General features: G+C 55.4%; 52 protein-coding genes (2 of these 52 running past the window's edge). 25 read left to right on the forward strand and 27 right to left on the reverse strand.

The genetic code is table 11. The features are described 5' to 3' along the window. The 4 genes from atpA to EDC90_RS00785 all read left to right on the forward strand — a co-directional run. On the forward strand, window positions 1-424 hold the 3' end of the coding sequence (gene atpA, locus EDC90_RS00770) for a F0F1 ATP synthase subunit alpha (RefSeq protein ID WP_132307512.1). Its footprint begins 1106 nt before the window's first position; the window shows 424 of its 1530 coding nt (coding positions 1107-1530); its start codon lies off the left edge, out of view; it ends in the stop codon at window positions 422-424. Window positions 425-460: 36 nt separating this feature from the next. Continuing rightward, window positions 461-1339: a F0F1 ATP synthase subunit gamma gene (locus EDC90_RS00775; protein WP_132307514.1), complete on the forward strand. Its 879-nt coding sequence runs from the start codon at window positions 461-463 to the stop codon at window positions 1337-1339. A gap of 21 nt (window positions 1340-1360) precedes the next feature. Next, window positions 1361-2797: a F0F1 ATP synthase subunit beta gene (gene atpD / locus EDC90_RS00780; RefSeq protein ID WP_132307516.1), complete on the forward strand. Its 1437-nt coding sequence runs from the start codon at window positions 1361-1363 to the stop codon at window positions 2795-2797. A 99-nt stretch (window positions 2798-2896) separates the two neighbouring features. Beyond that, complete coding sequence (locus tag EDC90_RS00785) at window positions 2897-3301, forward strand: F0F1 ATP synthase subunit epsilon (RefSeq protein WP_132307518.1); 405 nt, start codon at window positions 2897-2899, stop codon at window positions 3299-3301. 89 nt (window positions 3302-3390) lie between these two features. Here EDC90_RS00785 and EDC90_RS00790 read toward each other — a convergent pair whose 3' ends face one another. Together EDC90_RS00790 and EDC90_RS00795 are read right to left on the reverse strand one after the other, a co-directional pair. Then, window positions 3391-4377, reverse strand: a complete 987-nt coding sequence (locus EDC90_RS00790; RefSeq protein WP_132307520.1) for a WD40 repeat domain-containing protein — start codon at window positions 4375-4377, stop codon at window positions 3391-3393. Next, a complete protein-coding gene (locus EDC90_RS00795) occupies window positions 4377-5456 on the reverse strand; it encodes a CobW family GTP-binding protein (RefSeq protein WP_132307522.1) in 1080 nt (359 codons plus the stop codon). The genes EDC90_RS00790 and EDC90_RS00795 overlap by 1 nt, the downstream gene beginning before the upstream one ends. Before the next feature lie 261 nt (window positions 5457-5717). Here EDC90_RS00795 and EDC90_RS00800 point away from each other — a divergent pair, with 261 nt between their 5' ends. Together EDC90_RS00800 and EDC90_RS00805 are read left to right on the forward strand one after the other, a co-directional pair. Then, complete coding sequence (locus tag EDC90_RS00800; RefSeq protein ID WP_132307524.1) at window positions 5718-6758, forward strand: LacI family DNA-binding transcriptional regulator; 1041 nt, start codon at window positions 5718-5720, stop codon at window positions 6756-6758. A gap of 53 nt (window positions 6759-6811) precedes the next feature. Next, the gene (locus EDC90_RS00805; protein ID WP_132307526.1) at window positions 6812-7774 is read left to right on the forward strand and encodes a 2-hydroxyacid dehydrogenase; all 963 of its coding nucleotides are present in this window, start codon (window positions 6812-6814) and stop codon (window positions 7772-7774) included. 9 nt (window positions 7775-7783) lie between these two features. Here the strand turns inward: EDC90_RS00805 and EDC90_RS00810 are convergent, their stop codons facing one another. Next, window positions 7784-8224, reverse strand: coding sequence for a MarR family winged helix-turn-helix transcriptional regulator (locus tag EDC90_RS00810; RefSeq protein ID WP_432419975.1), 441 nt, complete (start codon window positions 8222-8224; stop codon window positions 7784-7786). A 64-nt stretch (window positions 8225-8288) separates the two neighbouring features. On the opposite strand from EDC90_RS00810, the gene EDC90_RS00815 reads away from it, so the two are divergent. Further along, window positions 8289-8723 carry a hypothetical protein gene (locus EDC90_RS00815; protein WP_132307528.1) on the forward strand — a complete coding sequence of 145 codons (435 nt, stop codon included), beginning with the start codon at window positions 8289-8291 and terminating at the stop codon, window positions 8721-8723. A gap of 25 nt (window positions 8724-8748) precedes the next feature. On the opposite strand, the gene EDC90_RS00820 is transcribed toward EDC90_RS00815, so the two are convergent. Continuing rightward, complete coding sequence (locus tag EDC90_RS00820; protein WP_132307530.1) at window positions 8749-9504, reverse strand: gamma-glutamyl-gamma-aminobutyrate hydrolase family protein; 756 nt, start codon at window positions 9502-9504, stop codon at window positions 8749-8751. A gap of 280 nt (window positions 9505-9784) precedes the next feature. Here EDC90_RS00820 and EDC90_RS00825 point away from each other — a divergent pair, with 280 nt between their 5' ends. Continuing rightward, window positions 9785-10903, forward strand: coding sequence for a TRAP transporter substrate-binding protein (locus tag EDC90_RS00825; protein ID WP_132307532.1), 1119 nt, complete (start codon window positions 9785-9787; stop codon window positions 10901-10903). Between the two features lie 295 nt (window positions 10904-11198). Beyond that, window positions 11199-11756, forward strand: coding sequence for a DUF6101 family protein (locus EDC90_RS00830; protein ID WP_132307534.1), 558 nt, complete (start codon window positions 11199-11201; stop codon window positions 11754-11756). 25 nt (window positions 11757-11781) lie between these two features. On the opposite strand, the gene ubiA is transcribed toward EDC90_RS00830, so the two are convergent. The 3 genes from ubiA to EDC90_RS00845 all read right to left on the reverse strand — a co-directional run bounded on the left by ubiA (window position 11782) and on the right by EDC90_RS00845 (window position 16504). Beyond that, window positions 11782-12735, reverse strand: a complete 954-nt coding sequence (ubiA, locus tag EDC90_RS00835; RefSeq protein ID WP_132307536.1) for a 4-hydroxybenzoate octaprenyltransferase — start codon at window positions 12733-12735, stop codon at window positions 11782-11784. A gap of 36 nt (window positions 12736-12771) precedes the next feature. Beyond that, entirely contained in the window at window positions 12772-14031 is a 1260-nt protein-coding gene (locus EDC90_RS00840; protein WP_132307538.1) for an SAM-dependent methyltransferase, read from the reverse strand. A 181-nt stretch (window positions 14032-14212) separates the two neighbouring features. Beyond that, window positions 14213-16504, reverse strand: coding sequence for a Tex family protein (locus EDC90_RS00845; RefSeq protein WP_132307793.1), 2292 nt, complete (start codon window positions 16502-16504; stop codon window positions 14213-14215). 189 nt (window positions 16505-16693) lie between these two features. Here EDC90_RS00845 and purD point away from each other — a divergent pair, with 189 nt between their 5' ends. Continuing rightward, window positions 16694-17965: a phosphoribosylamine--glycine ligase gene (gene purD / locus EDC90_RS00850; RefSeq protein WP_132307540.1), complete on the forward strand. Its 1272-nt coding sequence runs from the start codon at window positions 16694-16696 to the stop codon at window positions 17963-17965. A gap of 202 nt (window positions 17966-18167) precedes the next feature. Further along, window positions 18168-19565, forward strand: a complete 1398-nt coding sequence (locus tag EDC90_RS00855; protein ID WP_132307542.1) for an MATE family efflux transporter — start codon at window positions 18168-18170, stop codon at window positions 19563-19565. A gap of 4 nt (window positions 19566-19569) precedes the next feature. Here the strand turns inward: EDC90_RS00855 and EDC90_RS00860 are convergent, their stop codons facing one another. From EDC90_RS00860 to EDC90_RS00870, 3 genes are read right to left on the reverse strand one after another with little or no spacing between them, the layout of a single operon-like run. Beyond that, window positions 19570-20439, reverse strand: coding sequence for an alpha-1,2-fucosyltransferase (locus EDC90_RS00860; RefSeq protein ID WP_132307544.1), 870 nt, complete (start codon window positions 20437-20439; stop codon window positions 19570-19572). Continuing rightward, window positions 20436-21893: an FAD-binding oxidoreductase gene (locus EDC90_RS00865; RefSeq protein WP_132307546.1), complete on the reverse strand. Its 1458-nt coding sequence runs from the start codon at window positions 21891-21893 to the stop codon at window positions 20436-20438. The genes EDC90_RS00860 and EDC90_RS00865 overlap by 4 nt, the downstream gene beginning before the upstream one ends. Beyond that, window positions 21894-22883, reverse strand: a complete 990-nt coding sequence (locus tag EDC90_RS00870; RefSeq protein ID WP_132307548.1) for an L-threonylcarbamoyladenylate synthase — start codon at window positions 22881-22883, stop codon at window positions 21894-21896. It lies immediately after the preceding gene. A gap of 284 nt (window positions 22884-23167) precedes the next feature. Between EDC90_RS00870 and EDC90_RS00875 the strand changes: the two genes are divergently transcribed. From EDC90_RS00875 to mbfA, 3 genes are all read left to right on the forward strand, one after another. Beyond that, the gene (locus EDC90_RS00875) at window positions 23168-24412 is read left to right on the forward strand and encodes an aromatic ring-hydroxylating oxygenase subunit alpha (protein WP_132307550.1); all 1245 of its coding nucleotides are present in this window, start codon (window positions 23168-23170) and stop codon (window positions 24410-24412) included. A 1-nt stretch (window position 24413) separates the two neighbouring features. Next, entirely contained in the window at window positions 24414-25499 is a 1086-nt protein-coding gene (locus EDC90_RS00880; RefSeq protein WP_132307552.1) for a hybrid-cluster NAD(P)-dependent oxidoreductase, read from the forward strand. A 175-nt stretch (window positions 25500-25674) separates the two neighbouring features. Beyond that, complete coding sequence (gene mbfA / locus EDC90_RS00885) at window positions 25675-26658, forward strand: iron exporter MbfA (protein ID WP_132307554.1); 984 nt, start codon at window positions 25675-25677, stop codon at window positions 26656-26658. A gap of 5 nt (window positions 26659-26663) precedes the next feature. On the opposite strand, the gene EDC90_RS00890 is transcribed toward mbfA, so the two are convergent. Both EDC90_RS00890 and rocF read right to left on the reverse strand, forming a co-directional pair. Next, window positions 26664-27716, reverse strand: coding sequence for an ornithine cyclodeaminase (locus EDC90_RS00890; RefSeq protein WP_132307556.1), 1053 nt, complete (start codon window positions 27714-27716; stop codon window positions 26664-26666). Next, window positions 27716-28639 carry an arginase gene (gene rocF, locus EDC90_RS00895; protein WP_132307558.1) on the reverse strand — a complete coding sequence of 308 codons (924 nt, stop codon included), beginning with the start codon at window positions 28637-28639 and terminating at the stop codon, window positions 27716-27718. Before rocF ends, EDC90_RS00890 begins: the two co-directional genes overlap by 1 nt. 354 nt (window positions 28640-28993) lie before the next feature. On the opposite strand from rocF, the gene EDC90_RS00900 reads away from it, so the two are divergent. Further along, window positions 28994-31921: a transporter substrate-binding domain-containing diguanylate cyclase gene (locus EDC90_RS00900; protein WP_245510879.1), complete on the forward strand. Its 2928-nt coding sequence runs from the start codon at window positions 28994-28996 to the stop codon at window positions 31919-31921. A 39-nt stretch (window positions 31922-31960) separates the two neighbouring features. Here EDC90_RS00900 and EDC90_RS00905 read toward each other — a convergent pair whose 3' ends face one another. The 4 genes from EDC90_RS00905 to EDC90_RS00920 form a co-directional block, all read right to left on the reverse strand. Beyond that, on the reverse strand, window positions 31961-32725 hold the full coding sequence (locus EDC90_RS00905; protein ID WP_132307560.1) for a siderophore-interacting protein: 765 nt from the start codon (window positions 32723-32725) through the stop codon (window positions 31961-31963). Between the two features lie 124 nt (window positions 32726-32849). Continuing rightward, a complete protein-coding gene (locus tag EDC90_RS00910; protein WP_132307562.1) occupies window positions 32850-33563 on the reverse strand; it encodes an NAD-dependent deacylase in 714 nt (237 codons plus the stop codon). Between the two features lie 93 nt (window positions 33564-33656). Next, window positions 33657-34223, reverse strand: a complete 567-nt coding sequence (locus tag EDC90_RS00915; protein ID WP_132307797.1) for a transglutaminase-like cysteine peptidase — start codon at window positions 34221-34223, stop codon at window positions 33657-33659. 163 nt (window positions 34224-34386) lie between these two features. Then, window positions 34387-35187, reverse strand: a complete 801-nt coding sequence (locus EDC90_RS00920; RefSeq protein WP_132307564.1) for an alpha/beta hydrolase — start codon at window positions 35185-35187, stop codon at window positions 34387-34389. Window positions 35188-35377: 190 nt separating this feature from the next. Between EDC90_RS00920 and infC the strand changes: the two genes are divergently transcribed. The 6 genes from infC to pheT all read left to right on the forward strand — a co-directional run bounded on the left by infC (window position 35378) and on the right by pheT (window position 41059). Then, the gene (infC, locus tag EDC90_RS00925; RefSeq protein ID WP_245510887.1) at window positions 35378-35914 is read left to right on the forward strand and encodes a translation initiation factor IF-3; all 537 of its coding nucleotides are present in this window, start codon (window positions 35378-35380) and stop codon (window positions 35912-35914) included. A 317-nt stretch (window positions 35915-36231) separates the two neighbouring features. After that, window positions 36232-36432 carry a 50S ribosomal protein L35 gene (rpmI, locus tag EDC90_RS00930; RefSeq protein ID WP_132307568.1) on the forward strand — a complete coding sequence of 67 codons (201 nt, stop codon included), beginning with the start codon at window positions 36232-36234 and terminating at the stop codon, window positions 36430-36432. A 48-nt stretch (window positions 36433-36480) separates the two neighbouring features. Further along, window positions 36481-36885 carry a 50S ribosomal protein L20 gene (rplT, locus tag EDC90_RS00935; protein WP_132307570.1) on the forward strand — a complete coding sequence of 135 codons (405 nt, stop codon included), beginning with the start codon at window positions 36481-36483 and terminating at the stop codon, window positions 36883-36885. Window positions 36886-37043: 158 nt separating this feature from the next. Then, window positions 37044-38126: a phenylalanine--tRNA ligase subunit alpha gene (gene pheS, locus EDC90_RS00940; RefSeq protein WP_132307572.1), complete on the forward strand. Its 1083-nt coding sequence runs from the start codon at window positions 37044-37046 to the stop codon at window positions 38124-38126. Then, the gene (locus EDC90_RS00945; protein WP_132307574.1) at window positions 38123-38545 is read left to right on the forward strand and encodes an ASCH domain-containing protein; all 423 of its coding nucleotides are present in this window, start codon (window positions 38123-38125) and stop codon (window positions 38543-38545) included. Before pheS ends, EDC90_RS00945 begins: the two co-directional genes overlap by 4 nt. 72 nt (window positions 38546-38617) lie before the next feature. Continuing rightward, window positions 38618-41059 carry a phenylalanine--tRNA ligase subunit beta gene (gene pheT / locus EDC90_RS00950; protein ID WP_132307576.1) on the forward strand — a complete coding sequence of 814 codons (2442 nt, stop codon included), beginning with the start codon at window positions 38618-38620 and terminating at the stop codon, window positions 41057-41059. Between the two features lie 73 nt (window positions 41060-41132). On the opposite strand, the gene EDC90_RS00955 is transcribed toward pheT, so the two are convergent. From EDC90_RS00955 to EDC90_RS00985, 7 genes are all read right to left on the reverse strand, one after another. Then, window positions 41133-42848 carry a GH32 C-terminal domain-containing protein gene (locus EDC90_RS00955; RefSeq protein ID WP_132307578.1) on the reverse strand — a complete coding sequence of 572 codons (1716 nt, stop codon included), beginning with the start codon at window positions 42846-42848 and terminating at the stop codon, window positions 41133-41135. A 122-nt stretch (window positions 42849-42970) separates the two neighbouring features. Continuing rightward, window positions 42971-43552, reverse strand: coding sequence for an NAD(P)H-dependent oxidoreductase (locus EDC90_RS00960; protein ID WP_132307580.1), 582 nt, complete (start codon window positions 43550-43552; stop codon window positions 42971-42973). 2 nt (window positions 43553-43554) lie between these two features. Continuing rightward, window positions 43555-44961: an FAD-binding oxidoreductase gene (locus EDC90_RS00965; protein ID WP_132307582.1), complete on the reverse strand. Its 1407-nt coding sequence runs from the start codon at window positions 44959-44961 to the stop codon at window positions 43555-43557. A gap of 2 nt (window positions 44962-44963) precedes the next feature. Beyond that, a complete protein-coding gene (locus EDC90_RS00970; RefSeq protein WP_132307584.1) occupies window positions 44964-46274 on the reverse strand; it encodes a cytosine deaminase in 1311 nt (436 codons plus the stop codon). Further along, window positions 46274-47113: an ABC transporter permease gene (locus tag EDC90_RS00975; RefSeq protein WP_132307586.1), complete on the reverse strand. Its 840-nt coding sequence runs from the start codon at window positions 47111-47113 to the stop codon at window positions 46274-46276. The genes EDC90_RS00970 and EDC90_RS00975 overlap by 1 nt, the downstream gene beginning before the upstream one ends. Further along, window positions 47110-47940: an ABC transporter ATP-binding protein gene (locus tag EDC90_RS00980; RefSeq protein WP_132307588.1), complete on the reverse strand. Its 831-nt coding sequence runs from the start codon at window positions 47938-47940 to the stop codon at window positions 47110-47112. Before EDC90_RS00980 ends, EDC90_RS00975 begins: the two co-directional genes overlap by 4 nt. A gap of 90 nt (window positions 47941-48030) precedes the next feature. Then, on the reverse strand, window positions 48031-49038 hold the full coding sequence (locus EDC90_RS00985) for an ABC transporter substrate-binding protein (protein WP_132307590.1): 1008 nt from the start codon (window positions 49036-49038) through the stop codon (window positions 48031-48033). A 176-nt stretch (window positions 49039-49214) separates the two neighbouring features. On the opposite strand from EDC90_RS00985, the gene EDC90_RS00990 reads away from it, so the two are divergent. Beyond that, window positions 49215-50156 carry a LysR family transcriptional regulator gene (locus tag EDC90_RS00990; protein WP_132307592.1) on the forward strand — a complete coding sequence of 314 codons (942 nt, stop codon included), beginning with the start codon at window positions 49215-49217 and terminating at the stop codon, window positions 50154-50156. A 10-nt stretch (window positions 50157-50166) separates the two neighbouring features. Here EDC90_RS00990 and EDC90_RS00995 read toward each other — a convergent pair whose 3' ends face one another. Then, complete coding sequence (locus EDC90_RS00995; protein WP_132307594.1) at window positions 50167-50967, reverse strand: creatininase family protein; 801 nt, start codon at window positions 50965-50967, stop codon at window positions 50167-50169. Between the two features lie 153 nt (window positions 50968-51120). Beyond that, on the reverse strand, window positions 51121-52014 hold the full coding sequence (locus tag EDC90_RS01000) for a DMT family transporter (protein WP_132307596.1): 894 nt from the start codon (window positions 52012-52014) through the stop codon (window positions 51121-51123). A gap of 234 nt (window positions 52015-52248) precedes the next feature. Here EDC90_RS01000 and EDC90_RS01005 point away from each other — a divergent pair, with 234 nt between their 5' ends. The 3 genes from EDC90_RS01005 (at window position 52249) to EDC90_RS01015 (ending at window position 56247) form a co-directional block, all read left to right on the forward strand. Then, a complete protein-coding gene (locus tag EDC90_RS01005) occupies window positions 52249-53547 on the forward strand; it encodes an adenylosuccinate synthase (RefSeq protein WP_132307598.1) in 1299 nt (432 codons plus the stop codon). Between the two features lie 51 nt (window positions 53548-53598). Further along, window positions 53599-55551 (forward strand): hypothetical protein, encoded by a 1953-nt coding sequence (locus EDC90_RS01010; RefSeq protein WP_132307600.1) that lies wholly within the window; start codon window positions 53599-53601, stop codon window positions 55549-55551. Window positions 55552-55644: 93 nt separating this feature from the next. Further along, a complete protein-coding gene (locus tag EDC90_RS01015) occupies window positions 55645-56247 on the forward strand; it encodes a nitroreductase family protein (protein WP_132307602.1) in 603 nt (200 codons plus the stop codon). 83 nt (window positions 56248-56330) lie between these two features. Here EDC90_RS01015 and rpoH read toward each other — a convergent pair whose 3' ends face one another. Together rpoH and EDC90_RS01025 are read right to left on the reverse strand one after the other, a co-directional pair. Continuing rightward, window positions 56331-57248: an RNA polymerase sigma factor RpoH gene (gene rpoH, locus EDC90_RS01020; RefSeq protein WP_132307604.1), complete on the reverse strand. Its 918-nt coding sequence runs from the start codon at window positions 57246-57248 to the stop codon at window positions 56331-56333. A gap of 174 nt (window positions 57249-57422) precedes the next feature. Then, window positions 57423-57671 carry the final stretch of an RluA family pseudouridine synthase gene (locus tag EDC90_RS01025; RefSeq protein ID WP_132307606.1) on the reverse strand. 780 nt of this gene lie beyond the right edge of the window, so the window shows 249 of its 1029 coding nt (coding positions 781-1029); its start codon lies beyond the right edge, outside the window; its stop codon occupies window positions 57423-57425.

Here is a 57671-nt window from a genome sequence, read left to right on the forward strand (position 1 = left end):
TTCGGTTTCGCGTGTTGGTTCGTCGGCCCAGATCAAGGCGATGAAGCAGGTTGCCGGTTCGATTAAGGGTGAGCTTGCCCAGTATCGTGAAATGGCTGCCTTTGCGCAGTTCGGTTCCGATCTTGATGCCGCAACCCAGCGCCTGCTGAACCGCGGTGCGCGCCTGACTGAGCTTCTCAAGCAGCCGCAGTTCTCGCCGCTGAAGACGGAAGAGCAGGTTGCTGTTATCTTCGCTGGTGTGAACGGCTATCTTGATAAGCTGCCGGTTTCCGACGTCAGCAAGTTCGAGCAGGGACTCCTGTCGCATCTGCGTGGTGAAGGCAAGGACGTGCTCGAAGCGATCCGCACTGAAAAGGCTCTTAACGACGATCTGAAGTCCAAGCTGAAGGCGGCCGTAGAGGCATTCGCTAAGAACTTTTCGTAAGTTGAACCAGGCAATTTGAACGGGGATTTATAACCCATGGCTTCATTGAAGGATCTGAAGCAACGTATTGCCTCGGTGAAGGCGACGCAAAAAATCACCAAGGCGATGCAGATGGTCGCTGCGGCGAAGCTGCGTCGTGCGCAGGAGGCCGCGGAAAACGCGCGGCCTTACTCCGAGCGTATGGCTGATGTTATGGCTGACCTTTCAGCCGCTGTGAGCGAAGGCGATGAAGTGCCTGCGCTGATGCGCGGCAATGGCAAGGATCAGGTGCACATGTTGCTGGTCTGCACGGCTGAGCGTGGCCTTTGCGGTGGCTTTAATGCGCAGCTTGCACGCCATACAAGGATCGAAGCGCATCGTCTGGCGTCTGAAGGCAAGACGGTTAAGATTTTCTGCGTTGGCCGAAAAGGCTATGATGCTCTGCGTCGCGAGTTTGCGGATCAGATCGTCGAGCGTGTTGAATTGCGCGATGTGCGCAAGATCGGCTTTGAGAATGCAGAAGAGATTGGCAACAAGGTCATCAAGATGTTTGATGATGAGGCGTTCGACGTCTGCACGCTGATCTATTCAGAATTCAAATCGGTGATCTCGCAGGTTCCCACGAGCCAGCAGCTTATCCCGGCAGCCGCGCCTGAAAAGGGCGAGGAGCGTTCCGAAGCAGCACTTTACGATTACGAGCCGAATGCGGAAAGCATTCTATCGGAAATCGTACCGCTCAATATTCGTGTTCAGATTTTCCGTGCTCTGCTTGAAAACGCAGCCGGTGAGATGGGCGCGAAAATGACGGCGATGGACAACGCAACGCGCAACGCCGGTGAGATGATCGACAAACTGACACTGTCCTATAACCGACAGCGTCAGGAAAAGATCACCACGGAACTGATTGAAATTATTTCGGGCGCCGAAGCGCTCTAAAGCTTGAAAGAGGGTTTGATTATGGCTGAGGCCTCTGTTGGTAAGGTGACGCAGATTATCGGCGCTGTCGTCGACGTTGCATTTGATGGTGAACTGCCGCCGATCATGAACGCGCTTGAAACCGAAAATCACGGCAACCGTCTGGTCCTTGAGGTCGCTCAGCACCTCGGCGAGAACGAAGTCCGCACGATTGCCATGGACGCGACCGAAGGTCTGGTTCGCGGTCAGGAAGTCAAGAACACAGGTTCTCCGATCATGGTGCCGGTAGGCGAAGAAACACTTGGCCGCATCCTGAACGTTATTGGTGAGCCGGTTGACGAAGTTGGCCCGGTCAAGACCAAAGAGAAGCGCGCAATCCACCAGCCTGCGCCGGAATATATTGAACAGTCCACCGAGGCTGAAATTTTGGTGACCGGCATCAAGGTTGTTGATCTTCTCGCACCTTATGCGAAGGGCGGTAAGATCGGCCTGTTCGGCGGCGCCGGTGTTGGCAAAACGGTTCTGATTCAGGAGCTGATCAACAACATTGCTAAGGCGCACGGCGGATATTCCGTATTTGCCGGTGTTGGCGAGCGCACGCGTGAGGGTAACGACCTCTATCACGAAATGATCGAATCCAACGTGAACGTTGATCCTTCAGAGAACAATGGTTCGGCTGAAGGTTCGAAATGTGCGCTGGTTTATGGTCAGATGAACGAGCCTCCGGGTGCGCGTGCACGTGTTGCGCTTTCCGGTCTGACAATCGCGGAATCTTTCCGTGACCAGGGACAGGACGTTCTGTTCTTCGTCGATAACATTTTCCGCTTTACGCAGGCTGGTTCGGAAATTTCGGCTCTCCTGGGTCGTATTCCTTCCGCTGTGGGTTATCAGCCGACGCTGGCAACCGACATGGGTGCGTTGCAGGAGCGTATTACGACAACGACCAAGGGGTCGATTACGTCGGTTCAGGCCATTTACGTGCCAGCTGACGACCTGACCGACCCGGCGCCGGCTACCTCGTTTGCTCACCTGGACGCAACGACCACGCTGTCGCGTTCGATCGCTGAAAAGGGTATTTACCCGGCTGTTGACCCGCTCGACTCCACCTCGCGTATGCTGGATCCGATGATTGTTGGTGAAGAGCATTATGCCGTTGCCCGCGCCGTTCAGGAAACGCTGCAGCGCTACAAGGCTCTTCAGGACATTATCGCAATTCTCGGCATGGACGAGCTTTCTGAAGAAGATAAGCTCACGGTTGCTCGCGCACGTAAGATCGAGCGCTTCCTTTCGCAGCCGTTCCACGTTGCTGAAGTCTTCACCGGCGCACCGGGCATCCTCGTTTCGCTGGAAGATACGATCCGTTCGTTCAAGGGGCTGGTCGAAGGCGAATATGACCATCTGCCAGAAGCTGCGTTTTATATGGTCGGTACGATTGACGATGCAGTCGAGAAGGCCAAGAAACTGGCTGAAGCGGCTTAAGAACCGTCCTTCACAAGTGCCGCGTGGCTTTTGGAAGCCCTGCGGCGCTTAAACGGCCTTCGGGCGTTTTGGCAAAGTTGAAGAAAGAATTTGAGCGTCATGGCTGACAAACTGATTTTCGAGCTGGTTACTCCGGAGCACCTTCTCGCTTCTGCTGAGACGGACTCGGTGGTGATCCCGGCAACGGAAGGCGAAATGACGGTGATGCCGGATCATGCGCCCACCATGACCACGATCCGTCCCGGCATGGTCAAATTCCGCAACAGCGAAAACAAGGAATTCAAGTTCCTCGTGTTTCATGGTTTTGCGGATATTCAGGGTGAGCATTGCACACTTCTGGCCGAAACAGCGGTTCCGGTGGGTGAAGCTGGCGATGCCATCGAGAAGCGGATCAAGGAATTGCGTGATGAGCTGATCCATGCGCGCCATGGCGAGCGCAAGAGCGCAATCGAGCAGATGCTCGGTGAGCTTACGCATCTCAATCAGACGATTTTCCCGGGCTGATCTTTCCGGTTTAAAACATGCGTCAATGAGAAAAGGCTGCGGTTTCTACCGCAGCCTTTTTCGCTTTCCGTGCCTGACAAAAGTCTGCCTCAATCGCCAAGTGTGACGATGCCGCAGTCTCCGGCCTCCGAGCCAAACGCAAGGCGCTTGCCGTCCTTGTCCCATCCGAGCGACGTGATCGCGCCTTTTCCCGGCCGCCGCAACAGCGCTTCCTTGCCGTCTGCTATTCTGACGGCAAGGACCATACCGTCGATGAAGCCGATGGCGACCACCTCTTCAGTCGGATGAAACGCGACCTCCGTAACCATGATGTTGGAGCGTGTTCCAAGTTCGAGCGGGGCCTTGCCCATCGGGCCGTCCTTACCGGAAAACGGCCAGACGATGGCGGCAGGTGCACCTGACGTCGCAAGCCATTTGCCGCGCGGCGCCCACGACCAGGATTTTACCTTGGCTGGATAGCCGCTCATACGCATATGGCGGGCTTCCTCGCTCACCTTGCCGTCGATCTTCCAGCCGTGAAGAGCATTCTCCTGCATCGAGGTAATCAGGAAGCGCCCGTCCGGCGAAAAGTCGATACCGATATGCGCGCCCTTCCATTCGAGATCGACCGGCGGCGCGGTGCCTGTAACCCAGTGCAGCGATGCTCCATTGTAGCGGGCTGCTGCGACCCGCAGCCCTTTCGGAGCAAACGCCACTGCCTCGACACTGCGTTCTTCGGTGAAGAGGTGCGAAGTTCCGCTCTCGATGACGCGGGTTTCCTTGCCGATAGCATAGGCTACAGCGCCGTGCGGACCGCCTGCAACAACAGAAATCCACTTGCGGGGCACGTTGACGAGTTCTTCAAACGTGCCATCACGTGCGATGCGCAGCACACGCCCGTCTTCACCACCTGTCAGAAGTGTCTGGCTGAAGGGGTCACGAACACAGGTCAGTAGCCCGTCATGCGCTTCGATGGTTTTTTCACCTTCACCGAGGCGATGAATGACACCACTTGCTCCCGCAAAAAAGGCGACGTCGCCGATAAATGCAGCAGTTTCTATATGATCGTCGATATCAAAGGGAGCGACACTTGGCATCAGCTGGCAGCCTCACAGGCCTTGAATGTGCGTTCCAGCTTCTCAGCGTCAAGTTCCCGCCCGATAAAGACAAGACGGCTCTCATGGCGTTCGTCGTCTTTCCATGCGCGTTGGTGGTCACCTTCGATGATCATATGCACGCCTTGCACGACATAACGTTCCGGATCGTTCTTGAACGCAAGAATGCCTTTGAGCCGCAGAATATTCGGTCCCTGGTTTTGGGTGATCGACTGTATCCACGGGAAGAAGCGGTTCGGGTCCAGTTCTCCGCCGCGCAGGGAAACAGACTGGACCGTCACATCGTGATGGTCGGACGGGCCATGATGATGGTGATGATGCCCATGGTCGTGATCATGATCATTGTCGTGATGATGATGATCGTGATCGCAGTCCGGTCCGCATATGTGGTCATCATGTTCATCATGATCGAGAAAATGCGGATCGTCTTCCAGCACATGTTCAAGGTCGAAAGCGCCCTGATCAAGGATGCGTTCCAGCTCAATGCCTGAGCGCTCGGTGCGATAAACACGGGCAGCGGGATTGATCGCGCGAACGAGGCTTTCAACCTCGGAAAGTTCTTCAGCGTTCACAAGATCGGTCTTGTTCAGCAGCACGATATCGGCAAAGGCAATCTGGTCTTCTGCCTCGCGGCTGTCTTTCAGACGAAGCGGCAGGTGCTTTGCATCGACCAGTGTGATGACCGCATCAAGGGCCGTCTTGGCGCGAACATCGTCATCCATGAAGAAGGTCTGGGCAACCGGAACCGGATCCGCAAGGCCGGTCGTCTCGACGATGATTCCGTCGAAGCGCGGGCGGCGCATCAGGCTTTCAACCACACGGATGAGATCTCCACGTACGGTGCAGCAGATGCAGCCATTGTTCATTTCATAGATTTCTTCATCGGATTCGACGATCAGATCGTTGTCAATGCCGATTTCGCCGAACTCATTGACGATAACTGCGTATTGCTTTCCGTGGTTTTCGGAAAGAATGCGGTTGAGCAGTGTCGTCTTGCCTGAGCCCAGATAGCCGGTCAGGACGGTGACCGGAATGGGCTTCGTCGTTTGCGTTTCTGTCATGGCAAATCCTTTGGGAGTTTTCCCGCTTCGGGAATTTAGCCCGTATATAAGAAGCATGGTCTTTCGGGGCAAGCGCTGGCTGCGCAGGTGATGCAAAGGTGCTGGAGCGTCTGGCCCTTCCTGTCAAAAGTTAAATGCGTTACACGGAAAATCTATTCGATTTAAACTTTTATGTTGAAAAACATAGATGTTTTGATTTAAAAATTTTAAATGAGCCTTGGTGCAATGATGTGCCAAACCCCATTCAAACGGGAGCGAAGCGTGGCACAAAAAGTCAAGCTATCCACCATCGCGGAATCGCTGGGCATATCCACTGCTACAGTTTCTCTGGCGCTCAGAGACAGCCCGCTCGTCGCGGCTTCTACGCGCGAACGCATTAAGGAGCAGGCGCGTGCGCTCGGTTATATCTATAACCGTCGGGCTGCCAGCCTCAGAACATCGCGTTCGGGCATTATCGGGGTTGTGGTGCATGACATCATGAACCCGTTTTACGGAGAGATCCTGAAGGCTATCGAAAGTGAGCTTGATCGCAATCAGCACACGTTCATTTTGTCCAACCACTACGACTCTGTTGAAAAGCAGCGCAATTTTATCGAAACACTGCTGCAGCTGGGCGGTGACGGCGTGATCATGTCACCGGCCATCGGTACGCCGCCTGCGGATGTGCAGCTTGCCGAAGACAACGGCATGCCTGCAATCTTCGTTGCCCGCCGGATGGAAGAGCTGGATCTGCCGACCTATCGTGGCGATGACAGCTATGGTATCGCGCTGGCGACCAATCATCTGATTGGTCTTGGTCACCGTTGCATTGCGATGATTGGTGGAACGGATCAGACCTCGACCGGACGCGACCGCTACTCTGGCTACGTGAATGCATTGAGAAAGGCCGGTATTGAAGTTGATCCGGCGCTGCGTATTCCCGGCCCCAGAACCAAGCAGGGCGGGTTCGAGGCTGCCGTTCATTTCCTGTCATTGCCGCAAAAGCCCACAGCGGCCGTTTGCTGGAATGATCTGGTTGCCATCGGCCTGATGAATGGCATTTCCCGTGCAGGGCTTACCCCGGGTGTTGATATTTCCGTCACCGGCTATGACGATCTTGAGGAGGCGTCGATTGCCACACCGTCGCTTACGACGGTCTGGAATGGTCAGGCGGAAGTTGGGCGTCTGGCCGCACGGGCGCTTCTGGATAAGCTTGCAGGCTCCAGTGCGCCAGATGGTATGCATCTTATAAAGCCGGAGATGCGTATTCGCCAGTCCACCGGTCCGCATCGCGAAATGGCGGAAAATCACCACCTTGTCTGAGGCGGCATCTCTGCCGCATCAATTCCCATACTGACAAAAATCTGGAGGCTGTATTGTCAAAGCCAATTGTCCTGCTGTCGCAGAACCTCAACAAGTTCGTTCAGACTTTACTCGGCGATGATGTTGAACAGCTTGTCTTGCCCGAAGCGGGTTTTTCCGCACTTGATACCGATACGATTGACCGTATCCGTGGCGTTGTTGCGTTTGGCGGTTTTTCAGGGGTCGAAATGGACTGCCTGCCCAATCTTGAAATTATTGCATGTCCCGGCGTGGGGTATGACGGAATCGATACCGCACACGCGGCAGAGCGCGGCATTGTCGTGACCCACACGCCGAATGTTCTCAACGATGAGGTCGCCGACACGACAATCGGACTTCTTCTGAACACGGTGCGTCAGTTTTACGCGGCAGAAAAATGGGTTCGCGAGGGGCGCTGGGCAAAAGAAGGTGGCTATGCGCTTTCACCGTTTGCACTCACCGGACGCAAGGTCGGGCTGTATGGCCTTGGCCGTATCGGAATGGAAATTGCCCAGCGGCTTGAGCCTTTCAAGGTGGAGATTGCGTATCATACCCGATCAAAGAAGGATGGCGTCGACTATGCCTATTATCCGTCATTGGCCGAGCTGGCCGAGGCCGTGGATACGCTGATCTGCATTGTGCCGAAAACACCGCAGACGCATAAGACTATCGATCAGACTGTGATGAAAGCACTTGGCCCGGAAGGTATTCTGATTAATGTCGGACGCGGCTGGACGGTTAATGAGGATGATCTGATCGCAGCACTTGAGGCCGGAACGCTTGGAGGCGCCGGGCTGGACGTTTTCTATGATGAGCCGCATGTGCCGGAGAAGCTGATGGTGTTTGAAAATGTCAGCCTTCTGCCGCATGTTGCTTCTGCATCCGTGCCGACCCGCACGGCGATGGCACAGTTGGTCGCAGACAATATCAGCGGCTGGTTTGCGGAAGGGCGTCCGGTCACGCCGGTTCCGGAAACGCCGGTTCCGCCGAAGGCGTAAAGGCGGGGGTCATCGCTCCCGCCTGGTTGCGATCACCTTTTGCATCAGCTCGATAAACAGCGCGCGCTCTTCGCCCGATAGGGCGGCGAGCGCGTCTTCGTTTTCCGTTGTCGCCGCGGCAATGGCGGGATCGCGCAAGGTGCGGGCGTGTTCCGTCAGCACAACGCGTTGAACACGGCCGTCATCGGGGTCCTTTTGCCGCTTTATCAGGCCGTCGCGCTCCATGCGCGAAAGGGTATTGGCCATTGTCGCCTGTTCGATGTCGAGGCGTTCGACGAGTTCTTTCTGCGTCAGTCCGTCATTTTCCCACAATTCCAGAAGCGCCGGAAAAGTGCCCGTCGTCAGGCCAAGCGGTTTGATGCGACCGGCAAGCCCGCGTTCGAAAAGACGTGCCAGATGATTGGCGAGATAGCCCGCCGAGTGGTCTTTGGAAAAGGTCATGCGCTTCATTAGCATTTGCATAGCTTGCTATGCAATGATATATAGCATGCTATATAAATAACGGAGCACGATCATGATGAAGTTAATTCACCCTGTTGCGGGCGCTTTTGCGCTGGCGATCATCACCGTTTTCTGGTTATCCACCGTGCTGACGGAGGTCTTTGCCGGCCCTGCGCTTGTCACGCGCGTCAAGATGTGGATCCCATGGGGCTTCTTGCTGTTGGTGCCGTTTCTGGCGCTGGCGGGTGCTTCGGGCTTGCGTCTCGCGCGGCCTATGCGCGGACGACTGGTGGCGGCAAAGCGCAAACGCATGCCGATCATCGCCCTAAACGGGCTTGTCGTTTTAATGCCGTCGGCACTGTTTCTTGCAGCAAAGGCGGAGGCTGGCGCATTCGATGTGTCGTTTTATGCCGTGCAGGCGGTCGAACTCATCTTCGGCGCAGTCAACATTACGCTCCTGGCGATGAACATGCGTGACGGTTTGCGTATGAAGGGGCGGTGTTCCTGAACCGCAGTGGCTGGTGGCCCGGGCGTCAGCTCTTCGCCGCCGCCCGGTAGGCTCGAACCGCATCGCCGAATGCTTCGAATATCTTGCGCGAAGGCGCGTCCGTGCTGGCCCAGTATTCCGGGTGCCACTGAACGCCAACTGCAAAGTTTTTTGCACCGATAACGGAAACCGCTTCCACTGTGCCGTCAGGCGCAGTTGCCTCAACCGAGAGGTTTGGTGCAACATCGCTGATAGCCTGCCTGTGCAGTGAATTGACCTGGATTTCGCCAGCATCCACGACACCGGCCAAACATGAGCCTTCGGCAATCGTAACCGGCTGACGGATAACGAAGGCATCATCCCGGTTGCCTTCTGCCGGTTGGCGATGATCTATCCGGCCTTCAAGCTCCTGAACTTCGCTGACCAGTGTTCCACCAAGTGCCACATTCAGTTCCTGAATGCCGCGGCAGATGCAAAGAAGGGGCATAGCGCGCTCGATGGCACGGCGTATCAGCGGCAGTGTATTCGCATCGCGGCCGGGATCAAACGGCCCGTCCTTTTCAGTAGCCTCTTTGCCATAAAGCGACGGGTGAACATTGGAACGCGCACCGGTGATCAAAACGCCATCAACCCGGTCAAGAAGAGCGTCGATGTCATTGCCCTCTTCAAAAGCGGGAATGATGAAGCTCATGGCACCGGCAACGTTCAGTGCAGCACCGACATATTGTTGCTGTGCGGCATGCCAGACGGCGTCCTGAAAAAAAGACGTATCAGCTGGAACGGCGATGATGGGCTTCGACATTTTCTCAACTTCCCGGACGGTAAAACAAGTGAGAGCAATGCCCCGCGCCTTTAAGCCTGTCAATCGAATCTGTTGGGCCAGAGCGTTTACGACACGGCAAAACAGAGAGAATGACAGACACGAATATTATACCTTCGTAGAAAGCTGATGGTTCATGAGCGCAAAAGCCCCCCGTAAATGACGGATGATAGTTGCAACCCTTGCGGCAACATGCTTTTGTCAAATCACGCGCTTGCCGAGGAGGAGCTTTTGCGCAGGCGCACAATGTTGGGAGGAAAATATGGACCGTCGTTCCTTTATCAAGAAGGTCGGGACCGGTGGCGTTGGCGCTGCCGCCGCGACTGCTTTGGCTGCACCAGCTGTTGCTCAGGAAAACCCGAAAATCACATGGCGTATGACGTCATCCTTTCCGAAATCGCTCGATACGATTTTCGGTGGTGCGGAAGATGTGGCCGATCATGTTAGGGCTGCCACTGGCGGCAATTTTGACATCCAGGTTTACGCTGCCGGTGAAATCGTGCCCGGCCTGCAGGCGCTGGATGCAGTGCAGAGCGGTACTGTGGAGGCCTGCCATACCTGCTCATACTATTTCTGGGGGAAGGATCCGACATTTGCGATCGGTACAGCTATTCCGTTCGGGCTGAACCAGCGTCTGACGAATGCCTGGTTCTATCAGGGCAACGGCAATACCCTGATGAACGAATTCTACGATGGCTATGGCGTCTACGGCCTTCCAGCCGGCAATACCGGTGTGCAGATGGGGGGCTGGTTCCGCAAGGAAGTGAACACCGTTGACGATATGAAGGGCCTTAAAATGCGCATTGCCGGTCTGGCGGGGCGCGTTATGGAAAAAGTTGGCGTCGTTCCGCAGCAGATTGCCGGTGGCGATATCTATCCGGCGCTGGAAAAAGGTACGATTGATGCTGCCGAGTTCGTCGGACCTTATGACGATCAGAAGCTCGGCTTCTACAAGGTTGCCAAATATTATTATTATCCTGGCTGGTGGGAAGGTGGACCGGTTATCCACGCCTTCTTCAACAAAGACAAATATCAGTCACTGCCAAAGCATTATCAGGCTGCTCTGGATGATGCCTGCGCCTTTGCCAACACCAATATGATGGCGAAGTATGACGTTAAGAATCCGGTCGCGATCCGAGAGCTGATTGCCGATGGTGCCGTTCTTAAAGGTTACAGCACCGAGATCATGCAGGCCTGCTTTAACGCGGCGATGGAAGTGTATCAGGAGCTCGGAGCCGAAAACCCGACCTTCAAGAAGATCTATAACGATCAGACGGAATACAAAAATGGTGCCTATGGCTGGCTGAAAACGGCTGAGTTCCGCTACGACCAGTTCATGATGGCGCTGCAAAATGCCGGTAAAATTCAGCCCTTGAGCTGATATCTGGAAACATTGGGTGACTATCAGAACCCCGGATGCGCTGTCATCCGGGGTTTTTGCTTGATTGCGGAAGGAATGGGTTAATGGTTCGTCACGCACGCGTTTAGTTTCTCTCAACCCTGCAAGATCGGATTTTGATAACCATTCATACGCGTTGGAATTTCTTAACCCTGCCTGTTAAGGCGGTTGGTAATAACCTCGCCTATTATGCCCTCAAGACAACGAGACAAGTGGACACAAAAGTTCACAACTCAAAAGCCGAAGACAGACGGCAAAAGATGACAAGGGTGATGAGATGACGAATTCGCAGCTGAAATTGGGGGCCGGGGATACAGTTCTGAGAATCGAGCCTGCCCGGTTCCCGCAAAAATTCTCCTATGTCGCCAAAGGCTCGGAAAACCGAATTGGCGTTAAACTTGACAGCCGCGGTGCTGTTGTCCGGCGCAACCTGCCGTCCAGCAATCTTCCGTTTTCAATTGCACTGCCCGGACGCGCTTTCAAAGGCGTTGCTGCCCGTGCGACTGCCCATGGCGATGGTGAGATCACCGTAACGCTGGAACTGCATCACGCAGATCCGGAACTGTGCATTCCGTTACTTGTGGCGCACGATTTGAGCGACATTGTGGCAGACTGGCAGGACTGGGCCGAAATGTATGGCATTCCGATGCTGATGGTGGAGGCTGACGGTGTTGCCCGCCCGATCGATGGAATTGCGCACAGAACTAACGCCGCCAATGACGATATTCATCCGCATACGGCGAGAGCCAGACAAAATCCTCGCCTTACATTGCGCTGCCGCGATCAGGCGCTGGGTGTCGCACTGACGGTTAAGGGACGGAAAATCGCCGCCTGACAGAACGCACGCCCCAATCGTTTGGTCAGTGAAAAAATATGGAAAGAACGAGGCCTGCAAACAATGACAGGCCGACATAGAAATTCAGTTTGAACAGTCTGAGGCAGAGGTCGCCGTTATCGATATCCAGAACGGCAATTTGATAAAAAAGAAGAATACCCGCGAGGGCCAGTCCGAAAAAGGCGATCCATGGCATCAGCGTCAGGGTGAAGCCGATCGCAATCAGCAGCAGCGCTCCGCCATAAAGGCCGATCAGCCAGAATTTGGTGTTCCCGCCAAAAAGCCTTGCTGTAGAACGCACGCCGATCAGTGCATCATCTTCCTTGTCCTGATGTGCGTAAATCGTGTCGTAGCCGATGGTCCACAAAATCGCGGCAAAATAGAGCATGACCGGCGCGAGTGCCAGTGAGCCGAACACCGCCGCCCAGGCAACCAGTGCGCCCCATGAAAAAGCAAGGCCCAGAAACAGCTGAGGCCAGTCGGTAAAACGCTTCGCAAAAGGGTAGATTGCAACAATCACCAGCGAGGCGAAGCCCAGCAGAATTGTAAATCCGTTAAAGCAAAGCAGCACGATGAGACCGGTGAGGGCTTGCAATCCCATAAAGATTTTCGCCTGAAGCCGTGTGACCCGTCCCGATGGCAGCGGACGCGACCGCGTGCGGGCAACCTTGTCATCGATGTTGTGGTCGACGAGATCATTGTAGGTGCATCCGGCGCCACGCATGGCAACCGCACCGACGAAAAACAAAAGCAGATGTGCGATGAACTGACCCGGACGAAACGCACCATGTGCCGCAGTGACCGACGCAGCCATGGCTGCCGACCAGAGGCAAGGCCATAAAAGCAACTGCCAGCCGATCGGCCTGTCCCAGCGCGCAAGCTGCGCATAGGGCCAGAGACTGCGTGGCAAAAGTCTGTAGACGAAATTATCTGACGGCGCGTCGATTACGCGCCCGTCATCATCATGAATATCGGTCATCGGGTTTCCGCCGGGCTCGCTCTTCAATGCGGGCCGTCAGAATTCAATCGGTTCCAGCGGAGCGCGATCAGCTTCTGCGGCCTTCAGCTTGTCTTCAGCCTCGAACATATAACGGCGGTTATTGGGCGTTGCAAACTGGCTTTTGGAAAGCTGCATCTGGAAGACAAACATCTGGTCCCATTCGAATGCCATTTCCGATCCGGCCAGATAGAATTCCCACATGCGGAAGAACTGTTCATCATAGAGCGCGATGGCTTCGTCCTTTCTCGCCACAAAACGTTCACGCCATGCCCGCAGCGTATGCGCATAATGCATTTGAAGAATTTCGATATCGCGTACCAGCAAGCCCGCTTTTTCAACAGCCGGAAGCACCTCTGAAAGAGAAGGGATATAGCCGCCAGGGAAAATGTACTTCTCGATGAACGGATTGGTCATGTTGTGACCGGCCGTGTCGCGGCCAATCGAATGCAGCACCATGACACCATCATCGTCCAGCAGTTCGAAACATTTGTCGAAGAAGTTCTGGTAGCGTCCGGTTCCCACATGCTCAAACATGCCGACCGAAACAATGCGGTCGAACGGTTTGGCTTTCATTGTCCGGTAGTCCTGAAGCTCGAAGCGGACACGATCGGAAATACTGCGCTTTTCCGCACGCCGGTTTGAAATATTCAGCTGCTCATGGGAAAGCGTGATGCCGGTGCAGTCCACGCCTGCCATTTCCGCCAGATACATGCTGAGGCCGCCCCAGCCGGAGCCGATTTCCAGCACGCGCTGACCCTCATTGAGACGAAGCTTGGCAGCGATATGCCGCTTCTTGGCCAGCTGCGCCTCATCCAGAGAAATATCCGGCGGATCAAAATAGGCGCAGGAATACTGCCAGTCATCATCCAGAAACAGATTAAACAGCGACGGCGTTAGATCATAATGGTGCGAGACGTTCTTGCGGTTCTTGTTGATCGGCAGCCGCGTTTGCAGTTGCGCAAGACCGATGCGCCAGAACAGTCGCATCGCCATCAGCGGTGAAAAATTCGAGTGCTTGGTGTTTTTACGGACGATGGAGAGAAAGTCATAAATGTCACCTTCTTCCATAAGAAAGCGACCCTGCATGTACATTTCACCCAGAGTGAGGGCCGGGTCTGAAGCAATCAGCTTTTCCGCTTCTTCGTCAGTAATGCGGACGCTGACACGTTTTCCGGTACCGTCACCGAAGATCGTGTCGCCACCGGCGGCCCACGTAATTTTCAAATCGCCTTCTTTGACAATTCTTTCAACAAGGTTGGGTAGCGCTGAAGCCATCACGATCCCCCAAATATCTGCTAATGTCACATAATTTATCGTACATTATTCAATTTCAGCGCAGAAACAAGCGCCCCGAGAAAAAGTTGAGCAACACGCAGGCCCAAGGCAAGCTGTTGCTCTTTATGAATTTTCTTCTATCAGGCACTTTGGAAGACGATGTGTCAAGTATCTCTGGTTGCTACTTCTTACGCATTGCGTTGGCCAGTGCTGCGCCAAACGCGCCCTGATCCTGTTGCTTGCCGGAGGTGCTGCTTTTCTTCTTCGGTGAGCTGGTCCGGCTGTTGCCTCGTTCGGCAGGCGCACCATCATCACGGCGCATGGAAAGGCCAATGCGTTTGCGTTTCACATCCACATCAACGACACGGACTTTCACGACATCACCTGCCTTGACGATCTCATGAGGGTCTTTCACGAAACGGTCGGCCAGTTGGGAGACGTGGACAAGCCCGTCCTGATGCACGCCGATATCCACAAAGGCCCCGAAAGCGGCAACATTTGTGACTGTTCCCTCCAGAGTCATGCCCGGCTTCAGGTCAGAAATTTCGTCAATACCCTCGGCAAAGCTGGCGGTTTTAAACTCCGGGCGTGGATCGCGTCCGGGCTTTTCCAGCTCTGCCAGAATATCGCGCACCGTTGGCAGGCCGAATTGCTCATCGACGAAGTTCCGCGCATCCACGGCTTTCAGGGTAGCACTATCGCCCATAAGCTCGCGCAAATCCCGTCCGCATGCGGCAACGATTTTCTTGGCAACATCATAAGCTTCGGGATGCACAGCAGAGGCGTCCAGCGGTTCCTTACCGTCCCGGATGCGCAGAAAGCCTGCACATTGTTCAAACGCGCGCGGCCCCAGCCGCGCGACTTTGAGGAGTGCTTTGCGACTTTCAAAAGCACCATTGGTATCGCGATGCAGCACGATTGATTCAGCAAGCGATGGGCCAAGACCGGAGACACGCGCCAGAAGCGGCGCAGAAGCCGTGTTCAGGTCTACACCGACGCCGTTGACTGCATCTTCGACGACAGCATCCAGAGAACGGGACAATTTGAACTGATCGACATCGTGCTGATACTGGCCAACGCCAATGGATTTTGGCTCAATCTTCACCAGTTCGGCCAATGGGTCCTGCAAGCGTCGTGCAATTGAAACCGCACCTCTGAGTGAGACGTCGAGATCGGGGAATTCTTTTGCAGCCGTTTCGGAGGCTGAGTAAACCGAAGCGCCGGCTTCCGAAACAATCACCTTGATCGGTTTGGGTTCAGGCACATCCTTCAAAACGTCAGCAACAAGCTTTTCGGTCTCGCGGCTGGCGGTGCCGTTGCCGATCGCGATCAGCGATACCTTGTGGCGAGCAATAAGGGCTTTAATCGCCGCTTCTGCACCGCGCACATCATTTCTTGGCTGGAACGGGTAGATTGTGGTCGTATCGAGCAGCTTGCCGGTGCCATCGACACAGGCCACTTTGACGCCGGTGCGAATGCCCGGATCCAGGCCAAGTGTGACACGTGAACCCGCCGGGGCGGCCAGAAGCAGATCCTTCAGATTGCGGGCGAACACATTGATCGCCTCATCTTCGGCGCGCTCGCGCATTTCACGCATCAGATCAAGCGACAGTGTCGTGGAAAGCTTGACCCGCCAGCACCACCCGGCCACCTGCATCAGCCATTCATCCGCAGGTCCGCGTCCGCCAATATCGTAAAACCGTGCAATCATCTGCTGGGCCGGCTTTACCGGGGCAGGGTGGTCGCGATCTGCCTCTATCGAAACCGTCAGCACTTCCTCATTAAATCCGCGCAGCATTGCCAGAATGCGGTGGCTCGGTGCTTTGGACCAGCTTTCACAATGGTCAAAATAGTCGGAAAACTTTGCTCCGGCTTCTTCTTTTCCATCAACCACTTTGGCGTAAACCACTGCATTATCGCGCATATACTGGCGCAGCCTGCCGACGAGGTCGGCGTTTTCCGCGAATGTCTCTGTCAGAATATCGCGGGCACCATCAAGGGCGGCCCGTATGTCTGCCACCTTGTCGCTGATATAAGCCTTGGCGAGCGTTTCCGGATCCGCGGTGCGATTTTCGAAGATTGCATTGGCCAGCGGTTGCAAGCCATTTTCGCGGGCGATCATTGCACGTGTGCGCCGCTTCGGTTTGTAAGGAAGATAAAGATCTTCAAGTTCTGATTTTGTGGTGACGGCTGCGATCCTGTCTGAAAGCGCGTCTGTCATCTTGTCCTGGGCGGTGATCGATTCGATGATGGTTTTGCGGCGCGCTTCCAGTTCACGCAGATACGAGACGCGTTCGGAAAGAAGGCGAAGCTGACTGTCATCCAGACCGCCGGTGGCTTCCTTGCGGTATCGCGCGACGAAGGGTACGGTCGCGCCGTCGTCCAAGAGCGACATGGCCGACTGCACCTGATCTGGCCGGGCCTTGATTTCATCTGCGACGATACGGGCTATGTGAACCTGTTCTGAGGCCATGTCTTTATCCATTTCAAATCTCTCAAGGTGGATGAATTTAGCTCCGGGCCTCGCCGAAACAATGGCCGGATGGCCACTGATCCTGTCGATCCACAATATTACCCCAAAGGTTAAAGGCGTTCTGCCTTGACCTTTGCCGCAAGCCTGCTTACCCAACCGCCAGCAGGTTATAATCGGAGGAAATCCACAATGAACGTCCTTCTGATCGGGTCCGGCGGGCGCGAACACGCACTGGCGTGGAAACTGGCACAGTCTTCAAGAATTGGCACGCTTTACGCTGCCCCCGGTAATCCCGGCATGGCCGGCCTTGCCGAATGCGTCGGTCTTGATGTCGCAGAACATGCCGGCGTCATCGCTTTTTGCAGGGACCATGAAATCGGACTGGTCGTTGTGGGACCGGAAGCGCCACTTGTGGCAGGGCTTGCTGATGATCTTCTTGCAGCGGGTATAAAGGTTTTCGGGCCGACAAAAGCCGCTGCGCAGCTTGAAGGATCGAAAGGTTTTACCAAGGATCTGTGCGCGCGCTACGATATTCCAACAGGGGCATATCGCCGTTTCACCAATGCAGAAGACGCTAAAGCCTATGTTGCGGAAATCGGCGCGCCGATCGTTATCAAGGCTGACGGGCTGGCTGCGGGCAAGGGCGTCACAGTCGCCAGGACCAATGATGAGGCGTTTGCCGCTGTCGATGACTGCTTCTCAGGCATCTTCGGTGCAGCCGGTGCTGAAGTGGTCGTCGAGGAATTTCTGGTCGGCGAGGAGGCCAGCTTCTTTTGCCTTTCTGACGGCAAAAACGCTCTGAAGCTGGTGACGGCCCAGGACCATAAGGCCGTTGGTGATGGCGATACCGGGCCGAATACCGGAGGAATGGGGGCTTACTCACCGGCTCCGGTGATGGATGAGGCGATGATTGCCCGCACCATGAGTGAAATCATCGAGCCGACCATCCGCGGCATGGCCGAGATGGGGCATCCATTCTCCGGCGTTTTATATGCCGGGCTGATGATCACGGCTGAAGGCCCGAAACTGATCGAGTATAATGCCCGTTTCGGTGATCCTGAGTGTCAGGTGATGATGATGCGCCTGCAAAGCGATCTTCTCGATATTCTGGAAGCCTGTGCCAATGGAGCGCTGGATCAGGCTTCCGCGGTCTGGAGCCGTGATACGGCTTTGACGGTGGTTGTGGCGACGAAGGGGTACCCGGGCACATACAAGAAAGGCAGTGAGATCAAAAGTTTGCCCGCTGACAGCGAAACGGCGCGCACCTTTCATGCCGGAACTGCCATGCGCGATGGCAAACTGGTCGCCAGCGGCGGACGCGTTCTCAATGTCACGGCTCTCGGACATAATGTGACTGAGGCGCAGACACATGCCTATGAGATGATTGAGCATGTCGACTGGCCGGAAGGCTTTTGCCGCCGTGATATCGGCTGGCGCGCCGTTGCCCGCGAAGAAGGGTAATCTAAAAGGTGTTGGGTGCGCCGCTTGACTTTCTTGCGTTTCTGACATTGATTGCGCGCGGTTGCTGGCACCAGCCGCCCGTGCGCTTTCCTTGAAGGCGATGGTGAAGCCAGATGATTGTTCGTGTTCATTTTGTCTGCGACACTCAGAACTCCGGTAATGCGGGCCGCCGTTTCTTTATGAGTGTTCTTCAGGGACAGTTATGAACACTTCCGACGAAGCCCGCGCCAATCCTTATCTAGCCGGCGCATTGGGCCCACTCTTCTTCAAAACCGCAGCGCCGATTGTGCTGCTGATGCTTGTCAGCGGACTTTTTACCGTCGTCGATGCGCTGTTTCTTGGCTGGTATGTTGGCCCGCTTGCGTTGGCCGCAGTGACGCTGGTCTTTCCGGTTTTCATGGCACTTAATGCGTGCACGACACTGGTGTCGTCCGGTATGGCCTCCATTCTGGCGCGGCGGCTTGGTGCTTCTGACCATGCCGGGGCCCAGTCGGCCATGCAATCGGCGACACTGCTGGCAATGCTTGTTTCCATTATTCTGATGGGAGTCTATCTACTCGCTGGCCCGTCATTCATTGCCTGGCTGGCCCAAGGCGACGAAGCACTTTCTGCAATGGCGAAAACCTATATCGCCATCGTGATCTTTGGCAGTCCGCTTGCCTTTCTGATCGGCATTCAGGGGGATACGCTTCGATCGGAGGGAAAGCCCGGCGTGATGGCACTGATCGGGGTTTTCGTTACGCTTGCCAATATTGGCTTCAACTATGTCTTTATCGCCCGTTTTGGCTGGGGTGTGTCAGGATCCGCTTTCGGAACACTTGCCGCGCAATGTGTGGCGCTTATGGCCGTTCTGATACTTCGGCTTTCCGGTAAAACGCCAATCCGGCTTTGGGCGAGAACCGGAAAACCATGGCATGAGGCCTGGCGCCGCACACTGGCTCTGGGGCTGCCGCAATCGCTGGCTCTCATCGGAACGAGCCTGACAACGGCGAGCTATCTGATTGCAGTGAAATACTGGGGTGGTGATAACTACGATGTGACGATTGCGGCTTACGGCATCGCGTCCCGTTTGTTGACCTTCGCCTTCCTGCCATTGATGGGATTGAACTTTGCCTGTCAGTCCATTGTCGGAAATAATTTCGGCGCAAGGGCCTTTGCTCGTTCTGACCGTACACTGATGATCGGTCTTGCTGTCGGTCTTTGTTACGGCCTGACTGTGGAATTGACGTTTCAACTCGGTGCTGCACCGATCAGCGCGCTGTTTGTGAGCGATCCTGCGACTGTTGATGCCGCGGTTCGTATCGTTCGCATCGTCAGCGCAGCTTATGTTCTCGTTGCACCGCTGATGGTTTTGTCCGGATATTTTCAGGCGCTGGGGCAGGCTGCCAGTGCCGCAGCCATCAGCCTCGGCCGAACCTATCTTTTCACGATACCCCTTGTGTTTGTGCTGCCGCGCTTTTTGGAAGAGACCGGTATCTGGCTGGCCTCGCCGTTCAGCGATGTTGGTATGCTTATGCTGGCTCTGGCTGTATTGTTCGTCAACACACGGCGCACATTCGCCCGCTTCGGTGTGTTTTACACGGCCGGTATCAGGGCCTGATTGGTCAGAGCCGCTCCCAGCTTTCAGGCACGACATGTTCTCCGTTCAGTTTTTGCGCTTCGGGGAACCAGCGCGCGGGCGCTATGACATGTTTTTCAGGACTGGGGTTCAGCCAGGCTCCCCACCAGCTGAACGTGCTGTTGGGCAGGATATGCGAACCGCACCTGCTCATCAGCATCATATCTTCGCAGTCGCGGCCATCCGCATTCGGGTCGATAAAGATGATCGGATAGTCCTCGCCGATAATTTCGCGGGCAAAGGGCGGGTGATCCGAAAACACAAAGAACGTCGGGTTTTCGATCCGCTCTGCCATCCGGCGCATGGCCTCGCGAAACCAGTCAGCATCGCAGACACCGAAAAGCGCACGCGAAGCCGGATCGTTCGGATCATCGCCGCAACGAATATGAACAGATACGGCGTTCACAGCGTTCATTTGCCGGGCGATCGCGGCGCGTTCGGCGGTAAACGGGGCTTTAAGGGAGAGGTCGTTTCGAATGGTATCGGCGTAACCGGAGAAATAACGCTCGCATTGCCAGAACCCGCTCAGATAGACGTTACCGCGCAGTTGCGGGATGGCCGGATCAAAAGCCATGGATTGTTCAAGAATACGGCGTGGCATGCCAAATGCGCCAAGAACGGCGTTGGCAATGGACTGCTGCAGCCCTGCACTGAATTTCGGCGGTCGCTTTTTGCGATCGGTGATCAGGCCGGCTTCAATATTGAAGTCGCCGAGGGCATAGTCGCGCAAAGGGTCACGCGAGAATCCCGTGATGTCGAGCATAAGTGGCTGCCTAAGTCGCAGTGACAGTGCCCGGCCTGTGGCATACTCAAACATCTGGTTTCCCAGCCCGCCCATCAACTGACTTATTGTCATGACCGGTCATCCTTCAAAGTTGTGCGACTTTTCAGAACTTTATCCGGGTTCATGATGCCTTCGGGATCAAACGCCTGTTTGATGCGCTGCATGAGGTCGATCTCGATGGGCTCACGAATATCGGCCAGTTCGTCCCGCTTCAGGCGGCCAATTCCATGCTCTGCGGAAATCGAACCGCCATGGGACAAGACAATGGCATGGACGATTTTGTTGACCTCGCCCCAGCGCGCCAGAAACGCGGCCTTGTCAGCGCCTTTCGGCTGGGAAATATTGTAGTGAATATTGCCGTCACCGATATGGCCGAAAGCGCAGATCCGCGCATCCGGAACAGCTTTCATGACGGCGGCATCTGCTTCATGCAGGAAGGCTGGTACGGACGAAACCGGCACGGACACATCATGCTTGATTGAGCCGCCTTCCGGCTTCTGCGCTTCTGACATGGTGTTGCGCATATGCCAGAGTTCGTCGATCTCGCTTTGCGACTTGGCGATCACAGCATCTTCCACGACGCCCTGTTCAAAAGCGTCTTCCAGAAGGGACTGCATCATAGCGTCTGCCGCGTCCTGACTGTCAGACGTCGAAACGTCGACAAGTGTGTACCACGGGTATTTTGCCGTCAGCGGATCGCGCGCGCCATCAGTGTGCTTGATGGTGAAGTCAAACGCCATCCGGGCCATGATTTCGAAACCGGTCAGAGCGGATGCACAGCGGTTCGAAGCGAGGTTGAAAAAGGCAAGTGCCTGCTCCGGCGAAGATGTTGCGGCAAAGGCCACCTGATGTCCGCGCGGTTTGGGGAAAAGCTTCAAGACCGCGCCGGTAATGATACCAAGCGTGCCTTCAGCGCCGATGAACAGATCGCGCAGATCATAGCCTGTATTATCCTTTTTCAGGCTCCTGAGCCCGTTCCAGATTTCACCGGTTGGCAGAACGACCTCAAGACCAAGGCAGAGGTTACGCATGTTTCCGTAGGCCAGAACCGCCGTGCCGCCAGCATTTGTGGCAAGGTTGCCCCCGATCCGGCAGGAGCCTTCCGAGCCAAGCGAAAGTGGGAAGAGCCGGTCGATGCCGTCTGCTGCCTTCTGCACATCCGCCAGAATGGCGCCGCCATCGGCGATAATGTAATTCGCTGTTGCATCGATCCTTCTGATCTTATCCATGCGTTCCAGCGAGACGACGATATCTGTGCCGGATTCACGCGGAACATGTCCGCCAACATGCCCGGTTCGTCCTGCAGCGGGAACGACGGGCGTCTTTGTCTGGCTGGCAAGCTTCATGATGGCAGCAACTTCTTCTGTCGAAGCAGGCTTGAGAACCAGTGACGTATTACCCCTGTAAAGCCCCCGGTTTTCGGTCAGATAGGGTTCGATATCGGCTGGATCTGTCAGGGCGTGGGCCGGCCCGATGATCGCTTTGAACTGCTCAATCAGGGCTTTATCAGGCATTGAAATACTCATCTATTCACTCTCCCCGGCAGCCGGGCGCGGTGCGGCGGCCCGTGCAAGCCGGTCATTGATCGCTTCACCAATGCCATCTGTCGGGATCGGCGTGAAGGCGATGGTCGCAGCGCCAGCCTTGTCGGCGCTTTTCATTGTATCGTAGAGGCGACTGGCCGCTTCAGCCAGGCTTTCTGTTTCGCTCAATTGATAAACCGCGGCTGCGCTTTCAATGCCGGTGATATCGGGCCGGCCGAACAGAACCAGCGCTTCACCCGAGGATACGCTTTTGGCATTCAGCCGCACAGCAGCATGCGGTGCATAGTGCGAGACCATCATCCCCGGCGCGACAATTGCGGTCAGGGCTTTATGCCGTTTCACATGCTGGCCGGTCAGGCCTTCGATTTCTGCAGCGGAGATGCCGCCGGGCCTTAAAAGTGTGATTGTGTCATCTTCAACCTTCACGATCGTGGACTCCACACCGACGCCTGCCGGGCCACCATCAAGAATAAGCGGTATTTTGGCACCCAGATCCGCGTCCACATGGGCCGCTGTCGTTGGGCTGATTTGTCCGGATGTGTTCGCACTAGGTGCCGCAAGAGGGCGGTCGATATGGTCTATCAGCCGTCCGGCAAAACCCTGCGGCACGCGAATGCCAACCGTTGGCAGGCCGGCTGTCGCTGCAGATGCTATGCAGCAATCCGCCTTTAAAGGCAGCACAAGTGTCAAAGGTCCGGGCCAGAAGGCGTGTGCGAGCTTGCGCGCAAGAGGGGAGAAAATGGCGTAGCGTTCTGCCATGGCAAGATCGGACATATGGCAAATCAGCGGATTGAAGGACGGACGGCCCTTTGCGGCGTAAATTTTCGCGATAGCATCCGGGTTGGTTGCATCAGCAGCAAGTCCATAGACCGTTTCGGTCGGAATGGCTGTCAGCTCCCCGCCTTTAAGCACTCGACCGGCCTCGGTCAGTGCTGTCTGTTCTTCTGTTCTGATATGAATAATGCGTGCCATGATCTGCTGTCTGCGCCCTGTTTCAATCCCGTTTAAAACAAAGCGTGCAGTGAACAAAGGACTTTATGTTCCGCATCGAGGTTGCCGCGTGCGATTGGGCTTTGCTGCTCTGTTGCGTTTTCTGACCCACTGAACAGAGGACGTCTTTCGCAGGTCTGATGCCATGTCAGTTCTCAGTGTCGTCATTCTTGAACGTGATGTCGTAGATGGAATGCAGGCTGTTATCGGTCGGTGCTTTAATGATGCTTATTGCCCGCTTTTTAACCGATTCTGCGAGGCCGCCGATGACGATACGCCAGATGATACTCGAACAACTGCAGGCCCGACGGCAGGGATATACTCTGGCCAGACCGTTCTATACGGACCCTGATTATTTCCGTGTCGATATGGAAACGGTCTTTTATCGCGATTGGCTGTTCGTCGGGCATGATTGTGAAATCGCGAAGCCCGGCAATTATCTGACACTTCAGATTGGCGACTTTTCCGTGATCCTCACAAGGGGGCGTGACCGGGAAATCCGCGCGCTGCATAATTCCTGCCGTCACCGTGGATCGCGTGTCTGCTCGGCGGAAAAGGGTACGACTGCCAAGCTTGTCTGCCCCTATCATCAATGGACCTATGATCTGGACGGCACGCTCCAGTATGTGCGGCACATGGGCGATGATTTCGACAAGTCGAAGTTTGGTCTCAAGCCGATCCATTGCGAGAGCATCGAGGGCTATATCTTTATCTGTCTTTCCGACAACCCGCCTGAAATAGGGCCGCTGAGAGAGACCATTACCCCCTATATCGCCGCGCATCAGATCCGTGATGCCAAGGTGGCGTACAAGATGTCGATTATCGAAAAAGGGAACTGGAAGCTCGTCTGGGAAAATAACCGTGAATGCTATCATTGCGCGGCCAACCATCCGGAGCTTTGCAAGACCTATCCGGAGGCCGCATCGGTTACAGGCGTTCAGGGAGTGATGGATGATCCGGAAATACTGGCGCACTGGGCACATTGTGAGGCTGCGGGGCTGGCCTCGAAGTTTGTGATCGATCCGGGCGGTCAGTTCCGGATTGCCCGCATGCCGCTGATTGCCGGGGCGGAAAGCTACACAATGTCCGGTAAGCGCGCTGTAAAAAAGCCGATGGGGCCGAATACCAAGATGCCGGGTATTGGTGCCCTGGTGCTGTTTCACTATCCGACGAACTGGAACCACTTTCTTGGCGATCACGCCATTTCCTTCCGCGTCACCCCCATTGGACCGGAGGAAACGGAAGTGACCACAACCTGGCTGGTGCCGAAGGACGCGGTTGAGGGCATTGACTATGATCTGGACGAACTCACCCATGTCTGGAAGTTCACCAATGATCAGGACCGGCAGATCGTGGAAGAAAATGCCCGTGGCATTCGTTCGCCTGCTTATGAACCTGGCCCATACTCTGCTGAAGATGAAGGCGGTGTGATGCAGTTCGTCGAATGGTATGCGGCTACAATGGAAAGCCGTCTGCCGGAATGTGAAACATCTTTATCGGTTGTTGCCTGATATGGTCAGAAATCCGCTCTTCAAACATATCGATGAGATGGTGCCGTGGAATGCCCGCGAGCACATGCTGGAATGCGTGGCGTGGACACCGGAAGCACCGGATGTGATGACCTTCACCTTCCGCGCCGAGCATGAGCACATCTGGTTTCGTTACCTGCCGGGGCAATACATCACTCTGGAACTGCCTGTGGGACCGGAGCCGCTCTTGAGAACCTATACGATCTCATCGAGTCCGTCGCGACCGTTCACAATTGCCGTTACGGTGAAGGCCCAGAAAGACAGTATCGGCACGCGGTGGATGTTTGAGAATCTGCATCCCGGCATGAAGATCAGGGCGATCGGGCCGCTGGGCGATTTTTCTTATGTGAAGCATCCAGCGGATAAGTATCTGTTTATTTCTGCCGGTTCCGGCATAACCCCGATGATGGCGATGACACGCGATCTCGGTGATCGTGACCCTGATACGGATATCGCCTTTATCCACTGCGCCCGCTCGCCCAATGATATTATTTTTCGCTGGGAGCTGGAATACAAAGCCCGCTACATGCCGTTCTTCAATCTCGGCTTTATCGTGTCCGAGCTTGAACGAACCCAGCTTTGGTCTGGTCTTAAAGGCTTTATCGACCGTGCCAAGATCGGCCTCCTCGTTCCGGATTTTCTGGAGCGTCAGGTCTTTTGCTGCGGGCCTGAACCATTTATGGCGACCGTGCGGGAATCGTTGATCAGCTCCAGCTTCGATATGGAAAATCAGTATTTCGAAGAAACCTTCACGCCGGAATTGCCTCCGCCGACCGTTGGCGTTGGCGACAGTGGGGAGGCTGAAAAGCTGTTCACGATTGCCTTTGCCGAGGCCGGTGTGCGTGTGGAAGCCGAACCGGGCTTTACGATCCTTCAGATGGCGCGCTCTGCCGGCGTGCGGATCCCGGCGGCCTGTGAGTCCGGGATCTGCGGCACCTGCCGTGTTAAATGCCGTTCCGGTAAGGTTGATATGCAGCACAATGGCGGCATCCTTGATGATGAAATGGATGATGGCTATATCCTCGCCTGCTGCTCACGCCCGCTGAGCGATGTCGAAGTCGAAGCGTAAGCCTTTCACTCTCTGTGATCGCGAGCGGCAGAACGCAAACCCAAAGATACGCGCACCGCATGCGGCCTTCACGTCTTCGATGTGGTGGCCCCAAAATTGTTGTGTCAGCGTTATGTCATTTGACCTTCCCGCATTATTAGTTTAGAAAAATTCTAAAAAGTGTACGGGTGGTGTGATGGCTTTTAATTTCTTTACGCGGGCACGGCGGGATTTTTCATCTCTTTCGGAACAGGAAGTTCTGGCACTTGCAATTTCGTCGGAAGAGGATGATGCGCGCATCTACAAAGCATATGCCGAACGCCTGAGAGGCGACTATGCCGGAACCGCAAAGATCTTTGATGACATGGCAATGGTCGAAGACCGGCATCGGCAGCTGCTGATCGATATGCATAAGCGCCGGTTCGGAGATGTGATTCCGCTGATCCGCCGCGAGCATGTTCGTGGTTTTTATGAACGAAAGCCTGACTGGCTGATGAAGTCGCTGTCGTTGGAGAAGATCCGGGCTCAAACGATTGAAATGGAAGACCAGGCCTGCCGGTTCTATCGGGCTGCGGCAAGTCAGGTCGGTGATGCTGATACCCGCAAGTTGCTGGGTGATCTGGCGATGGCAGAGGAAGGGCATGAAGAAATAGCCCGGGAACTGACAGAGAAACACGCCCCGGAATCGGTTCAGCAGGAAGAGCAGGCCAATGAGCGGCGTCAGTTTTTGCTGACCTGGGTTCAACCTGGTCTTGCCGGTCTGATGGACGGCTCCGTTTCGACGCTGGCGCCAATCTTTGCGGCCGCCTTTGCCACCCAGGATACCAAGCAGACATTTCTGATCGGCCTGTCTGCCGCCGTTGGTGCCGGTATTTCGATGGGATTCACCGAAGCGGCCCATGATGATGGCAAGCTTTCCGGCCGCGGTTCGCCACTGAAGCGCGGTCTCGCCTCGGGCATTATGACCACGGTCGGTGGCCTTGGTCATGCCTTGCCATATCTGATCCCAGAATTTTGGACGGCGACGATTGTCGCCATCATTGTCGTTTTCTTCGAACTGTGGGCGATTGCCTGGATCCAGAACAAATATATGGAAACACCGTTTATGCGCGCCACTTTTCAGGTCGTGCTTGGCGGTGGTCTTGTGCTTGCAGCCGGGATGCTGATCGGCAGTGGCTGATTGTTTCAGCTGCTGGCCGCTTCCTTTCGCAAAAGCATGCCAAACAGATCGCGCGGCTCATCGGGATCGGCCAGCATGTCGAGTTCCTGATAGAACGGTGCATCAGGCAGAACATCGTGCAGATAGCTCAGCGCTGAGAAATCCTCGGTGGCAAACCCGACGGAATCAAACAATGTGATCTGGCTTTCATTGCGTCGCCCTTCAGCCGCACCGGTCATCACCTGCCATAATTCAGTGACAGGGTGATCGTTCGGCAGTTGCTGAATTTCTCCCTCGATCCGGGTTTGAGGCGGAAACTCAACAAAGATATCGGAACGCATCAGAATATCGGCATGCAACTCTGTCTTGCCGGGGCAGTCGCCACCCACAGCGTTGATATGCACGCCCGGACCGACCATGTTGTCTGTTAAAATCGTCGCATATTGCTTATCTGCAGTTACGGTGGTGATGATATCAGCGCCTTCGACCGCGTCTTCACCGCTTGAACAGACTTCAATATCAAAGCCGAAACGGCCCAGATTGGTCCGGCATTTTTCGCTTGCCGTCCTGTCGATGTCGAAAAGCTTGAGTTTCTCGATACCGAGAAGTCCGCGAAATGCCATGGCCTGAAATTCAGACTGTGCACCATTGCCGATGATTGCCATTGTTTTCGCGTTCTTTGGCGCCAGATATTTCGCAACGACAGCAGAGGTTGCTGCGGTTCTTAGCGCAGTCAGAATGGTCATCTCCGAAATCAGGATCGGATACCCATTGCCCACATCAGACAAAACGCCAAAGGCTGTAACGGTTTGCAGGCCTTCGCGCATGTTCTTGGGATGGCCGTTGACGTATTTGAACGCATAACGCTCGCCATCGCTGACAGGCATCAGCTCAATCACGCCATCTTTCGAGTGCGAAGCGATGCGGGCGGTCTTGTCAAAGCTTTCCCAGCGGCAAAAGTCGGTTTCAACTTTCTCCGCGAGCCCTTTCAGAAAGTCTTCAACGCCAATCGCGAGCACGATACGCATCATGTCATCAACGCTGACAAACGGGACGATATTCAGGTTTTCGCGGGACATCAGCCGAAACTCCGTGTGGGACGGTCCATAACCTGACGCCCTAAAAGGCTGGCTGTCAGGTCAGTCAGAAGCAGGGCGGTTTTGCCACGCTCATCGAGAAACGGGTTGAGCTCGACCAGATCAAGGCTGGTAACAAGGCCACTGTCGTGGAGCATTTCCATAGCGAGATGCGCTTCCCTGAAAGTGGCTCCGCCGGGAACAGTGGTGCCGACGCCGGGTGCGATCGACGGATCAAGAAAATCCACGTCAAGACTGACATGCAGCATACCGTTGGCGGCGGCGACCTTCTCAAGAAAGGCAGAGAGCAGGACTGCGATACCATTCTCATCAATGGCCCGCATATCGTGCACGGTCACGCCCGCTTCGCGCAGCAAAATGCGTTCTGGTGGATCGACACTGCGGATACCGATCATGCATACATTTTCCGGAGATACTGCGGCATGAAGCTTCGGATAAATATCTTCAAAGCTGTCCTGACCGGTAAAATAGGCTGCCGGCGTGCCATGCAGGTTGCCGCTTGTGGTGCTGTTGAGCGTATGAAAATCCGGATGGGCATCCAGCCACAGCACGAATTGCGGGCGGCCGACATCGTTCGCGTGGCGCGCGACACCCGAAACCGTCCCGGCAGCCATAATGTGATCGCCGCCAAGAAAAACGGGCATTCCTTCTGATGCCAGGGCGTAGGCTTTCTCACTGAGCGCATCAAGCCATGCGACAGTTTCGGGCAAGGCTTTCAGTACAGAATTTGGATGCGAAACCGGACGTAAAGGCGCTGGCTCAAGGTTTCCGGCATCGCTGACTGTATGTCCGAGGCTTTCAATGGCTTCTGTCAGGCCGGCGGCACGCAGACCGTCCGGCCCCATGTCACAGCCTCTGCGACCGGTACCGGACTGGACCGGGATACCCAGCAAGGTGCAATGCATCAGATCAACTCCACTGTTTCGCTTTTCTGTCGAATCGCAAATCAACACGACCTTTTCATGGAAGCACGGAAAGGCGTCATTTTGAATGCGTCGTATTGGTCAGACATGGTGACCGGGATATTCGCTGGAAAGGCGATCTGAAAAAATAGACCCACTAATGCCGTCTTGGTTTACTTTCTGTTGTAAGCCTAATAATTTGCCATCAGGAATGCGGCCGCCAGATATTGTTCCCGTTGTTTGTTATGTTTTGGGGAGGGGCCGGAAAAACTACGGAAAAGACAATATCAAATGCAGGCAATGGGTTATGATTATTTGAACGCGATGGCAGCGTGTTCACGGATGTGCGTTGCAATTATGCGCGCCCTGATTGTGATAGCGCTTTCATTTATCATCTTGTTTTCCTTTGTATTTCCGCCTTTTGCTTCCGAGGTAGAGGCGTCCCATCTTCGACTCAGTGACGAGGAACGCCAGTGGATTGCTGAAAACCCCGATGTCAGTATCGGTGTTGTGGCGGATAACGAGCCTTACTCATTTTATGTAAACGGCCAGATCATGGGCTGGACCATTGATGTGCTGGATCGCATCACGTTGATGACAGGGCTCAACTTTCAGCCCCGGATGGGGTCCTGGGCGCAGATTTATGGCCAGTTCAGGCAAGGTTCGCTCGATGCGGTTGCCGATATCTCGAAGACAGATGACAGGTCGCGGTTTATCGATTTCACCCCAGCCTATCATCTTCGCAATACTGTTCTGTTTCACAATATTGATCGACCGCTGGAAACCTCCGACAATCTGGATGCTTTAAAAAAACAGAGAATAGGCATTATCCAGAATATTTTCTACGAGAAAGCTCTGCGTTCTGCCGACTTCGATCTTGTGGAATATGCCACTTACCGTGATCTTGTGGCCGCTGTTGCCTTTGGCTGGGTTGATGCTGCTCTGGCACCGGAGATGACTGGCCAGTTCTTCATTCATGATAACGGCTTTTCGAATGTCGCCAAAGCTGGAAGTTTGCCGCTGGCAGCTGTATCGCTGGAGGACTTTCGAATTGGCGTTATCCGGGACAACGGCAATCCCGATCAGGCGCTGTTGCATAACATCTTGTCAAAAGCCATCGATGCTTTGCCCAATGAGGAACTGGAGTCAATTACTGAACGCTGGCTGATATACAGAAGTGATCGACCGATGGGCAATGGATCGCTTCGGCTTTTGCCGGAAGAACAGGCCTTTCTGGAAGATGCGTCGCCGATCAGGATCGGTTTTATGGCGGACTATGAGCCCTTCAGCTTTCTGGAGAACGGACGCGGACAGGGATTGGCCGTTGATCTGGCGCAGTATATCTCCTCGCGCACTGGTCTTGTTTTTGAACCGGTGTTCGATAACTGGTCCAGGCTACTGGAGCAGTTCAGGAGTGGCGAGATCGATGTGATCACGAACATTTCCTACACGCCGGACCGCGCAGAGTTTACGCTGTTTTCAGATCTCTATCATCGCATTCCGAACGCTGTTTTTGTTCGCTCGGGTTTTGGGGTCTATAGCGGGCTGGAGGACCTCGAAGGCCAGACGATCGGTATTACGCGCGATGTTTATTATGCGGACGCGGTGGCGGCCCGGTTTAAACATGTTGTCGAGTTCGGGACACAGGATGATCTCATGCAGGCCCTTTCCGATGGACTGATCGATGCTGCGGTCACGTCCTTATCGAACGGCAATGCGATCGTGCGGCGTCTGGGTTTGATCAATATCGAAATCGGTGGTGAGTTTACGATGGATGACGTCGAGCGCGAGGATCTTCGCTTCGGCGTTACGCCCGATTATCCATACTTGGCGAGTATCATCGATAAGTCACTCGAATCCGTGCCCTTGTCCCGCTGGCAACAAATGGAAGCGCGCTGGCTCGGCCCGCCAGTTGCGGGTGTGACCCGCCGTCATTCCGTTCTGACCCCGGAAGAACGAGCGTACTTGCGGGAGAAGGGCGTGATCAGGGTTTGTGTTGATCCGGTCATCCCACCCTATGTGCGCCGGTCTGAGAATGGCGAACTTGAGGGGGCAGTCGTCGATATCATGAACCTGATGGCTGAACGGGGTGGGTTTGAATGGCAGGCAGAGCCGGTTTCGTATCTCGGGAAAAACAACGCCGCGATTGACGCGACCGGCTGTGATGTTCTGCCATTTGCAGCACGGGCCAATATGGCGGGCGCGGCCTTCGATATTTCGTTGTCATATCTCGATGTACCGCTTGCTGTGGCGAGTGCTCTCGAAGCGCCATTTGTCGAGTCTTTGCGCGATCTGAATGGGCAGAAAGTTGGTATTGTTCCGGCACACGCCCCTCTGGATATGTTGCAGGTTCGCTATCCTTACGTTGAACTTGAAGCCATCCAAAGTGAGAGCGCGGGGCTGAATGCAGTGCTGGATGGACGGCTGGATGCCGTCGTCGGTCCGCTTGATGGTCTGGCTTTTCTGATCGCCACGATGGATACCAACGCGGTGAAGATTTCCGGAAGAATATCGGAGACGCTGGAGGTTGTTGTCGCAACCAGTGGTGAGCAGCCGTTTCTAGGAAGGATTTTCGACAAACTCGTTGCCGGTATCGATCGTCAGACCGTTGAAACAATACTCGCACGACAGAAATTGCAGCCCTTCCAGCGAGCCGTTGATTACCGGGTTCTGGCGGGGATCACGCTTGTTATCATCCTTGTCGTGGCGCTGGTTGTTTACTGGAACAGGAAACTGGCGCGCCTGAACAAAGCGCTGAATAATGCCAATCAGAGCCTCCATGAAATCAGTATTACAGATGGCCTGACCGGCTTGTTTAATCGTGGTCATTTCATGGAACGTGCTGCACGTGATTTTGAACTTAGCCGGCGCAACAGCTGGCGTTTCACGCTTGCAATGATCGATGTCGATCACTTCAAGCCGATTAATGATCGTGAAGGGCATATATTCGGCGACAGATGCCTTGGGCATCTCGGTGAGATCTTAAAAGCGCACTTCAGGCGTGGTGGTGATCTGGTGGCCCGCTATGGGGGCGAGGAATTTATTGCGCTGACCCTTTCCGGTGACGCCGGGGAAATCGCCCGGCATCTGGAGCGGTTGCGGCAAGAGGTTGAAGCAAGTCCGGTAGCCTCAGAGCGAGGCTATGTCAGCCTGACGATCAGCGTTGGTTTTTATTCTGCTGTGCCGGGCGAGGGGGACACACTTGATCATTTCACCGATCTGGCAGACCAGCACCTCTACGCGGCGAAAAAACAGGGTCGCAACCGGGTTGTCGGCAATATCTGACCCCGGAGACGGCCGTCCCGCTTGCAAAGGCGGTTCCCGTCAGAGGTTTTTTTCGCTCTCGCCGGGTTTGTTTTTGACCCAGTAGCCTGAAAGTTTCATCCAGCTTTTCGGAAAATCACGCTCCTCCAGAAGATATGCGCGCAACGCGCGAACGACATTTGCCTCTGCACCAGCCCAAACCAGTGTTTCCGGTTCGAATGAAATGTCTTTGAGAATGCTGAGAAAAGGGGCGGCGTCGGTCGCCTGCTCTGCGGGGCGGTCGATCCAGCACAGCGTGACGTTTGCCTTGGTATCAAAAGTCTGATGATCTTGCGGGCCCGGAACTGCAATAATGGCTGTGATCTTTTTGGCCGCGGGCGCTTCCTCAATCCGTCTTCCAATAGCAGGCAGCGCTGTTTCATCGCCGATCAGAACCCAGTGGTTCACCGGTTCCCTGATGACGGCAGAACCCCTCGGGCCGCCGATATCCAGCGTATCACCGGGTTGCGCTGTAATGGCCCATGCGGTTGCCGGACCTGCATCATGCAAGGCGAAATCGATCACCAGCGTTTTTTGCTCAATGTCGAAATGACGCGGCGTGTAGTCCCGCATTTCCTGTTTTTCGCCGCCGGTATCGAAAAACAATTTGATGTGGTCGTCAGGTGCTGCACTGATGAAATCACCGAGATCATCGCTTGTCAGATGAATGCGGCGCATCACCGGCGTGAGGGGTTCGCATCTGGTGACAGTCAGCGTCCGCCTTTTCAGTTCGTGACGCACGCGTTCGATATTGGGTGGGGTAATGTCTGATTGTTGAACGGTCATGAAACATCCTGTCAGGTCATTGCCATAAGGGGGTATCTGGCAACAAAGAGCTTCCTAAAATATGACCATTGTTATCACGTTTTGTGGTGCAGTCGTCAATCGCCCCCGACAGTTGTACCGTTCGCTATCGGTTCAGGCCGGTAAGCAGGGATTCGACATATTCAGGAACGGCTGTTGCAGCTTTTCCTTCATAACACTCCTGAAAAAGTGTGTTGCCTGTGGCCTCCAGATTTATTTCGATCGTGTGGGCTTCATGCATGCCGGCTTCCATAACAAAGCCGGCCGCCGGGTAGACGGTTCCCGATGTTCCGATTGAGATAAAAAGGCCAGACTGCGCCAGCGCTTCACCGATATCTTCCATGTGGTAAGGAATTTCGCCAAACCAGACGATGTCGGGACGAAGGCCCGGACGCGAGCAGTTGGAGCAGATGGTGCCTTGATCAAGGTCTCCGCTCCAGCTCTGGCGGCTGCCACATTCAAAACAGAGCGCGGAATTCAGAGCACCATGCATGTGAATGATGTTTTTTGATCCGGCGCGTTCATGCAGATCATCGACATTCTGGGTCACCAGCAACACATTTCCGGGCCAGTCATTCTCCAGCCTGGCAAGCGCATAATGGGCCGCATTCGGCTGTGCCTTTCGGGCTTCGCGGCGGCGCATATTGTAAAAATCGAAGACCAGATCGGGATTGCGGGCAAAGCCCTCCGGTGTTGCCACATCGCGAATGTCATGATCGGCCCACAGGCCGCCCTGATCGCGAAATGTTGCGAGGCCTGATTCGGCAGAGATACCCGCGCCCGTCAGAATAACGATTGATGCCTTGGGCGAAATGGACATGGATAAAACCTGTTCGCTGATCACTGCGATTGCATGTGCATATTATGACATGAAACGCATGACAGATATTTCAATCTGCGCACCTGAACGCGGTCAGCGAACCGAGGCAACCGGAAGGTCTGTACCCGTTTCAATCTTGACCCAGCGACCACTGTCAAAGGAAGCCTGACGTTTGAGGTAGGTATAGGGCGTTTCGTACCAGGGCAGAATTTCGTCACTCAGATTGTCGAGAACGTAATCGCCTTGCGTGCTCCGCAAGGTCAAAACGGCGTGGCCTTCACCATTGGGTTTGCGAACAACGGTGATGAGAAGGTCAGACGCAGGGAAGCCTGCCTTCATCAGGAGGCGCCGTTTTTCAAGGACGAAATCTTCGCAGTCCCCCGCACCTTGCGGGTAGGCCCAGACCTCGTCACGACCGAAAAGATCCTGATCTGTGACGGGTCTTACAGACTGATTTACATCGTTGTTGACAGTAATCACCTTGGACCAGCCAAATTTTGTCAACTTGGCGGCCTGGGTGTTGGTTGAGCGTTGCATGCATTCAGAGCGATGGCTCTGACAAAACTCATAATGGCCGATCGGTTGCGAGGTAACACCACCGACGGGCATGGCGCGTGGTTCAGCAGCTGTCGCCGGCAGGCATGCAAAAGCCCCTGCCATAACGCTGAAAATCAACAATGCGATGTTTTTTACGCGAAACACGTTGCACCCATCCGCCAATTCAATCCTTAACAAAGAGTTAAGAAGAATTGGCCGGACGAGTCAATCAAATGGCGTGGTTGCTCATCACCTATCCGATGCGATGGTTAATATCCCAAACGCATCAGGCCCCTGTCCCAGCCACGAGATTTGCCACTGCATTCAGCATACGTTCAATATCTGCTGGTTTTGAAAGGCGATGATCGCCATCCTGCACCAGCGTCAGCACCACGTCGTCGGCGGGCAGGTGGGTCATCAGTCTCAGAGCGTGTTCATAAGGCACATCGTCATCGAGTTTGCCTTGAATGATATGGACCGGACATCCGGTTTCAATGATGCCGACCAGTACGCGGTTGCGGCGTCCGTCATCCAGAAGTTTCGAGGTGAAGATTGTCGGCTCGGGGCCGTACGGTGATTCTTCCTCAAAATAGCCCTTTTCCGCCAGTGCTTTGCATTCGGCCTCTTTCAGGTCCGGTTCGATCAGTTCGCTGGTGAAATCCGGGGCCGGGGCGAGCAGCAGCAGGCCTTCCACTGAAGGTGCGTTAGCGCGCTTCTTCATCTCCTGCACGGCTCTCAGAGCGAGCCAGCCGCCCATCGATGAGCCGATGATGATAATCCGTTCCGGTGCGGCATGTTCAATCGCGGCCAATGCATCTTCCAGCCAGCGCGAGATGGTGCCGTCCTTGAATTCGCCTTCTGATTCACCATGTCCAGAATAGTCGAACCGGATCATTTCCAGGCCGTGCTCGGCGGCATAGGCATCGAGCGCTTCGGCCTTTGTTCCCAGCATGTCCGAGCCATAGCCGGAAAACCACACAAGCGCCGGGGACCTCTGCTTCTCGGCGGGGCGAATACGCAAAGCAAGCCTCAAAGGACCTTCGCCGTGGTCAATCTCAATATGTGTGAGTTCGGCTTCAGTGTGCATGGCAGCCTCCGGTTTTCCTGCGGTTCACCCTGTCTTCGCGGACTTTAGCGTTTATACAGAGGTGATTTTCTTTTTGAACTGTGTTATTGACACGGCACGGGTTAAACAACCATTTGTGTTTCTAACGTGTGATCATTGTCGCACGTGGAGATCCGAAATAGAGATTTCAACAATTCAGGAGTTAACGACCATTCGCAGACCTCACAGAGCCGCTCCCCCGACCAAAGAAGGTCCCCGCGCCAACCGCGATATCCGCGTGCGCGAGGTTCAGTTGATCACCGAGGAGGGGGATAATAAGGGTGTCGTGCCAACGGAAGAAGCTTTGGCACTGGCCGAACAGGCTGGGCTTGATCTCGTCGAGATCGCCCCGAACTCGGCCCCGCCCGTCTGCAAAATTCTCGATCTTGGTAAGCTGAAATATGCAAACCAGAAGCGCGCTGCCGAAGCGCGCAAGAAGCAGAAAGTTGTCGACGTCAAAGAAATCAAGATGCGCCCGAACATCGATAGTCACGACTATCAGGTGAAGATGAAGGCGATGAACAAGTTCTTTGAAGGCGGCGACAAGGTGAAAGTCACGCTTCGCTTCCGTGGCCGCGAAATGGCGCACCAGGAGTTGGGCATGAAGCTTCTCGCGCAGGTTAAGGAAGACACGGCTGAAATCGCAAAGGTCGAAGCCGAACCGAAGCTTGAAGGCCGTCAGATGCTGATGGTTCTTGCGCCGAGATAATCCCTTTCCCGGTGTGCCGGATGATGATGTGCCGCCCGCGAGAAATCGTTGTGGCGGCAACTCTTTTATTCGCGCCGGGAATCGGTTGCGCTTTGATAATAAAGCGCGTATAAGCGCGCCGTTCTTGCCTGTTGCTTTTGTGGCAATGTGTAAGGACAGCAGACATGGTGCTGATCTTTCATCGGAAATCCTGTGATTTTTATGAAAAATAAGTGCCTGAACAGGCCGGCAGGGCATGCCGTGTCTGTTCCAAATGCCAGTGCTTTGAGGCGTTCGTCACCTCAAGGCTGAAATCAAAAACAATGGAGACAAGCAAAATGCCCAAGATGAAGACGAAGTCGTCGGTCAAAAAGCGTTTCAAAACGACCGCCAGCGGTAAGGTCAAGGTCGGTGCAGCTGGCAAGCAGCACGGCATGATCAAGCGCTCCAACAAGTTTATCCGCAATGCACGCGGCACGATGGTTCTGTCCGAAGCGGACGCAAAGATCGTCAAGCAGTTCATGCCTTACAGCAAGTAACGCACGCGAAAACAACGCAAGCAGATAGATTTCAAGGAGACATAAGATATGGCACGCGTAAAACGTGGCGTTACCGCCCACGCAAAGCATAAAAAAGTTCTGAAGCAGGCCAGTGGTTACTACGGCCGCCGCAAGAATACGATCCGCACAGCCAAGGCCGCTGTCGACAAGTCCAAGCAGTACGCTTACCGCGACCGCAAGGTTAACAAGCGCAATTTCCGTGCGCTTTGGGTTCAGCGTATCAACGCAGCAGTGCGTGAACATGGCCTGACCTATGGCCGCTTCATCGACGGCCTGAACAAGGCTGGCATCGAAGTTGACCGTAAGGTTATGTCCGATATGGCGATCCATGAGCCGGAAGCATTCGCAAGCCTGGTTGCTGCTGCGAAGAAGGGCCTGGAGTACCTCAAGAAAGAGGGCACAGCCAACGAGTTTGAAAGCGCGGTTGCTTAAAGCCAGCGCTTCCCAAGCTTTTATTTTTTACATTTTGGGAAACCCGCGCTGGCCGGACCAGTGCGGGTTTTTCATTTTGAAGTCAGAAAAATCGCTTAACGGTTCCATATGAAACGGCGGGCAGCCGCGCGCCGGATAAAAGTAAGAGATTTGAGGACATGTCCGATCTTGAGGATTTGAAACAGAAGCTGATGGCCGATGTCGCCGCAGCTGAGGATGAAGCGGCAATCGAACAGGTCCGCCTGAATGCCATTGGTAAGAAGGGTTCGGTCTCCGAGCTTCTGAAAACGCTGGGCAAGATGGATCCGGAAGAGCGCAAAACGCGTGGGGCGGCGATCAACCAGCTGAAAACCGAGGTGGCTGAAGCGATTGCGTCGCGCAAGGCGGCGCTGAAGGATGCAGCGATCGAAGCGCGTTTGAAAGCCGAGACTGTTGATGTGACCCTGCCGGTGCGGCCTTCACCATCGCTTTCCGGTCGCATCCATCCGGTCAGCCAGGTGATCGACGAAATCACCGCGATTTTCGGTGATATGGGCTTTTCGATCGCTGAGGGGCCTGAGATCGAAAGTGATTACTACAATTTCACGGCGCTGAACTTTCCCGAAGGACATCCTGCGCGTGAGATGCATGACACATTTTTCTTTAACCCGGATGAAAACGGCGAGCGCAAGGTTCTGCGCACCCACACCTCGCCGGTGCAGATCCGCACGATGGAAAGCCAGGAGCCGCCGATCCGCGTGGTTATCCCCGGCAAGACCTATCGGCAGGACAGCGACGCGACGCATTCGCCGATGTTTCATCAGCTTGAAGGACTGGTCATCGACAAGACCACGCATGTCGGGCATCTGCGCTGGACTTTGGAAGAGTTCTGCAAGACCTTCTTTGAGGTTGACAGCGTGACGATGCGTTTCCGTCCTTCGTTCTTCCCGTTTACAGAGCCGTCCTTCGAAGTCGACATCCAGTGCGACCGCTCGGGTGATCAGGTGAAGTTCGGCACGGGCTCGGACTGGATGGAGATTCTGGGCTGCGGCATGGTGCACCCGAACGTGCTGCGCCACTGCGGGCTGGACCCGGACGTCTATCAGGGGTTTGCCTGGGGTATGGGGCTCGATCGCATCGCCATGCTGAAATACGGCATGCCGGATCTGCGTGATTTCTTCGCCGCCGATGAGCGCTGGACGAGCCATTATGGCTTCCGCCCGCTTGATATTCCCACACTCTTTGGAGGGCTGTCGTCATGAGTGAACTCCCTGAACGCTACAAGGATGCTGTCCAGTTTGCCTTTGGCGATACGCCTGCGCTTATGGATGAGCTTCTGGCGCTGGTTATTGCCGGCAGGAAGACGGCAACCTGCGGCGCACTCCGCGACGTGACCGAGGCCGGAGAACCGATGCCGCAAGTCGGCCGTCGCGATGTGGTGCTCGACGGCGCCGGCAAGCCCGCCGCCGTCATTGAGACGACCGAGGTGACGATCCGCCGGTTCGACGAGGTTGGCGAAGAGTTCGCCCGCGACGAAGGCGAGGGCGATCTTTCGCTGGAATACTGGCGCGAGGGCCACGAGGCCTACTTTACTCGCAATGGCGGCTTTTCGCCCGACATGGAGCTGATCTGTGAGCGTTTCCGGCTCGTTGAGCTCCTGAAATCTGACGAGACAGATTGAGAAAACAGAATTTGACCGTTGCTGCTGGCAACAATCCGCGCGACGGTTGACCGAAACGGTGGGACGAGAGACATGAAATTCACACTGTCCTGGTTGAAGGATCATCTGGAAACTGAGGCGACGCTTGAGGAAATCTGCGCGCGTCTGACAACCATCGGCCTTGAGGTTGAAGAGGTTGACGACAAGGCGACCTACAAGCCTTTCACCATCGCCAAAGTGATCGACGCCAAGCAGCATCCCGATGCAGACCGGTTGAAGGTGCTGACGGTGGATGCCGGGCCGGCGGTCAATGGCGGCAAGCCGCTTCAGATCGTCTGTGGCGCGCCGAATGCGCGAAAAGGTCTCGTTGGTGCGCTTGCGCGTCCGGGCACTTATGTGCCTGGCATCGATGTGACGCTGTCCGTTGGCAAGATCCGCGGCGTGGAAAGCCACGGCATGATGTGCTCGGAAAAAGAACTGAACATTTCCGATGATCATGATGGCATTATTGATCTGCCGGAGGATGCGCCGGTCGGTACGAGCTATGCGGAATATGCCGGTCTGGACGATCCGGTCATCGAAATCAACCTGACGCCGAACCGCCCTGATTGCACCAGCATTTTCGGCATTGCCCGCGATCTGGCAGCCTCCGGACTTGGCACGCTCAAAACGCAGGAAGCGCCTTCCTTTAAAGAGGCCGGCGAAACACCCGTGACGCTGTCCCTGGACTTCGCGCCCGAAGACAAGCACCTTTGCCCCGGTTTTGCCTACCGGCTTGTCAAAGGTGTGAAGAACGGACCGAGCCCGAAATGGATGCAGCAGCGTCTGCTGGCCATCGGGCTTCGCCCGATCAATGCGCTTGTCGATGTCACCAATTACATGACCTTTGATCAGGGCCGGCCGATGCATGTCTTCGACGCCGCCAAGGTCAAAGGGGCCTTGTCGGTGCGTCGCGCAAAGGCTGGCGAGAAGATCCTGGCGCTTGATGAGCGTGAATATGAGCTGACGGAAAACAATGTCGTCATCGCTGATGAAAATGGTGTTGAGTCGATTGGCGGCATCATGGGCGGCGAACATTCCGGCTGTGATGAAAACACAACCGAGGTTCTGATCGAGTCTGCGCTTTGGGATCCGATGAACATTGCCCGCACAGGCCGTGATCTCGGCATCATCACGGATGCCCGTTATCGTTTCGAGCGCGGCGTTGATCCTGAATACATGGTGCCCGGTCTTGAACGCACGACTGAGCTTGTTCTGGACATGTGCGGTGGTGAAGCGCGTGAAAAGAAGGTCGTCGGCTATAAGGGCTATGAACCGAAGGTGATCGAATACCCGTTCTCCGAGGTTCAGCGTCTGACCGGTCTCGACGTTTTGGCGGAAGAAAGCCGTGATATTCTGACACGTCTTGGTTTTTCCGTTGAGGGCACTGGCGAGATTGTTTCGGTTTCCGTGCCATCATGGCGGCCGGATGTCGAAGGCAAGGCTGACCTCGTGGAAGAAGTGATGCGCATTCATGGCGTTGATGCCATCAAACCGGTTGCTCTGCCTGCGGCTGGTGCCGTGAACGCGAAAATTCTGACCACGCTGCAGATCCGTTCGCGTTCAGCACGCCGGGAGCTTGCAGCCCGTGGCATGATGGAAGCCGTCACATGGTCCTTCATTCCGGAAGCAGAAGCAAAGCTATTTGGCGGCGGCGCACATTCTTTGAAGCTGTCCAATCCGATTGCAGCGGATATGTCGGATATGCGTCCGTCGCTGCTGCCGGGCCTGCTCGCAGCAGCCAAGCGTAATGCTGCCATTGGTCATGGCGACGTTGCTCTGTTTGAGGTGGCCGCCACCTATGAAAATGACACACCGAAGGGACAGCGCCGCGTTGCCGGCGGTCTGCGCCGTGGCTCGGCAACGCTTTCCGGATCTGGCCGCATGTGGTCCAACGCCGAGACGGGTGCGGGACGTGCAGTTGGCGTTTTCGATGCCAAGGCGGATGCACTGGCCGTTCTTGAAGCGTGTGGACTGCCGATGGGCAATGTCCAGATCGTCGCGGGTGGGCCGGACTGGTATCATCCGGGCCGTTCGGGAACCATCAAGATGGGACCGAAGATCGTACTGGGATATTTCGGAGAATTTCATCCGAAAGTGCTCGAGGCGCTGGACGTTTCGGGCAAATTCGCCGGCTTCGAAGTGTTTATCGATGCCATGCCGGAGCCGAAGAAAAAGGCGACCCGCACCAAGGCGGCGCTTACTCTTTCGCCATTCCAGGCCGTTTCCCGCGACTTTGCTTTTGTTGTTGATCGCGATGTTGAAGCATCCGCAATCGAGCGTGCGGCGGCGGGGGCTGACCGCAAGCTGATCACCGGTGTGACTGTGTTTGACGTTTTTGAGGGCGCATCGGTGGGTGAGGACAAGAAGTCCGTTGCCATTGAGGTCGCAATTCAGCCAACCGAACGGACGTTAACCGATGATGATTTCGAAGCGCTGATGAAAAAAGTCATCGCCAATGTTGAGAAATCAACCGGCGGCGTGATCCGTGGATAACCATTAAAATGTGAAAAGGCCCGCAGCCAGACGGGCCTTTTTTCAAGCTTGGAAACAAAGGCGGACGCCTGCCTTAAAGCGCCAGCCCCCAGACCTTCGCGGATTTCACACGGCCTTCGCGAATGCGGATGGAGTGAACCGGGTCAAAACCTGCAATCCGTTTTGTGCCAGCCCAGCGGCCATTGTCGGCAAAAACTTCGACAGAGCCGATATCCAGAAAGACGCGGATGTGGCTTGGTTTTGCACCCGGCGCAACATAATCCGGTGACGGGCCCTGCGTGTCATCATGATAGACAAAGCGCAGCCCTTCCTGATCGACCTGCACCATCATTTCAATGTTGTTGTGATAAAAATCGAGTTCGAAAGGTGCGCCTGGGTCATCCAGTTCAATGACGATTTCAACCTGGCCGGTTTCCAGCATTACGGCTTCACCGCTTGCCAGTGTCTCCTCGTCGATCAGGTGATCGCGCAGCGTCTCAACGCCCTCAATTGGTGGGGTCAGCAGTGTTTCGTCTTCCTGATCGTAAACCAGATTGCGCGGAAGGGTCATCGCGGTCGGGAAATCGATTTCAGGCGCGGCGTCCGCCCAGTTTGCAAGCCAGCCAATGCCAACGGGGGTGCCTGAGTCAAGGAAGGCCTGAAAAGCATAGTTGTCGACGATGAAGTCGAGTTCCTGTTCGAATTCCGGCGTAAAGCTTTTGCCATCGAAGTGGCCGACTGTCGCCAGCGACAGATTTTTCCGGCCGGTTTCTTCATGGTGGCTGTGCATCAGGCCGCAAATCAGCACCCAGCGGGTTGTCGGGTCACCGGCCGGGCCATCAAGCGGCAAGAGGCAGGGACATTCAATAACCTGGGTGTTGAACCGGTTTTCCGAATGCAGAACGTCCACAAACTCCCAGTCTCCGGACGCTGTCACATCTGAGGTTTGGTAGAGAAGAACCACGCCATCCTCACCGAGGCGGCTGCCCAGAAGCATTTTCCAGTAGCCATCGGGACCGCGGAAAACATAAGGGTCGCGGAAATCGAGCGTCAGGCCTTCAAGCTCCGGGCGCTTGTCAATCAGCGGTTTGGCTGCACCTGCAAAAATCAGTGACTGAGACGTCGCCATCATCTGAATTTCGCGTTCAGGTGCCCGCTCGATCACATGTTCTGTGAAGAAAACACGAATGCCGTTGGAATTATCAAGCGGTATGGCGGAGCCTGAGAATGCGCCACCGCGTTTGTCCGGCCGGTGGGTCAGGTCTTCTGAAGGAAAGAGGAAGATTGGCAAATGGCGCCAATGCAGAAAATCTTCAGAGATCGCATGGCCCCAGTGCATCGTGTTCCAGGTCAGGCCGTGCGAATAATGCTGATAAAACAGATGCGCTGAGCCATTGAAGCGGCCAAAACCATTCGGATCATTCATCCAGCCGAAGGGTGGACGGAAGTGATAACTGCCCGGCGCAGGGGCGGGCGCATTGGCAGCATGTGTCCTTAGAACCGTGATGCCTTCTTCCAGAACACTGGCATCCGTGAACCAGTAGGCAACCGATATCGTCGTCGTTTCGGGATCATAGGCACATTCAAGCTCGCCGCCATGCGGCATGAAGAACATGCGGAATTCGTATTCTTCGGAATTCTGAACAAAAATATTGCCGAAACGCTGGTCGTTCAACGACAGCTGCATCTCTCCGGGCGCATGCGGATGAATGGCCTTCAGCCAGACATGGAGGACCGCATTGACAGGCACCGTTCCACGCAGTTTGCGAAGATGAGTGTCGTCGGTGGTTCTCGGCTCTGGCAGTGTCATCGCTTTCTCCGCACGGTCTTCCGGTCAACAATTTCCCGCAAACACCATTCGGCGATGCTTGCGGGACAAGACTAGACCTAAGGTTCTGAACGATGATGTAAAGGGCGAAACCGGAAACTGATTCAGAAAGCTTCCATTTCACCTTTCACTTTTCTCAGAAAATTCGCGCGTGTTTCCGGGGTGCAGTTGTTCATGTCGTAATGCGCCATGAACTTAATCGGCGCACCGATCTTGATCTGCGCGCGCATGGTCCGGGTGATGATCTTTTTCGGCGGATTGCCTGCCAGAAATGCCCGCATCGGAGTTGCGCCATAGGTTAAGACCGATGCCAGCTTGGTGATGTGGCGCAGCGTTGGGGTCAGTTTTCCATCCTGAAGAGCAAAGGTCACGCCCGGCAGCCAGACACGGTCAAAATAGCCTTTCAGCATGGCCGGAAAGCCAAAATTCCACACCGGGGAAACAATCACCAGAGCCTCGGCTTTCTGCAAGCGCTCAACGTATCCAGCCACCGGCCCGGTATTTTCCGGGTAATCGTGATAGCGAATACGCTCTTCACGGGTCAGAACCGGCTGAAAGTTTTCAGCATAAAGGTCGCAGTCATCGACCTCATGTCCCGCTTTGGTGAGGCTCTCGACAACCTGCTTGTGAAGGGCCGCACCATAGCTGGTTTCTACCGGATGTGAAAAAAGAACAAGAACCCGCATGACTATTCTGCTACCTCGGCGAGGCCTTTGAAGAGGAAGTTGCGCCCGGCTTTGAAATCGAAGTCCGGGTTTTCCCAGGCAATCATCTTGCCGGGGTTCAAAAGGCCCTTGGGATCGGTTTGCTTTTTGAAAGCGAGCTGCAGTTCATCGGTCTGCTTCATCCCGCCTTCTTCCAGAGTGTAGCGATGTGGATTGAAAATTGGGCAGCCGTTTTCTTCATGGATGCGGATGATTTCTTCCAGCCGTTCGGGTGTTGTGTAACGCACCAGCGGCAGGCCGGAGCATTGAATCCCGCCGTCGAAACGCAGGAACTCAAGGTGGCCGATCACCTCGTCACCGAAGAGCTCGGTCATCTGCTGAACCTTGGCGACATGATCAGGTCCGGGATATTGGACCTGAAGATAGGTGAAGGATTCCGGCTCCATTTTGAGCGCGCGCAGCGTCGTGTGGTTCCAGCCCAGCTCATAGGCACGCGGCAGACCGCGCAAACTTTCAGCTTCATCGGCACGGAAGCGGATTTCGCCCTTGTGCATTTTCACGAGCGCTTCAAACGGTGCCAGCGAATGCGGGGCGACCATGACGACGGAAACCGACTCGCCTTCTTTCAGATAAGGTTTGTGGCGGTTGAAATAGTCATAGGGCACAGGTGCTGCAATGGGGGCGATTTCCTTGGTCAGAATACCGCTGGAAGACGCCAGCGCATCGGAGAATTTGACCGCATCCATGAAGGTGTCATGGCCGACAATGATGTCGACCCAGTCATAGGCAGGGGCCAGCGGCATTTCCACTTCGGTGATGATGCCATTGGTGCCATAGGCATGGCTGACCTTGAGAAGATCGCGGGCGGTCAGTTCCATGACCCTTGGTTCAGCCTCCAGCGTGACAATGCGCAGTCGCAGAACATTGCCGAGGTCGCGCAGGCCACCCCATGTGACAGAGCCAACGCCGCCCGAACCACCGGCGACGAAACCGCCCAGTGTCGCCTGACCGGTTGTAGAGGGGTGGAAGCGCAGCTCCTGCCCGGAGTGCTCTTTCAGTTGTTTGTCCAGCTGGGCGCAGATAATGCCAGCTTCCGTGATGACGCGGCCCGGATGGATTTCCTTGATCCGGTTCATCCTGGTCATATCGAGAACGATGCCGCCGGAAAGCGGCATGCACTGACCATAATTGCCTGTTCCGCCGCCCCGGGCGGTGACGGGAACATCATGCTTGAACGCGACTTTGAGAACTTTGATCAGCTCTTCTTCACTGGCCGGTGATACCACCAGATCTCCGGTGACGTTTTCAAGCTGTTCTTTGAGGATCGGGGAATACCAGTAGAAATCCCGGCTCTTGCGCAGAACCATGTTCGGATTGTCTTCAATAGCGATGCCGTCAAGTTCGGCCTTGATCTGCTGATAGTCAGGCATGTCTACTTTTCCATGAGCGGGTCAAGTTCACGATAATCCGGCAGGCTACGGTCGATGCCCATGCCATTCCGCATCACGATGCGGTCAGCCTGCGGACGGGATAGGAATTCGCTCCAGCGGCGGGCGCTGAACAGGACGAGGTCGCCTGGGCCTCCCTTTTTGATCAAGCCTCGCTCCGGGCGGCCAAGAATATCGGCGGGTGAGCGGGTCATGACCCGCGCCGCATCATCCAGCGGATGATCGAGCTGGAGAATACGCACGGCTTCGCGGATCACCTCTACAGGGTCAAGGTCGCCGTACGCGTAAAACGGATCGCGGGTGTTATCAGAGGCAACAGCGGTTTTTACACCGGCCGCAGCAAGCTCCTTCAAAAGCGTAACCCCTCGCCAGCGCGGGGTTCTGCCTGCTTCACGGCCCTGAAGATACATGTTGCACATTGGCAGGGAGACAACAGAAATCTCCGCCCTTGCAACCAGATCGATCGTGCGTTTGGCTGTTTCTTCATCCTGAACCGCCAGCGAACAGCAATGGCCGACGGTGACTGCACCTTCAAAGCCGAGGCGCAGTTTTGCCTCTGCTATATCCTTCAGCGTCAGCACAGATGGATCGCCGGTTTCATCGACATGCAGATCGATGTTGAGGTCGTTTTCAGTGGCAGCGGAAAACAGCCGGTCAAGTTGTGGGACCAGGTCTGGTCCGGGTTGAGTCACGCCTCCAAGAAGTCCGTTGTGCTTTCTGAGGATGGCCAGAAGATCATCGAAGAACGGTTCAAAAATCTGATCTGTTGCGAACAGTGCCACGGCCTGAAGTTCGATCTTGTTCGCCCATTTTTCTCTGATGTCGTCAAAGACTTCGAAGGAAATTTCATGCTGAGGCGGCAGGCTGTCGAGATGCGTGCGTAAAAGTGCCGTGCCATGGGCATAGGCAGTCTTCAGGGAAAACTCCATGCGTGCGGCCACATCATCGGCAGACCAGTTGGCCTGACGGTCCGCCATGACATTCTCCAGTGCGCCCATGAAGGTTCCATCCGGGTTGCGGCGTCGCTCCCAGATGTGCCCCTTGTCGATATGCGTGTGCATATCACAAAAGGTCGGCCAGATCATGCCATCGCGCATGTCAGCGTGCGGCATATCCTTTGGCGCATGCCCGGCAGGAAGAATGTCGCTGATGCGACCATCCCTGACTGTGATGTCGACGGAAACAAGCCCCTCGCGAACATCAAGGTTTGGGATTTCTGCAATGCAGACTGCAGGAACAGTTGCTTTAGTCAGCGCAAAATGTGGCGCTTCAGGCAACTTCACAAACGGTATCATCAGTTTTCCCTCTTGAGGCTGCTTTCATGCCAGCGGTGCAGGAAGAGCCAGGCAATGAAGGACGTCAGTGCAAAGATTGCGACACCGAGACAGGCCAGCATAAAGAGCGCTGCAAACAGGCGCGGAATATTCAGCCGGTACTGCGATTCCAGAAGGCGGAAGGCGAGGCCCGAGCCTGCGCCGGCAGAGCCTGCTGCAAATTCAGCCACGACAGCGGCAATCAGTGCCAACCCTCCGCCGATTCTCAGACCGGTCATGAAGTATGGCAGTGCGGCGGGCATTTTCAAATGAATGAGTGTCTGCCAGCGGGACGCACCATAGAGCTCAAACAGGTTCAGAAGATTATGATCAACGCTTTTCAGGCCTTGCGCCATGTTGGACAGGATCGGAAAGAAAGCAACCAGAAACGCACAGATCAGAAGTGCGACCTGTGTCGTCGGTGTGTAAATCAAAATCAGCGGCGCAATCGCTACGATCGGGGTAACCTGCAGGATCACGGTAATAGGATAAAGTGCGGTTTCAATCCAGCGCGACTGGATCATGATCACGGCAAGGCCAACACCACCGACAAGGGCGAGGCCGAGCGAGATAAAGGTGATCTTTGTGGTGACCCACAATGCAGGCGCCAGCGTTCCCCAGTCTTCGAAGAAGGCTTTCACCACGAGGGCAGGGCCGGGCAGGATGTAATGCGGCGTATCATAGATGACGACAATCGTCTGCCAGATGCCGACCAGAAGCGCCAGAACGCCGATCGGTATTGCGATCTTCAGGATTGTGTCACCGTGCCGGTTCCAGAAGCTGCGTTCGACGGTGAGTGGTTCAGTGCTGTCTGCCATCAGTGTTCACCCCCGGCGGCATGGATTGCGCCCTGAAGGGCATGGGAAACCTTTGCGCAAGCCTGATGATATTCTTCCGACGAGCGGTAGTCCTCGTCACGTTCGGCACTGGTTACAAGCGGGAAGTCGTCAAAAACCTGGCCGGGCCGGGCTCGCATCACCACGATCCGGCTGGAAAGGTACGCCGATTCAAAAACAGAGTGGGTGACGAAGATCACGGTAATCCCGGTTTCGCGCCAGAGCTTGAGAACATCGTCATTCAGACGTTGACGGGTGATTTCATCAAGGGCGGCGAACGGCTCATCCATCAGCAGAAGCTTTGGCTTTGTCACCAGTGCGCGGGCAATGGAAACGCGCATCTTCATGCCGCCGGACAGTTCACGCGGATAGGCATCGGCGAACTGGTCGAGTCCGACCGTTTTCAGTACGTCCATAATGTCCGCGCGGGCAGCGGCTTTAGAAATACCACGCAGCTTCAGCGGCAGGTAGACATTGCCGAAGACGGTCGCCCACGGCATCAGCGTCGGCTCCTGAAAGACAAAGCTGATATCGCCTTCCGGTCTGCCATTGGCGGAAATGCGTGAACTTGGCCAGTCGATCTCGCCTTTGGTGATATCACCAAGCGCGGACATGATCCTCAGGGCGGTGGATTTGCCACAGCCCGATGGACCCAGCAGGCTCACGAATTGACCACGTTCCACTGTCAGCGACATGTTGGAAAGTGCGACCGTTCCATTTGAGAAAACCTTGCTCACATTCTTCATCGTGACCAGAGGTTTGGCCAGTGACGGCGGTGTGGCTGACGCCGGTTTGGCACCCGATTGAGACATTCGCTTCAATTCCGAAAAATGTTTGGGCCGACCGGATTACCGGAAAAAGGTATCCGGTCGGGATACTGTCATCTCGATTGAAAACCGGGATTACTTCTTCAGATCGGCGCCGACATTCTTGCAGACGAATTCGGTGGTAAAGGCCTTGGTGTAATCCAGGTCGCTTTCAAACAGCCCGATCTCGACCATCTGATCAAAGAATTTTTTGTAATGTGCGTCGGTTATGCAGCCAATGCCGCCTTCCATCGCATCACCTGATTCCACGATGCCATATTCCTTCATCTTTTCGATGGAGTAGGCGATCTGCTCATCCGTCATTTCCGGATTGTCTTTCTTGATCAGATCGTTGGCCGCGGTGTTGTCACCGTAGAGATAGTTGTACCACCCCTCGATGGAAGCATCGACAAAGCGCTGCACGAGATCGGGGTTTTCGTCGACAAGCTCCTGACGTGTGGTGATCATGGTTGAGTAGGGCGCATAGCCTTCGTCCGCGAGAAGGAAGACCTTCGGTGCCCAGCCAGCTTCCTTTTCAACCGAATAAGGCTCTGACGTCAGGTAGCCCTGCTGTGCAGACTTAGGGTCAGCGATGAATGGGGCCGGGTTGAAGGTGTATGGTTTGTACTGAGCATCGGAGAAGCCTTCGAAGTTGGTCTTCATCCACTCGAAGTAGCTCAGGAAGCCATCCTTGCCCATAAAAATGGTCGGAAGCTCGGCCAGATCCTCAAAATCTTCAATGCCCTGGTCGGGGTGAGCCATCAGGATTTGCGGATCTTTCTGGAAGATGGCTGCGACATCAAGTGTGGGGATGTCCTGCTTGACGGCATCCAGCTCACCCTGCGGGGAGCCCATGTAAAAGTCGATCTTGCCAGCAATCAGAAGCGCGCTGTTGGCAGCCTGCGGACCGCCCTGAACGACGGTGACGTCAAGGCCGTATTTCTCGTAGGTTCCGTCGGCAACGGCTTGATAAAAGCCGCCATGTTCTGCCTGAGCGAGCCAGTTGGTGCCGTAGCTGACCTCATCCAGCGCAAAAGCCTGCGTCGTTGCTGCCATTGTAAAAGCAGCACCGGCAAAAGCTGCCGTTTTCAGCAATGTTGACATTTCACTATTCCCCTTCGCCTTATAAGCATTGTTTTAAGATTGCATTTGAGCGGCTTGACTGCGCTTTGGGAAGCATCAAATTTCGTCCGCATTGATGCTTTTTTTGCATCGCACGCCTAATTGGTGTAATTGTCATCGAACTGCGCAAAAAATGATCACTACACCTTGTTTCAGACATGCTTCATTCCAGAAAACTTCAGTATATCGACGAGATTGCGCGCTGCGGATCGATCCGCAAAGCGGCGGCCCGTCTCAATGTTGCATCCTCCGCCGTAAACCGCCAGATTCTGGCGCTTGAGGAGGAGTTTGGTGCGCCTTTGTTTGAGCGGCTGCCGCGTGGTCTTCGCCTGACTGCCGCCGGTGAGATGTGCGTCGAGCATATCCGCGAGGTGCTGAAAGGCTATGAGCGCATGGAATCGCGTATTCGTGCGTTGAAAATGCCGCAGGCGGGCAAGGTTACACTCGTGACCACAGTCGGTCTCGCCGCCGGTCCGCTGCCGGATATTATCGCCCGTTTTGTCGAGAAAAACCCGCGGATCAAGATTCACCTGCGTTCCGATGGCGGAACGACCACAATTGCATCGGTGTTGACTGGTGAAGTGGATATTGGCCTCGGCTTTAACATCCCGCCGACACCGGGGTTGCGCACGCTGGCGACCTTTGATGTGCCCATCGGCGCCGTTTTGCCGCCGGATCACAAGCTGGCGGAGCAGGAGCAGGTGAATGTTTCGGATATCGTTCAGGAGCCGCTGGTTCTGGCGCAGCCCGGTACAAGTCTTCGCGATGTCATTAATCTTGCGCTGTCACCGCTCTCGTTACCCATTGAACCGGTCGTGGAAACCAACGCGTCTGAAATGCTGAAAGAGCTGGTCAAGCGCGGAACCGGACTGACCTTTCTGAACCCGCTGGATGTTTATGTCGAGTGTCAGCGCGGCACGCTGGTTTTCCGGCCGCTGGCTGATCCGCATATCCGTCATCAGCCGATGAAAGTGTTCTCACGCGCGCGCGCGCCGCTCGATGCGGCGACGAGCCTGTTCGTCGATTACCTGATGCAGGAAATTGTCGCGATGATTGAGGATCTGCGCGAGCAGCGGCATGTGCCGCTGCCCTCGCCATGAAGCAATTGCGTCAGACTGGCTGGTATAGCTTTTCCAGCGGATAGTTTTTCAGATCCTGCAGCAGTTCAATGAAACCAAGGGCTTCATGTTTTGAGATTGCCGCGCCTTTTTCAGCTGTGCCCGCGGCGGCATTGCCGAGTGCGCCCTTGGGGTTCAGGTCGTGGGCAATCCATGCCAGAGCGTGAGGTGGAGTGGGCTGAATGTGCTTTGTGGTTGCTTTCTGCCATTCGGCCAGCGATGTGAAATCCTCGGCATATTCCATTTTCACCAGTTCAGGGCGGAAGTGGAGCATCAGCGAGGTTTCGACCTCGCCGCCGTGAATGCCGAATGTCCGTTCTTTTTCGCTGATCATGCCTTCCGGATGGCCGAAACGGCCCCACTGGGTGGCAACCACAGCCAGCGAGAAACGCACGCGCATTTCACGGGCGACGATGTTCATGATGTCGAGGTTGCCGCCGTGGCTGTTGACAATCACGAGCTTGCGCAATCCGGCCTCGGAAACTTTTTCGCCAATTGCGGTCCATGCCGGGATCAGAATATCTGCACCGAAAGACAGGGTGCCGGGACCGTAAACATGTTCATTGGCCTTGCCGATTTCCTGAACAGGCAGAACCAGAACATTCAGGTCATCCGGCAAATTTTCCTGTACCGCGTCCAGCATTCCCCGGGCTATGGCAACATCCGTTGCCACCGGAAGGTGCGGACCATGCTGTTCCGTCGAAGCAATCGGCAGGACAGCAATCGTTGTTTCGGGATCGAGTTCCTTGAATTCCGGGCTTGTCAGTTCGTTCCAGTAAAAGCGTTTCGCCATTTTTCTTCTGCCTGTCTGCTGTTCCCCGCCGTTCAGGCAGGGGCTTGGAGGATTTCAAGCGCTCTGCCATCGGCTCTCAGTCAGGTGTAGAAGAAGGAATAAACGGGCAAAAGCATCGATTTGTGTCTCTGCTGATGCCTTTTTGTGGTCGCTCTATGCGGGTTGGCGTGGTTTGCCGCGCTCGGCAATGGCAATGCCGACAATCGCAAGCCCCAGTGCGATGCCGTGAAAGGCTTCCAGTCGTTCATTCAGGAACAGGACCGCCAGAATGGTTCCGAAAACCGGGATCAGGTTGATGAAAAGGCCCGCACGGTTTGGCCCGATCAGCTCGACGCCGCGCATGAACAATGCCTGCGAGATCAGTGACGGGAAAAGGGCCGTATAGAGAATAGCACCAAAACCGGTGAAATCAGTCGGCAGGATCATATGCCCCGATAAGGCTTCGCCGGCTGCCATCGGTATGGCGGCCAGAAACGCCCCGAAACAGCAGGCCATCATCATCGGGCGCCAGTCAAGCTTGGGCTTCCAGCGCAGGCTCACCGTGTAGGCGGAATAACACAGCACTGCCATCATGACGAGGAAATCACCGAAATTGATATCGAGCTGAAGAATGCGCAGCGGTGCGCCGTGTGACACGGCAATGACGACGCCGACCAGCGTAATTGCAAAACCGATGACCTGTGCCAGTGATGCATGGACCCGGAAGAGAACAAAGTTCAGGATGAAAATCAGTAGCGGGATTCCCGTCTGATCAATGGCTGCATTGATGCCGGTTGTGAATTGCAGTCCGGCATAAAGAAAGGCATTGAAGCTGGCAAAGCCAATCGCGCCATAACCCAGAAAAAGCGGCCAGTGCTTTTTGATGACAGGCCAGTCCTTGCGGATCTGCGGCATCGAAACGATGGTCACGGCGACGGCAGCCAGCCCCCAGCGACACATGTTCAGCATCATCGGAGAGATGTGGCCCACAGCTAATTTTCCGACCGTCAGATTTCCGCCCCAAAGAAGTGTGGTGATTATAAGGAGGAAGTAAGCTTGTACCTGCACAGGTGATTCGTCCCAGTTCTGGTTCAATTGCCGGAGCCTGGCTTTAAAAGCCGGGATGAATTGTTTTTGTTGCCAGCGCGCCTTCGAATAGACCGTGATATATGCGAGTGTCACGCGAAAACTTGATGCGCTCTTGCGCTCATGTCATGGCAATCGCCGGGATGAGCCGTTATAGAATGGCGCGGTTTGAGTAAAGTTATATTACTGGGGCATGGCCCCGAACAGGTAGGGAAGATGACGAACGTTGTAGTGGTCGGCTCGCAGTGGGGCGATGAAGGCAAAGGTAAAATTGTGGACTGGCTCTCCGAGCGCGCCGATATCGTTGTGCGATATCAAGGCGGGCACAATGCCGGTCATACACTGGTGATCGACGGTACCAGCTACAAACTTTCGCTTCTGCCGTCCGGTGTCGTGCGCTCTGGAAAGCTTTCGGTGATTGGCAATGGTGTTGTGGTTGATCCGCATGCCCTGATTGCTGAAATCGGCCGTCTTGCTGAAAAGGGTGTGGCCATCTCGCCTGAGAATCTGCGCATCGCTGACAACGCAACGCTGATCCTCTCGCTGCATCGCGAGCTTGATGGCATGCGTGAAGATGCTGCATCCGACTCCGGCACCAAGATTGGTACCACCCGCCGCGGCATTGGCCCTGCTTATGAAGACAAGGTCGGGCGCCGTGCGATCCGTCTTATGGATCTGGCCAATCTGGAAACACTGCCCGCGAAAGTCGACCGCCTGCTGACGCATCACAATGCCCTTCGCCGTGGCTTTGGTGAGCCGGAAATTGCCCATGAAACGATCATGGAAGAGCTGACATCGGTGGCGGACAAGGTTCTGCCGTTCCGCGATACCGTCTGGCTTCTTCTTGACCAGAAGCGTCGTTCAGGTGCCCGCATTCTGTTTGAAGGCGCGCAGGGCAGCCTTCTCGATATCGACCACGGCACTTATCCGTTTGTGACCTCTTCGAATACCGTTGCGGGGCAGGCTGCGGCCGGTTCCGGCATGGGGCCGGGCTCACTGGAATATGTGCTGGGCATCACCAAGGCTTACACGACGCGTGTGGGCGAGGGCCCGTTCCCGACAGAGCTTCATGACGAGGTTGGTCAGTTCCTTGGCGAGCGTGGTCATGAATTTGGCACGGTGACCGGACGTCAGCGCCGTTGTGGCTGGTTCGATGCTGTTCTGGTGCGTCAGGCTGTTGCAACCAACGGCATCACCGGCATTGCGCTGACCAAGCTTGATGTTCTCGACGGTCTTGATGAGCTTAAAATCTGCGTGGCTTATGAGCTGGATGGCGAGCGCATTGAGGCGCTTCCTGCAAGCCAGGGCGCGCAGGCGCGTGTCAAACCGGTCTACGTGACGCTTGAAGGCTGGAAAGAATCAACCGTCGGCGCCCGCAGGTGGGCAGACCTTCCGGCGCAGGCGATCAAATATGTACGCCAGGTTGAAGAGCTGATCGGTGCACCCGTCGCCCTGTTATCCACAAGTCCGGAGCGTGACGACACCATTCTCGTGACCGATCCATTTGAAGATTAACGAGAATTGCTGATAGTGTCGCACCAAGGCTCCGCACCATAGGGGAAATATATGGCGGATTTTACATCAGTCATTCGACGCGCGGTTGAAGGACTTCCGGAGAGTACGCCGGAAATGCGCGCACGCGTTTATGAAAAAGCGCGTGCGGCCGTTATCCGGCAAATGGAGAATATGAATCCAAAGCCGCCGGAAGCGCTGGTCAAGCGGCAGATCGACAAGATCGATACGGCTATTGCTGAGGTTGAGGCAGAATTTGCCGAAGCCTTGCCGCCGGAAGAGCCGGATGACGCAGCGGAGCCTGCCAGCGACAATATCGCTGATGTTGAAGACCGCCCGGACGTGCATGAGGACACTGTCCGGACGGAATATGATGATCGGGAACAGGACGAACCGGACCAGCAGATCCGCGACGAGGAACCGGTCGATGCACCGGAGCCGCAAAATCACCGGTTTTTCGAGCCGCACGATCGTGAAGTCGAACAACAGCCCGAACCGCTTGCCGATGCTGCGAACAACCCCTCTGTTGATGACGAGGCGGATGAATATGAGCATGATCGCTACGATTATCGCGATGCAGGCGTTGATGATCGGGATGATTTTACGCGCCACGATGATGCCACAGATGAAGCAGGCGATGACGCCGAGCTGAGTGATGACGACCTGCCGCGTCAGCCATCCGGGTCCTCTTATGGTGCGCTGCGCCAGTCCACATTTGAAATCGTCGGTCGCGATGGTCTGCGTGATGAAGATCCGGCGATCGAAGCAGATGTCAGTGACGAACCGGAAGACGATGCCGGCTACCATTTCGAGACACCGGACGATGTCGATACGACCGGTCAGCGTGTGTCTTTCGGTGATGGCGAAGAACATTTCAACCAAGAAGACGAAGATGACCGGGCGCCGCGTTTTGAGCCAGCGCCGCCGCCGCCGCGTCGCCCCGTCCCGGAAAAAGACTGGGCACACGTCGATAGCCTTCTGGGGCTCGAGCCCGAAGATCAGCTCGGATCCTATGAGGATTACGATGAGGAGGATGACGATGTCGCCGACAACAAGGGTGACGGAGCATCCAGGCGCAGGCTGGTGCCTGCCCTGATCGGCCTTGTCGTCATTCTCGTCATCGCTGTTGGCGGGTATTTCGCCTGGACGAATATGGGTTCTATGCGTGATCTGGTCGCTGGATCATCGCAACCGGCAGATACCGAGGTTGCAGAGACAGACACACCTGCCCCTGGCGGGGACGCTGCCGAAGAGGCAGGTTCTGTTGACAAGCCCTTTACACAGCGCCTTCTGCCCGATGGGACAGAGGTTGTTGAGGGACTTCCAGCTGCTGGCAGCGCCACAGGCCCGGCCCGCACAGTTGCCAGCCGGACAGCTGCCGCGTCAGATTCCGCCACGCCGTCAACGTCGTCTCAGGAGGCTGCCGATCCTGCGCCACCGGTTGGTGCCGGACAGCTGATGTATCTTTACGAAGAGCAGCTCGGTCAGTCTGTTCCATCGTCCTTTGAAGGATCCGTTGAATGGGAGCTCAAGCAGGAAAACAATGGGACCGCGGTTTCTGAGCCTGTGATCGAAGGGACCATGAACGTGCCGGACGTTGGCCTGAAGGGAACCATCACCTTCCGCCGGAATGATGACCCGTCGCTGCCCGCAAGCCATCTCGTGGACGTTTCGTTCGAGCTCTCCGACAATTTTGAAGGCGGTGCGATTGATAATGTCCAGCGTATGTCTTTGAAGAATACCGAGGCCTCACGCGGCGACCCACTGGTTGCCGTTTCTGCGAAAATCACAGACGATCTCTACATGCTGGCCCTGAATGATTATCAGCAGGCGCGCAAGCAGAACATGACATTGCTGCGTGACCGGAACTGGATCGATATTCCTGTAACCTATCGCAACGGGCGGCGCGCCTTGCTGACCCTTGAGAAAGGGACAACCGGAATGGCGATTTTTGATCGCGCTATTCAGGAATGGCAGGCGCTCGGCGATATCAATGACGGGAACTGATCCCGGCTGAGGAGCCAGATCATCGGGCGGTTCAGAATAACCGTCCGATGATCTGGTTGTCTCGATTGCGATGCTTTTACGGGAGAACAGGCGATGGGAATTTCACTGAATGAGGCGCTGACCCGTCGGCGGTCCGTTCGGGACTTTTCTGAGAAAGCGATTGATGCGCTGTCTCTGCGGAAGTTGCTGTGGGCAGCGCAGGGCGTTTCCGGTGACAATGGCAGGAAAACCGTGCCCTCCGCCCAGTCTCTCTATCCGCTGCGCCTGTTTGTCGTATCAGGCCGGATCGATGAACTGAATGTCGGCCTTTATTCTGTGAAATCCGAGACACTTGGTCTGGAAGCCGTTCATTCCGGTGATTTGCGGTTCTCGCTACGTAGCGCAGCGATTGGTGAGCCGGAATGGGTCGCGAAGGCTGCCTGTATTGTTGTGATTTGTGCCGATCTGGCAAGCCCGCTGCGCGCGTTTGCCGACCAAAGTCGCGACGGTGTTCGCGGGGTGCGATATGCCTATATGGAGGCAGGGGCCGCGGCCCAGAATATTCAGCTTCAGGCTGTCGAGGAAGGGCTTGGAAGTGTCTGGGTCGGTGGTTTCAATGACGATGCCGTTGCAGAGGTTCTTGATCTGCAGGGGGCGCTAACACCGCTCATCTTATTGTGTGTCGGGGACCCGGTTTCCAAAAAGTCACCGGATTAAAAAATGCCCCCGCAATAAATTGAAGAGGCATTGAGGCGTGTTCCGATCACACAAAACCTGGATAAGTGGGAGGGAAAAGACCTCTATTCTGAAGCGTTCCTGCCATCGCGGATTGCACGCACTGCACGTGCACTTTCGAGAGCCTGCTTCTGGACGGCCTCCTGAACTTTTTCGAAGGCGCGCACTTCAATCTGACGGACGCGTTCGCGGGAGATGTTGAATTCGCCTGAAAGTGCTTCCAGCGTTTCCGGGTTCTCGCTCAGTCTGCGCGCCTTGAAAATGCGCTTTTCACGATCATTCAGAACGTCCATGGCTGTCGCCAGCATTTCCCGGCGGCTTTCCAGCTCGTCCTGATTTACCAGCATTTCCTCCTGGCTGTCATTTTCATCGACAAGCCAGTCCTGCCATTGACCGGATTCGCCTTCCGTCGCACGGATCGGAGCATTCAAAGATGCATCGCCGGAGAGCCGGCGGTTCATGGAGACCACCTCTTCCTCGCTGACTTTCAGCTTGGTTGCGATCTCGCTCACCTGCTCAGGCTTCAGGTCACCGTCATCAATGGCCTGAATACGGCCTTTGAGGCGGCGCAGATTGAAGAACAGGCGCTTCTGGTTGGCGGTTGTGCCCATTTTGACGAGCGACCATGAGCGGAGAATATATTCCTGAATGGAAGCTTTGATCCACCACATCGCGTAGGTCGCCAGACGGAAACCACGCTCGGGATCGAACTTTTTGACGGCCTGCATCAGTCCGACATTGCCTTCGGAGACAACCTCACCGATGGGCAGGCCATAGCCGCGATATCCCATTGCGATTTTTGCAACGAGGCGGAGATGGCTGGTTACGAGTTTGTGAGCCGCGCCACGGTCGTCATGCTCGTGAAACCGCTTGGCGAGCATATATTCTTCCTGCGGCTCCAGCATTGGAAATTTGCGGATTTCCTCAAGATAGCGGTTGAGGCCGTTTTCGCCGGCGCGGATGCTGGGTAGAGTATTGGCCAAGGCTTTAATCCCCTGAATGAATGTAACCCTTTTCGGTCAAACGCTCGGATTTAGCTTCTGTTCCTGAAGCGGCCGATCCTTAACGCTTTTCCGAGGGAGAAAAGTTCATATGGGTTTGCAAAGTGGCTGTTTCAAGATGGCTGAGCTTGTAAACGCGCAGTCACCCTCAGTCGGTCACACTGTTTTGAAGACGGCGCATAAAGACTGCATGTCAGCGGGAAGTGGCGCCTCAAAACGCATTGCAGCTCCGCTTGAAGGGTGCTCGATGGCCAGCAGAGCAGCATGGAGGGCCTGCCGGGGAAAGTCTTTAACGGCTGAACGGGCCGGTTCTTCCAGCAGGTTTGTCTTCGTTTTGAAGCCGGAGCCGTAGACGTCGTCTCCAATCAACGGGTGGCCGATATGCGCCATATGTACCCTGATCTG

Origin of the sequence: Martelella mediterranea, from assembly GCF_004342225.1 — a bacterium.
GTDB classification, from domain to species: Bacteria; Pseudomonadota; Alphaproteobacteria; order Rhizobiales; family Rhizobiaceae; genus Martelella; species Martelella mediterranea_B.

Bases quoted from the DNA above. Each gene is read 5' to 3' on its own strand.
- EDC90_RS01010 (WP_132307600.1), top strand. From the start codon at position 53,599: ATGGCGGATTTTACATCAGTCATTCGACGCGCGGTTGAAGGACTTCCG.
- EDC90_RS00775 (WP_132307514.1), top strand. From the start codon at position 461: ATGGCTTCATTGAAGGATCTGAAGCAACGTATTGCCTCGGTGAAGGCG.
- EDC90_RS00880 (WP_132307552.1), top strand. From the start codon at position 24,414: ATGGTCAGAAATCCGCTCTTCAAACATATCGATGAGATGGTGCCGTGG.
- EDC90_RS00900 (WP_245510879.1), top strand. From the start codon at position 28,994: ATGCGCGCCCTGATTGTGATAGCGCTTTCATTTATCATCTTGTTTTCC.
- EDC90_RS00870 (WP_132307548.1), bottom strand. From the start codon at position 22,883: ATGGCACGCATTATTCATATCAGAACAGAAGAACAGACAGCACTGACC.
- EDC90_RS00840 (WP_132307538.1), bottom strand. From the start codon at position 14,031: ATGGCTTCAGCGCTACCCAACCTTGTTGAAAGAATTGTCAAAGAAGGC.
- EDC90_RS00855 (WP_132307542.1), top strand. From the start codon at position 18,168: ATGAACACTTCCGACGAAGCCCGCGCCAATCCTTATCTAGCCGGCGCA.
- EDC90_RS00980 (WP_132307588.1), bottom strand. From the start codon at position 47,940: ATGTCTCAATCGGGTGCCAAACCGGCGTCAGCCACACCGCCGTCACTG.
- rpmI (WP_132307568.1), top strand. From the start codon at position 36,232: ATGCCCAAGATGAAGACGAAGTCGTCGGTCAAAAAGCGTTTCAAAACG.
- EDC90_RS00955 (WP_132307578.1), bottom strand. From the start codon at position 42,848: ATGACACTGCCAGAGCCGAGAACCACCGACGACACTCATCTTCGCAAA.
- EDC90_RS00830 (WP_132307534.1), top strand. From the start codon at position 11,199: ATGACGAATTCGCAGCTGAAATTGGGGGCCGGGGATACAGTTCTGAGA.
- atpD (WP_132307516.1), top strand. From the start codon at position 1,361: ATGGCTGAGGCCTCTGTTGGTAAGGTGACGCAGATTATCGGCGCTGTC.
- pheS (WP_132307572.1), top strand. From the start codon at position 37,044: ATGTCCGATCTTGAGGATTTGAAACAGAAGCTGATGGCCGATGTCGCC.
- EDC90_RS00790 (WP_132307520.1), bottom strand. From the start codon at position 4,377: ATGCCAAGTGTCGCTCCCTTTGATATCGACGATCATATAGAAACTGCT.
- ubiA (WP_132307536.1), bottom strand. From the start codon at position 12,735: ATGACCGATATTCATGATGATGACGGGCGCGTAATCGACGCGCCGTCA.
- EDC90_RS00985 (WP_132307590.1), bottom strand. From the start codon at position 49,038: ATGTCAACATTGCTGAAAACGGCAGCTTTTGCCGGTGCTGCTTTTACA.
- purD (WP_132307540.1), top strand. From the start codon at position 16,694: ATGAACGTCCTTCTGATCGGGTCCGGCGGGCGCGAACACGCACTGGCG.
- EDC90_RS00845 (WP_132307793.1), bottom strand. From the start codon at position 16,504: ATGGCCTCAGAACAGGTTCACATAGCCCGTATCGTCGCAGATGAAATC.
- EDC90_RS00990 (WP_132307592.1), top strand. From the start codon at position 49,215: ATGCTTCATTCCAGAAAACTTCAGTATATCGACGAGATTGCGCGCTGC.
- EDC90_RS00785 (WP_132307518.1), top strand. From the start codon at position 2,897: ATGGCTGACAAACTGATTTTCGAGCTGGTTACTCCGGAGCACCTTCTC.
- EDC90_RS00810 (WP_432419975.1), bottom strand. From the start codon at position 8,224: ATGAAGCGCATGACCTTTTCCAAAGACCACTCGGCGGGCTATCTCGCC.
- EDC90_RS00815 (WP_132307528.1), top strand. From the start codon at position 8,289: ATGATGAAGTTAATTCACCCTGTTGCGGGCGCTTTTGCGCTGGCGATC.
- EDC90_RS00995 (WP_132307594.1), bottom strand. From the start codon at position 50,967: ATGGCGAAACGCTTTTACTGGAACGAACTGACAAGCCCGGAATTCAAG.
- EDC90_RS00970 (WP_132307584.1), bottom strand. From the start codon at position 46,274: ATGATACCGTTTGTGAAGTTGCCTGAAGCGCCACATTTTGCGCTGACT.
- EDC90_RS00915 (WP_132307797.1), bottom strand. From the start codon at position 34,223: ATGGCAGGGGCTTTTGCATGCCTGCCGGCGACAGCTGCTGAACCACGC.
- EDC90_RS00945 (WP_132307574.1), top strand. From the start codon at position 38,123: ATGAGTGAACTCCCTGAACGCTACAAGGATGCTGTCCAGTTTGCCTTT.
- EDC90_RS00965 (WP_132307582.1), bottom strand. From the start codon at position 44,961: ATGCCTGACTATCAGCAGATCAAGGCCGAACTTGACGGCATCGCTATT.
- EDC90_RS00890 (WP_132307556.1), bottom strand. From the start codon at position 27,716: ATGTCCCGCGAAAACCTGAATATCGTCCCGTTTGTCAGCGTTGATGAC.
- EDC90_RS00820 (WP_132307530.1), bottom strand. From the start codon at position 9,504: ATGTCGAAGCCCATCATCGCCGTTCCAGCTGATACGTCTTTTTTTCAG.
- rocF (WP_132307558.1), bottom strand. From the start codon at position 28,639: ATGCATTGCACCTTGCTGGGTATCCCGGTCCAGTCCGGTACCGGTCGC.
- EDC90_RS00865 (WP_132307546.1), bottom strand. From the start codon at position 21,893: ATGAGTATTTCAATGCCTGATAAAGCCCTGATTGAGCAGTTCAAAGCG.
- EDC90_RS00795 (WP_132307522.1), bottom strand. From the start codon at position 5,456: ATGACAGAAACGCAAACGACGAAGCCCATTCCGGTCACCGTCCTGACC.
- mbfA (WP_132307554.1), top strand. From the start codon at position 25,675: ATGGCTTTTAATTTCTTTACGCGGGCACGGCGGGATTTTTCATCTCTT.
- EDC90_RS00960 (WP_132307580.1), bottom strand. From the start codon at position 43,552: ATGCGGGTTCTTGTTCTTTTTTCACATCCGGTAGAAACCAGCTATGGT.
- EDC90_RS01005 (WP_132307598.1), top strand. From the start codon at position 52,249: ATGACGAACGTTGTAGTGGTCGGCTCGCAGTGGGGCGATGAAGGCAAA.
- EDC90_RS01015 (WP_132307602.1), top strand. From the start codon at position 55,645: ATGGGAATTTCACTGAATGAGGCGCTGACCCGTCGGCGGTCCGTTCGG.
- EDC90_RS00905 (WP_132307560.1), bottom strand. From the start codon at position 32,725: ATGACCGTTCAACAATCAGACATTACCCCACCCAATATCGAACGCGTG.
- pheT (WP_132307576.1), top strand. From the start codon at position 38,618: ATGAAATTCACACTGTCCTGGTTGAAGGATCATCTGGAAACTGAGGCG.
- EDC90_RS00825 (WP_132307532.1), top strand. From the start codon at position 9,785: ATGGACCGTCGTTCCTTTATCAAGAAGGTCGGGACCGGTGGCGTTGGC.
- EDC90_RS00920 (WP_132307564.1), bottom strand. From the start codon at position 35,187: ATGCACACTGAAGCCGAACTCACACATATTGAGATTGACCACGGCGAA.
- EDC90_RS00910 (WP_132307562.1), bottom strand. From the start codon at position 33,563: ATGTCCATTTCGCCCAAGGCATCAATCGTTATTCTGACGGGCGCGGGT.
- EDC90_RS00875 (WP_132307550.1), top strand. From the start codon at position 23,168: ATGACGATACGCCAGATGATACTCGAACAACTGCAGGCCCGACGGCAG.
- EDC90_RS00860 (WP_132307544.1), bottom strand. From the start codon at position 20,439: ATGACAATAAGTCAGTTGATGGGCGGGCTGGGAAACCAGATGTTTGAG.
- rplT (WP_132307570.1), top strand. From the start codon at position 36,481: ATGGCACGCGTAAAACGTGGCGTTACCGCCCACGCAAAGCATAAAAAA.